53 protein-coding genes, 7 tRNA genes and 1 other RNA gene (2 of these 61 only partly in view) are annotated in these 57,044 nt (G+C 51.7%); 33 read left to right on the top strand and 28 right to left on the bottom strand.

What is annotated here, in order from left to right; all coding sequences use genetic code 11:
• The 3 genes from yfeX to WC7_RS09275 form a co-directional block, all read left to right on the top strand.
• Positions 1-105, top strand: partial view of a porphyrinogen peroxidase gene (gene yfeX, locus WC7_RS09265; RefSeq protein WP_016153939.1) — the 3' portion only. It extends 795 nt beyond the left edge of the window; only the last 105 of its 900 coding nucleotides appear in the window; its start codon lies off the left edge, out of view; the stop codon is at positions 103-105.
• 456 nt (positions 106-561) lie between these two features.
• The gene (gene argH / locus WC7_RS09270; RefSeq protein WP_016153938.1) at positions 562-1,938 is read left to right on the top strand and encodes an argininosuccinate lyase; all 1,377 of its coding nucleotides are present in this window, start codon (positions 562-564) and stop codon (positions 1,936-1,938) included.
• A 62-nt stretch (positions 1,939-2,000) separates the two neighbouring features.
• Positions 2,001-3,317 (top strand): anaerobic C4-dicarboxylate transporter family protein, encoded by a 1,317-nt coding sequence (locus tag WC7_RS09275; RefSeq protein ID WP_016153937.1) that lies wholly within the window; start codon positions 2,001-2,003, stop codon positions 3,315-3,317.
• Between the two features lie 121 nt (positions 3,318-3,438).
• On the opposite strand, the gene WC7_RS09280 is transcribed toward WC7_RS09275, so the two are convergent.
• Positions 3,439-4,755: an anaerobic C4-dicarboxylate transporter family protein gene (locus WC7_RS09280; protein ID WP_016153936.1), complete on the bottom strand. Its 1,317-nt coding sequence runs from the start codon at positions 4,753-4,755 to the stop codon at positions 3,439-3,441.
• 144 nt (positions 4,756-4,899) lie between these two features.
• On the opposite strand from WC7_RS09280, the gene WC7_RS09285 reads away from it, so the two are divergent.
• The 7 genes from WC7_RS09285 (at position 4,900) to cysM (ending at position 11,521) form a co-directional block, all read left to right on the top strand.
• Positions 4,900-5,556, top strand: coding sequence for a FadR/GntR family transcriptional regulator (locus tag WC7_RS09285; RefSeq protein ID WP_016153935.1), 657 nt, complete (start codon positions 4,900-4,902; stop codon positions 5,554-5,556).
• A 174-nt stretch (positions 5,557-5,730) separates the two neighbouring features.
• Positions 5,731-6,522, top strand: a complete 792-nt coding sequence (gene ucpA, locus WC7_RS09290; protein ID WP_016153934.1) for an SDR family oxidoreductase UcpA — start codon at positions 5,731-5,733, stop codon at positions 6,520-6,522.
• Between the two features lie 156 nt (positions 6,523-6,678).
• Positions 6,679-7,695, top strand: a complete 1,017-nt coding sequence (locus WC7_RS09295) for a sulfate ABC transporter substrate-binding protein (protein WP_016153933.1) — start codon at positions 6,679-6,681, stop codon at positions 7,693-7,695.
• Positions 7,696-8,529 carry a sulfate/thiosulfate ABC transporter permease CysT gene (cysT, locus tag WC7_RS09300; RefSeq protein ID WP_003038061.1) on the top strand — a complete coding sequence of 278 codons (834 nt, stop codon included), beginning with the start codon at positions 7,696-7,698 and terminating at the stop codon, positions 8,527-8,529. It abuts the gene before it with no gap.
• Positions 8,529-9,404, top strand: a complete 876-nt coding sequence (cysW, locus tag WC7_RS09305) for a sulfate/thiosulfate ABC transporter permease CysW (protein WP_016153932.1) — start codon at positions 8,529-8,531, stop codon at positions 9,402-9,404. The genes cysT and cysW overlap by 1 nt, the downstream gene beginning before the upstream one ends.
• Positions 9,394-10,491, top strand: a complete 1,098-nt coding sequence (cysA, locus tag WC7_RS09310; protein ID WP_016153931.1) for a sulfate/thiosulfate ABC transporter ATP-binding protein CysA — start codon at positions 9,394-9,396, stop codon at positions 10,489-10,491. Before cysW ends, cysA begins: the two co-directional genes overlap by 11 nt.
• A 118-nt stretch (positions 10,492-10,609) precedes the next feature.
• On the top strand, positions 10,610-11,521 hold the full coding sequence (cysM, locus tag WC7_RS09315; RefSeq protein ID WP_016153930.1) for a cysteine synthase CysM: 912 nt from the start codon (positions 10,610-10,612) through the stop codon (positions 11,519-11,521).
• 91 nt (positions 11,522-11,612) lie between these two features.
• Here cysM and WC7_RS09320 read toward each other — a convergent pair whose 3' ends face one another.
• Positions 11,613-12,329 (bottom strand): type 1 glutamine amidotransferase, encoded by a 717-nt coding sequence (locus tag WC7_RS09320; RefSeq protein WP_016153929.1) that lies wholly within the window; start codon positions 12,327-12,329, stop codon positions 11,613-11,615.
• A gap of 13 nt (positions 12,330-12,342) precedes the next feature.
• Positions 12,343-13,635: a MocR-like B6 salvage transcription factor PtsJ gene (gene ptsJ, locus WC7_RS09325; RefSeq protein ID WP_016153928.1), complete on the bottom strand. Its 1,293-nt coding sequence runs from the start codon at positions 13,633-13,635 to the stop codon at positions 12,343-12,345.
• Positions 13,636-13,717: 82 nt separating this feature from the next.
• Here ptsJ and pdxK point away from each other — a divergent pair, with 82 nt between their 5' ends.
• Both pdxK and WC7_RS09335 read left to right on the top strand, forming a co-directional pair.
• Positions 13,718-14,584: a pyridoxine/pyridoxal/pyridoxamine kinase gene (gene pdxK / locus WC7_RS09330; protein WP_016153927.1), complete on the top strand. Its 867-nt coding sequence runs from the start codon at positions 13,718-13,720 to the stop codon at positions 14,582-14,584.
• Entirely contained in the window at positions 14,581-14,820 is a 240-nt protein-coding gene (locus tag WC7_RS09335; RefSeq protein WP_016153926.1) for a hypothetical protein, read from the top strand. The genes pdxK and WC7_RS09335 overlap by 4 nt, the downstream gene beginning before the upstream one ends.
• A gap of 77 nt (positions 14,821-14,897) precedes the next feature.
• Here WC7_RS09335 and crr read toward each other — a convergent pair whose 3' ends face one another.
• The 5 genes from crr to cysZ form a co-directional block, all read right to left on the bottom strand.
• A complete protein-coding gene (gene crr / locus WC7_RS09340; protein WP_000522253.1) occupies positions 14,898-15,407 on the bottom strand; it encodes a PTS glucose transporter subunit IIA in 510 nt (169 codons plus the stop codon).
• 40 nt (positions 15,408-15,447) lie between these two features.
• On the bottom strand, positions 15,448-17,175 hold the full coding sequence (gene ptsI / locus WC7_RS09345) for a phosphoenolpyruvate-protein phosphotransferase PtsI (protein ID WP_016153925.1): 1,728 nt from the start codon (positions 17,173-17,175) through the stop codon (positions 15,448-15,450).
• 45 nt (positions 17,176-17,220) lie between these two features.
• Complete coding sequence (ptsH, locus tag WC7_RS09350) at positions 17,221-17,478, bottom strand: phosphocarrier protein Hpr (RefSeq protein ID WP_002913505.1); 258 nt, start codon at positions 17,476-17,478, stop codon at positions 17,221-17,223.
• A 383-nt stretch (positions 17,479-17,861) separates the two neighbouring features.
• A complete protein-coding gene (cysK, locus tag WC7_RS09355; protein ID WP_005121957.1) occupies positions 17,862-18,833 on the bottom strand; it encodes a cysteine synthase A in 972 nt (323 codons plus the stop codon).
• Between the two features lie 163 nt (positions 18,834-18,996).
• Positions 18,997-19,758 carry a sulfate transporter CysZ gene (gene cysZ, locus WC7_RS09360; RefSeq protein ID WP_016153924.1) on the bottom strand — a complete coding sequence of 254 codons (762 nt, stop codon included), beginning with the start codon at positions 19,756-19,758 and terminating at the stop codon, positions 18,997-18,999.
• A gap of 230 nt (positions 19,759-19,988) precedes the next feature.
• On the opposite strand from cysZ, the gene zipA reads away from it, so the two are divergent.
• The 3 genes from zipA to WC7_RS09375 all read left to right on the top strand — a co-directional run bounded on the left by zipA (position 19,989) and on the right by WC7_RS09375 (position 23,294).
• The gene (gene zipA / locus WC7_RS09365) at positions 19,989-20,987 is read left to right on the top strand and encodes a cell division protein ZipA (protein ID WP_016153923.1); all 999 of its coding nucleotides are present in this window, start codon (positions 19,989-19,991) and stop codon (positions 20,985-20,987) included.
• A gap of 71 nt (positions 20,988-21,058) precedes the next feature.
• On the top strand, positions 21,059-23,074 hold the full coding sequence (gene ligA / locus WC7_RS09370; RefSeq protein WP_016153922.1) for an NAD-dependent DNA ligase LigA: 2,016 nt from the start codon (positions 21,059-21,061) through the stop codon (positions 23,072-23,074).
• A gap of 1 nt (position 23,075) precedes the next feature.
• Entirely contained in the window at positions 23,076-23,294 is a 219-nt protein-coding gene (locus WC7_RS09375) for a DUF3820 family protein (protein WP_016153921.1), read from the top strand.
• Here the strand turns inward: WC7_RS09375 and WC7_RS09380 are convergent.
• Positions 23,291-24,289 (bottom strand): bile acid:sodium symporter family protein, encoded by a 999-nt coding sequence (locus WC7_RS09380; protein WP_016153920.1) that lies wholly within the window; start codon positions 24,287-24,289, stop codon positions 23,291-23,293. The two genes, WC7_RS09375 and WC7_RS09380, sit on opposite strands and share 4 nt — an antisense overlap.
• Before the next feature lie 89 nt (positions 24,290-24,378).
• Here WC7_RS09380 and WC7_RS09385 point away from each other — a divergent pair, with 89 nt between their 5' ends.
• The gene (locus tag WC7_RS09385) at positions 24,379-25,305 is read left to right on the top strand and encodes a LysR family transcriptional regulator (protein ID WP_016153919.1); all 927 of its coding nucleotides are present in this window, start codon (positions 24,379-24,381) and stop codon (positions 25,303-25,305) included.
• Between the two features lie 25 nt (positions 25,306-25,330).
• Here WC7_RS09385 and WC7_RS09390 read toward each other — a convergent pair whose 3' ends face one another.
• Positions 25,331-26,092 (bottom strand): nucleoside-specific channel-forming Tsx family protein, encoded by a 762-nt coding sequence (locus tag WC7_RS09390; RefSeq protein WP_016153918.1) that lies wholly within the window; start codon positions 26,090-26,092, stop codon positions 25,331-25,333.
• Between the two features lie 256 nt (positions 26,093-26,348).
• On the opposite strand from WC7_RS09390, the gene xapA reads away from it, so the two are divergent.
• Genes xapA through WC7_RS09405 form a run of 4 tightly spaced genes read left to right on the top strand, consistent with a single transcriptional unit; the run spans position 26,349 to position 29,646 of the window.
• Complete coding sequence (gene xapA / locus WC7_RS09395) at positions 26,349-27,182, top strand: xanthosine phosphorylase (RefSeq protein WP_016153917.1); 834 nt, start codon at positions 26,349-26,351, stop codon at positions 27,180-27,182.
• Positions 27,183-27,238: 56 nt separating this feature from the next.
• The gene (locus WC7_RS09400; protein ID WP_016153916.1) at positions 27,239-28,495 is read left to right on the top strand and encodes a nucleoside permease; all 1,257 of its coding nucleotides are present in this window, start codon (positions 27,239-27,241) and stop codon (positions 28,493-28,495) included.
• Between the two features lie 56 nt (positions 28,496-28,551).
• Positions 28,552-28,710, top strand: a complete 159-nt coding sequence (locus WC7_RS25740; protein ID WP_003847305.1) for a XapX domain-containing protein — start codon at positions 28,552-28,554, stop codon at positions 28,708-28,710.
• 51 nt (positions 28,711-28,761) lie between these two features.
• Positions 28,762-29,646: a LysR family transcriptional regulator gene (locus WC7_RS09405; protein WP_016153915.1), complete on the top strand. Its 885-nt coding sequence runs from the start codon at positions 28,762-28,764 to the stop codon at positions 29,644-29,646.
• 95 nt (positions 29,647-29,741) lie between these two features.
• On the opposite strand, the gene WC7_RS25735 is transcribed toward WC7_RS09405, so the two are convergent.
• The 5 genes from WC7_RS25735 to WC7_RS09425 form a co-directional block, all read right to left on the bottom strand.
• Positions 29,742-29,866: non-coding RNA, RtT sRNA (locus WC7_RS25735), on the bottom strand.
• Between the two features lie 29 nt (positions 29,867-29,895).
• Positions 29,896-29,971 (bottom strand) — tRNA-Lys (locus WC7_RS09410).
• Between the two features lie 4 nt (positions 29,972-29,975).
• A tRNA-Val gene (locus WC7_RS09415) sits at positions 29,976-30,051 on the bottom strand.
• A gap of 46 nt (positions 30,052-30,097) precedes the next feature.
• Positions 30,098-30,173: transfer RNA gene (locus WC7_RS09420), tRNA-Val, on the bottom strand.
• Positions 30,174-30,219: 46 nt separating this feature from the next.
• A tRNA-Val gene (locus tag WC7_RS09425) sits at positions 30,220-30,295 on the bottom strand.
• Positions 30,296-30,553: 258 nt separating this feature from the next.
• Between WC7_RS09425 and gltX the strand changes: the two genes are divergently transcribed.
• Complete coding sequence (gltX, locus tag WC7_RS09430) at positions 30,554-31,969, top strand: glutamate--tRNA ligase (protein ID WP_005130009.1); 1,416 nt, start codon at positions 30,554-30,556, stop codon at positions 31,967-31,969.
• Positions 31,970-32,025: 56 nt separating this feature from the next.
• Here gltX and WC7_RS09435 read toward each other — a convergent pair whose 3' ends face one another.
• Together WC7_RS09435 and WC7_RS09440 are read right to left on the bottom strand one after the other, a co-directional pair.
• On the bottom strand, positions 32,026-32,418 hold the full coding sequence (locus WC7_RS09435; protein ID WP_016153914.1) for a MerR family transcriptional regulator: 393 nt from the start codon (positions 32,416-32,418) through the stop codon (positions 32,026-32,028).
• Position 32,419: 1 nt separating this feature from the next.
• Positions 32,420-32,782, bottom strand: a complete 363-nt coding sequence (locus tag WC7_RS09440; RefSeq protein ID WP_016153913.1) for a YfeC-like transcriptional regulator — start codon at positions 32,780-32,782, stop codon at positions 32,420-32,422.
• A gap of 221 nt (positions 32,783-33,003) precedes the next feature.
• Between WC7_RS09440 and WC7_RS09445 the strand changes: the two genes are divergently transcribed.
• The 3 genes from WC7_RS09445 (at position 33,004) to WC7_RS09455 (ending at position 33,315) form a co-directional block, all read left to right on the top strand.
• Positions 33,004-33,079: transfer RNA gene (locus tag WC7_RS09445), tRNA-Ala, on the top strand.
• Between the two features lie 42 nt (positions 33,080-33,121).
• Positions 33,122-33,197, top strand: a tRNA-Ala gene (locus WC7_RS09450).
• A gap of 42 nt (positions 33,198-33,239) precedes the next feature.
• Positions 33,240-33,315 (top strand) — tRNA-Ala (locus tag WC7_RS09455).
• Between the two features lie 153 nt (positions 33,316-33,468).
• Here WC7_RS09455 and nupC read toward each other — a convergent pair.
• A complete protein-coding gene (gene nupC, locus WC7_RS09460) occupies positions 33,469-34,671 on the bottom strand; it encodes a nucleoside permease NupC (RefSeq protein ID WP_016153912.1) in 1,203 nt (400 codons plus the stop codon).
• A gap of 344 nt (positions 34,672-35,015) precedes the next feature.
• On the opposite strand from nupC, the gene WC7_RS09465 reads away from it, so the two are divergent.
• Positions 35,016-36,254, top strand: a complete 1,239-nt coding sequence (locus WC7_RS09465) for an Nramp family divalent metal transporter (protein WP_016153911.1) — start codon at positions 35,016-35,018, stop codon at positions 36,252-36,254.
• 83 nt (positions 36,255-36,337) lie between these two features.
• Positions 36,338-37,885 carry a BglG family transcription antiterminator gene (locus tag WC7_RS09470; protein ID WP_016153910.1) on the top strand — a complete coding sequence of 516 codons (1,548 nt, stop codon included), beginning with the start codon at positions 36,338-36,340 and terminating at the stop codon, positions 37,883-37,885.
• Here WC7_RS09470 and WC7_RS09475 read toward each other — a convergent pair.
• The 5 genes from WC7_RS09475 to mgrA form a co-directional block, all read right to left on the bottom strand.
• A complete protein-coding gene (locus tag WC7_RS09475; RefSeq protein ID WP_016153909.1) occupies positions 37,878-39,089 on the bottom strand; it encodes an N-acetylglucosamine-6-phosphate deacetylase in 1,212 nt (403 codons plus the stop codon). The two genes, WC7_RS09470 and WC7_RS09475, sit on opposite strands and share 8 nt — an antisense overlap.
• Positions 39,082-40,434 carry a class-II fumarase/aspartase family protein gene (locus WC7_RS09480; RefSeq protein WP_016153908.1) on the bottom strand — a complete coding sequence of 451 codons (1,353 nt, stop codon included), beginning with the start codon at positions 40,432-40,434 and terminating at the stop codon, positions 39,082-39,084. The genes WC7_RS09475 and WC7_RS09480 overlap by 8 nt, the downstream gene beginning before the upstream one ends.
• Before the next feature lie 16 nt (positions 40,435-40,450).
• Positions 40,451-42,010 (bottom strand): PTS transporter subunit EIIC, encoded by a 1,560-nt coding sequence (locus WC7_RS09485; protein ID WP_016153907.1) that lies wholly within the window; start codon positions 42,008-42,010, stop codon positions 40,451-40,453.
• A gap of 402 nt (positions 42,011-42,412) precedes the next feature.
• Positions 42,413-42,742, bottom strand: coding sequence for a DUF2502 domain-containing protein YpeC (gene ypeC / locus WC7_RS09490; RefSeq protein WP_016153906.1), 330 nt, complete (start codon positions 42,740-42,742; stop codon positions 42,413-42,415).
• 128 nt (positions 42,743-42,870) lie between these two features.
• Positions 42,871-43,869: an L-glyceraldehyde 3-phosphate reductase gene (gene mgrA, locus WC7_RS09495; RefSeq protein ID WP_016153905.1), complete on the bottom strand. Its 999-nt coding sequence runs from the start codon at positions 43,867-43,869 to the stop codon at positions 42,871-42,873.
• Positions 43,870-44,051: 182 nt separating this feature from the next.
• On the opposite strand from mgrA, the gene WC7_RS09500 reads away from it, so the two are divergent.
• The gene (locus tag WC7_RS09500; RefSeq protein ID WP_016153904.1) at positions 44,052-45,704 is read left to right on the top strand and encodes an alpha-keto acid decarboxylase family protein; all 1,653 of its coding nucleotides are present in this window, start codon (positions 44,052-44,054) and stop codon (positions 45,702-45,704) included.
• Here WC7_RS09500 and WC7_RS09505 read toward each other — a convergent pair whose 3' ends face one another.
• Positions 45,705-46,940, bottom strand: coding sequence for an ion channel protein (locus WC7_RS09505; RefSeq protein ID WP_016153903.1), 1,236 nt, complete (start codon positions 46,938-46,940; stop codon positions 45,705-45,707).
• A gap of 204 nt (positions 46,941-47,144) precedes the next feature.
• On the opposite strand from WC7_RS09505, the gene glk reads away from it, so the two are divergent.
• The 6 genes from glk (at position 47,145) to ptsP (ending at position 54,588) form a co-directional block, all read left to right on the top strand.
• Positions 47,145-48,110, top strand: coding sequence for a glucokinase (gene glk, locus WC7_RS09510; RefSeq protein WP_016153902.1), 966 nt, complete (start codon positions 47,145-47,147; stop codon positions 48,108-48,110).
• 221 nt (positions 48,111-48,331) lie between these two features.
• A complete protein-coding gene (locus WC7_RS09515; protein ID WP_003028254.1) occupies positions 48,332-48,658 on the top strand; it encodes a PTS fructose transporter subunit IIB in 327 nt (108 codons plus the stop codon).
• Positions 48,659-48,678: 20 nt separating this feature from the next.
• The gene (locus WC7_RS09520) at positions 48,679-49,926 is read left to right on the top strand and encodes a PTS fructose transporter subunit IIC (RefSeq protein WP_016153901.1); all 1,248 of its coding nucleotides are present in this window, start codon (positions 48,679-48,681) and stop codon (positions 49,924-49,926) included.
• Positions 49,927-49,943: 17 nt separating this feature from the next.
• Entirely contained in the window at positions 49,944-51,029 is a 1,086-nt protein-coding gene (ypdF, locus tag WC7_RS09525; RefSeq protein WP_016153900.1) for an aminopeptidase, read from the top strand.
• Positions 51,029-52,069 (top strand): aminopeptidase, encoded by a 1,041-nt coding sequence (ypdE, locus tag WC7_RS09530; RefSeq protein ID WP_016153899.1) that lies wholly within the window; start codon positions 51,029-51,031, stop codon positions 52,067-52,069. The genes ypdF and ypdE overlap by 1 nt, the downstream gene beginning before the upstream one ends.
• Positions 52,070-52,092: 23 nt before the next feature.
• Positions 52,093-54,588, top strand: a complete 2,496-nt coding sequence (gene ptsP / locus WC7_RS09535) for a phosphoenolpyruvate--protein phosphotransferase (protein WP_016153898.1) — start codon at positions 52,093-52,095, stop codon at positions 54,586-54,588.
• A 77-nt stretch (positions 54,589-54,665) separates the two neighbouring features.
• Here the strand turns inward: ptsP and WC7_RS0124590 are convergent, their stop codons facing one another.
• The 4 genes from WC7_RS0124590 to WC7_RS09550 all read right to left on the bottom strand — a co-directional run.
• On the bottom strand, positions 54,666-54,854 hold the full coding sequence (locus tag WC7_RS0124590; RefSeq protein ID WP_032931709.1) for a hypothetical protein: 189 nt from the start codon (positions 54,852-54,854) through the stop codon (positions 54,666-54,668).
• A gap of 99 nt (positions 54,855-54,953) precedes the next feature.
• Positions 54,954-55,817 (bottom strand): AraC family transcriptional regulator, encoded by an 864-nt coding sequence (locus WC7_RS09540; RefSeq protein WP_016153897.1) that lies wholly within the window; start codon positions 55,815-55,817, stop codon positions 54,954-54,956.
• 15 nt (positions 55,818-55,832) lie between these two features.
• A complete protein-coding gene (gene ypdB, locus WC7_RS09545; protein WP_016153896.1) occupies positions 55,833-56,567 on the bottom strand; it encodes a two-component system response regulator YpdB in 735 nt (244 codons plus the stop codon).
• A gap of 14 nt (positions 56,568-56,581) precedes the next feature.
• Positions 56,582-57,044, bottom strand: the final stretch of a protein-coding gene (locus WC7_RS09550) for a sensor histidine kinase (RefSeq protein WP_029139619.1). Its footprint extends 1,235 nt past the window's final position; only the last 463 of its 1,698 coding nucleotides appear in the window; the start codon falls outside the window, past its right edge — the gene reads right to left on this strand; the stop codon is at positions 56,582-56,584.

Below are 57,044 nucleotides of genomic sequence, written 5' to 3'. Positions count from 1 at the left end.
TTTGGCGACACTGACGGCAAGCGCGATGCGATGCTGCGTTTCACTAAACCGGTGACCGGCGGCTATTATTTCGCGCCATCGCTGGATCGTTTGCTGGCCCTGTAATTTTTTGATGCCAGATGGCGCTGATGCCGCCATCTGGCACAATATAGCTCTCCCCCGAATCACCCAACGTCCGCCATGCTGATGATGCACTCGCGTTGACGCTCACCCTGAAAAATCACCTCCCACGTTCATTATTATTTATCTGCCAGTTTCTCGGTTATGACAACGGTATTAAATGGAATTATTTAGAATTAATAAACTATTAATACCAATTTATTACTTTAAAAATTCTGAATATATTTGAATTAAATCATAATTTAAATGTGATGAAGATCAGGTTTTTTAATGTAATTTATGAAAACAAAACAAATAATAAGTGTAATTAATTTTGCTATAAATTGATTTAATGCCTTCATTTGTTGACAATTAAAATGGCTGTCTTGTAATCTGAAAATGACCGAAAAATAACGGAATTTATATTTAACCATTTTGCAACAAAGGGTCATTGGAGGTTTTATGTCTACAAAATTATGGGGTGGGCGTTTTGATATGCCTACAAATAAACTGGTCGAATCTTATAATGCGACAATTATGCTGGAACAACGTCTCTGCCCTTTTGATATTCAGGGGAGTATTGCTCACGCCACTATGCTGGGCCGTCAGGGGATTATCACGCAGGATGAAGCGAATGCGATTATTGGCGGGTTAAGGCAGGTTAATAAAGAGATTGAGGAAGGGCAATTCGTTTTTGATACCGTTGATGAAGATATTCATATGGCGATAGAAAGACGTATGACAGAAATAATTGGTCCTGTAGGCGGGAAGCTACATACCGGCCGCAGTCGTAATGACCAGACGACTGTCGATTCGAAAATGCACATGAGATCGACTATTCGTGAAATTCAGCAGGATATCGTTCATCTACAAAAAGTTATTATCAGTAAAGCTGAAAATAACATTAATGCGATCATGCCTGGCTATACTCATTTACAGACCGGTCAGCCTATACTTCTGTCGCACTGGATAATGGCATATTATTGGATGTTACGCCGTGACTGGACTCGTTTTGCAGACCTTTATCAACGCATGGGGGAATGCCCTTTAGGTTCAGCAGCCCTTGCCGGTACTACTTTCCCCATTGATCGTGATTTCACGGCTAAAGAGCTTGGCTTTGACAAGCCGACTGAAAACAGTATTGATTCTGTCAGCGATCGTGACCATATGATTGAATTCACTGCCGCCGCTGCTATGTGCTTTATGCATCTTACCCGTTTGTCAGAAGAACTGGTTTTATTCTCAAGTCAGGATTTTAAATTTATTGAGCTTTCAGATGATTTCTGTACCGGTTCCAGCATCATGCCACAGAAGAAAAACCCCGACGTGGCTGAAAAAATGCGCGGTAAAGGGGGGCGTATGTACGGAAATCTAATGGCGATGTTGACCATTATGAAAGGTATCCCTCTGGCCTATAATACTGATATGAGTGAGGATAAAGAGCAGGTCTATGACTCTATGGATACCTTACAGACCAGTCTGAAAATTATGGCGCCGATGCTCGAAAAAATGGTTATTCTTTCAGATAATACTCGTAGCGCAGCGGCAAGAGGATTTTCAAACGCAACCGATATGGCTGACTACCTGGTTCGTAAAGGCATTCCTTTTAGAGAAGCTCACCATATTGTTGGCAGTGCTGTTAATTACTGTATAAAACATAGAAAAATGTTGGAAGAGCTTACTCTGGATGAATTCCACACATTTGATGATAAAATCGAAAATGATATTTATGAGAGTATATCTCTCGAAGCATGTATTAAATCAAGAATGTCTTATGGTGGCACAGGGACTGATGCTGTTAAAAAACAGATCGAAATTGCTAAATCATATTTAAACTAATCCCGAGCATAGTAATTAATATCTCCCGGATGCAATATCCGGGAGACGCTTTGAGGTGAAAAATGGATGCTTTATTTTTTATACAATTATTTATTGTACTCGCCTGTATTGGTATAGGCGGGCGTTATGGCGGAATGGGGCTGGGTGCTGGTGGAGGACTTGGTGTTGCAATATTAGTTCTGGGTTTTGGACTTAAACCCTCCGCACCATCTATTACTGCAATGCTAATTATTATTTGTGTGATTGGTGCTGTCAGCGTATTACAGGCAGCTGGTGGGCTTGATTATCTTGTGCGCGTGGCTGAAAAATTACTCCGTAAAAAACCACAGGCAATTACTTTTGTTGCCCCCATATTAACTTCCATATTTACGCTATTCTGTGGGACTACTTACGTTGCTTTCTCTTTGTATCCGGTTGTCGCTGAAGTTGCTGCTGAAGCAAAGGTCCGTCCGGAGCGAGCGTTGTCCGCAACGGTTATTGCGGCCAGTGTCGCGGTTGCTGCCAGTCCGATGAGTGCGGCAACCGCGGGGATGCTGGCTATTCTGCATGAATATGCCGGGATTAGCCTTGGGCAAATACTGACGATTGCTCTCCCATCATTCTTTATGGCAGCTATTGTTACCAGCTTTTCAGTTTATAAACGCGGAAAAGAGCTGGAGGATGATCCGGAATTCCAGAGGAGAGTTGCTGCTGGCGAATATGAGTTCATGCATACTGAGCAGAAAAAAGAATTTGTTGCTTCAGCTGGCGCTAAAAAAGGTGTAGTTATCTTTGCGATTGGTGTGGTACTGGTACTTATTTTAGGTTCTTTTACTGAGTTACTCCCTTCCTGGGATGGAAAAAGACTGTCAACCCCAATGGTTATTCAGATGGTCATGTTGACAGCCGCTTTGTTTATTATGATTGTCAGTAAAGTACCAAGTAGTACCTTGAATAGCGGCTCAGTCTTCCGTGCAGGTTTGATGGGAGTGGTAGCAATACTCGGTGTTTCATGGATGACGGCGACGTTTTTTGATGCCTATCAGCCAGAACTGATTAAGGTTTTTGGTGGCATTGTCAATGATGCACCAATGCTATTTGGTGTGGTTGTATTCTTGTTCTCGCTGGTCATTATGAGCCCGGCGGCGACGGTAGCTGCCATCATGCCACTCGGTGTTACCTTAGGTATTCCAGCCCCGTTTCTTATCGCTATTTTTGCTTGTACCTGTGGTGACTTTATTATACCTGGAGCAAATCAAATCGGCTGTGTTGCATTTGATCGAACAGGTACCACAAAGATTGGACGCTTTGTTGTCAACCATAGCTATATTCGTCCGGGCTTTGTGATGGTTATCTCTCAGGTAATTTTTGCTTATCTCATTGCTCAGGTTGTTCTGTAAAGTACATTCTATGGAAAATTGCAGTGGCGCTATTCAGAAGTGAGTAACAGGCATCCTCTCTGAATTCATTCAGGGGGGATGCCATGAAGAAAAGGTTTACCACAATTAAATTGCTCTCTCACTACATCAGCATTTTGGAAAAAAGGAAGCAAAAAAGGGTTGATGCTACAACGGTGACAAGACCAGGTAGCATGTAGCTGTGATTAACCACATACTTGCCAATTCGAGTTGTCCCGGTACGATCAAACGCCACACAGCCAATCTGTGCCCCCCCTGGAATAATGAATGATCCACAAGTCAGCGGGAGCAGGGCGACCAGGGTTTCTGCCGGATATCCCATTAACACGCCAGCGGGGAGTAGCGCTACAGCTGTCGCTGCGGGGCTATAAATTACGGCTGAAAGACCAAAAACAATAATGCCGAACAAGACTGGATTCTGGAAACCGTGGAAAGCCGTGTTAAATAATTCGTGCCATGCCTCAAAAAAGGAGTTCATCATCCATGACAGACCAAATATGGCGACAACACCCACAAGACCTGCTTTAAAGACAGAACCTGAATCGAGTTTTGACGGAGAAATTCGACATACCATCATAATAATACATGCTGTTGTCAGCATAACTATTTGCAACGTGGTAGGGATACTCATACGCTCCATTCCGGTACCGTTATTCCACTCAGGACGTAATTCAGGAATTGAACCCATAAGTACGACCAGAATGATACCGGTAAGGAAAATCAGCAATCCTCTCTTCGCCTCTTTTGTCACTATATTGGCTGTTCGCTCTTCAGCTTTTACTGATTCAAACTCACCTTCAGCAACCCTGCGTTGGAATTCCGGATCATTTTTAAGCTCATGACCTCTTTTAAAGACGAACAGGCAGCCGACAACGCAGCCAAGGAACGTTCCGGGAACGGTGACTAACAAGATATCTAAAGCAGAGACATGTAATCCAGCAAGGACAGCAATTGTCCCTGTAACGACCGCACTGACCGGGCTGGCAATAAGCCCAAAATTGGCAGCGATTACTGACATCGACATGGCCCTCTCTGGCCGTACCCTGGCATCTGCTGCAATTTCAGCAATGACTGGATAAACCGAAAAGGCAACATATCCTGTTCCGCAGATAGCAGTAAAAAGGTAAGCGACTGCGGGGCCGAGGAAAGTGATCGCGCCCGGCCACTTTCTGAGGATCCGTTCTGCCATCGTAACGAATAAATCAAGCCCGCCAGCCGCCTGGAGGATTGTGATGCAAGTGATAACCGCAAGGATAATAGAAATAACAGTGAAAGGAGGTGAGTCGGGAGGGAGTCCAAAACCAAAAGTCAGGATAGCGAGTCCTAACCCGCCAGCAGCCCCCAGGCCAATCCCACCAAAACGCCCACCTATACCGATACATATAAGTACTATCGCAAACTGAGTTACGAATAACACCATAATTAATTCCTTTTTATTAACAAATGGCTTGGTATAATTTGAATAATAGGGGCTATAATCTTACCATAACAGTATATTAAGCAATCTAACTGATTAGATTATTTATACTCATCAGTTTTGCAGCACTTTAATCCGAGAGTGTTTATGGATAACAAAAACGAACTGTTTGAAAGTATTAAAAATTATCTGCTTGATGATGCTAACCGCAATGCTGATGGTCGCATTGAAACTGAAACTGAGCTTGCCGTTCGTTTTAATACATCAAGATATAAAGTTCGTCAGGCGCTTAGCACACTGGTACAGATGGGAATGTTGGAACGATCTCCTCGTCGTGGCAGCGTCTTGAAGAATTTGGAACAGCACAACATAAATCACCAGTTGTTAATGCAGTTTGATTTGTCTGGGTTTGATATCACAGAATTTACAGAGGCAAGGATCCTGATTGAATGCGCGATTATCCCTCTGGCAACGCGTAGAATTTTCCCGGCGATGCTCTCCAAACTTGAAAATGAGCTAAGGCTTATTGAAGAGAATGCGGATAACCCCCAGGTGGCCGATCGTCACGATAGAGATTTTCATTTGCTCTTGCTACAGGCGAGTGGCAACCGGGTGCTGCAGGTTTTCTCTGATGTCCTCATTACTTATTTTGAGAAAACAAGGGAGTCGTTACCTGCGAACGATCGTCAGTATTTTCTTGATACGGCGGCAAAACAGAGGGAAATACTGCTTCATATTAAAAAAGGGGATGCGCAGATGGCATCGGAGTTGATGAGAGCCCATTTGCTGGAAAAACGGCTGTAAGTCTTCTGTTAACCTGGTCAGAGCATGTTTACCGTTGGGTCCCCGCAACGCCGGGGATTTTTTTTACCTGAGATTAACCTGATTTAGTGAGCTATTCCTCAGCACTTATTTGTTATTGCTGTATCTTCTGCGTGAATGAAGCGAATGCTTCATATTCAAAAGGAGAATATTGAAATGGGAAAACTCACGGGCAAAACAGCATTGATTACGGGCGCATCTCAGGGTATTGGCGAAGGGATCGCCAGAACATTTGCCCGCCATGGCGCGAACTTAATCCTGCTGGATATCTCCGATGAGATTGAAAAACTGGCGGATGAGTTGGCTGGGCGCGGGCACCGTTGCACAGCCGTTCACGCTGACGTCAGAGATTTTGCGTCGGTCACGGAAGCGGTAAAACGCGCGAAGAAGATTGAAGGCAAAATCGATATTCTGGTCAACAATGCGGGCGTATGTCGCCTCGGCAACTTCCTTGATATGAGCGATGAAGATCGCGATTTCCACATTGATATCAACATTAAAGGCGTCTGGAACGTGACGAAAGCCGTTCTGCCGGAGATGATTGCGCGCAAAGACGGGCGCATCGTGATGATGTCCTCTGTGACCGGCGATATGGTTGCCGATCCGGGCGAAACGGCCTACGCGCTGTCGAAAGCCGCAATCATCGGTTTGACCAAATCTCTGGCGGTGGAATACGCGCAGTCCGGCATTCGCGTTAATGCCATTTGCCCGGGCTACGTTCGTACGCCGATGGCGGAAAATATCGCTCGTCAGTCTAATCCGGAGGATCCTGAATCCGTATTAGTCGAAATGGCAAAAGCGATCCCGATGCGCCGCTTGGCCTGCCCACTAGAGGTTGGTGAACTGGCGGCATTCCTGGCGTCAGATGAGTCCAGTTACTTAACTGGCACGCAAAACGTGATTGATGGTGGCAGCACCCTGCCTGAAAGCGTTAGCGTCGGCGTCTGATTGATGCCGGTCTCCTCCCCGTGTGCTGGGGAGGAGGTACCCTTATTCTCTTTTCAACTTTCAAATCATCAAACGGTATATAAAACCGTTACTCCTTTAGCACTGGTTATAAATATGATGACCATAAGAAAGTCATTAAATTTATAAGGGTGCGCAATGGCCGTTAACTTACTGAAAAAAAGAACCCTGACGCTGGCAGCAATGCTGTTGCTGGTGGGTCAGGCGCAGGCAACGGAGCTGCTGAACAGTTCATACGATGTCTCTCGCGAGCTGTTTGCCGCCCTTAACCCGCCGTTTGAACAGCAATGGGCGAAGGATAACGGCGGTGACAAACTGACGATTAAACAATCTCATGCCGGGTCATCAAAACAGGCGCTGGCGATTCTGCAGGGGCTGAAAGCCGATGTGGTGACCTATAACCAGGTGACCGATGTGCAGATCCTGCATGACAAAGGCAAGCTGATCCCGGCCGACTGGCAAAGTCGTCTGCCGAATAACAGTTCGCCATTCTATTCCACCATGGCGTTTTTGGTGCGTAAGGGTAACCCGAAGAATATCCACGAATGGAACGACCTGGTTCGCCCGGACGTGAAACTGATTTTCCCGAATCCGAAAACCTCCGGTAACGCGCGTTATACCTATCTGGCTGCGTGGGGTGCGGCAGATAAAGCGGATGGTGGGGATAAAGCCAAAACTGAACAGTTCATGACCCAGTTTCTGAAAAACGTGGAAGTGTTTGATACCGGCGGTCGCGGGGCAACCACCACATTCGTGGAACGCGGTCTGGGCGATGTGCTGATCACCTTTGAATCAGAAGTGAACAACATCCGTAAACAGTATGAAGATCAGGGCTTCGAAGTGGTGGTGCCGAAGGTCAACATTCTGGCGGAGTTCCCGGTGGCCTGGGTAGATAAAAATGTGCAGGCTAACGGTACTGAAAAAGCGGCAAAAGCGTACCTGAACTGGCTGTACAGCCCGCAGGCGCAGACCATCATTACCGATTTCTACTACCGCGTGAATAACCCGCAGGTGATGGACAAACTGCAGGATAAATTCCCGCAGACCGAACTTTTCCGCGTGGAAGACAGGTTTGGCTCGTGGCCTGAGGTAATGAAAACGCACTTTGTCAGCGGCGGTGAGTTGGACAAACTGTTGGCGGCGGGGCGTAAGTAAATGTTTGCTGTTTCTTCCCGACGCGTGCTGCCCGGCTTTACCTTAAGTTTGGGCACCAGCTTACTGTTTGTCTGCCTGATTTTGCTGCTGCCGCTTAGCGCGCTGGTGATGCAATTGGCGCAAATGAGCTGGGCGCAATACTGGGATGTGATTACCAACCCGCAGGTGGTGGCGGCTTATAAAGTGACGCTGCTGTCGGCGTTTGTGGCGTCGATTTTTAACGGCGTGTTTGGTTTGCTGATGGCGTGGATCTTAACCCGCTATCGCTTTCCGGGCCGTACGCTGCTGGATGCGCTGATGGATCTGCCGTTTGCGCTGCCTACGGCGGTAGCAGGTCTGACGCTGGCATCGCTGTTTTCGGTCAACGGTTTCTACGGCGAGTGGCTGGCGAAGCTGGATATTAAAGTGACCTACACCTGGCTTGGCATTGCGGTGGCGATGGCTTTTACCAGCATTCCATTCGTGGTGCGTACCGTGCAGCCGGTGCTGGAAGAGTTAGGTCCGGAGTATGAAGAAGCGGCGGAAACGCTCGGCGCTACGCGCTGGCAGAGCTTTCGTAAAGTGGTACTGCCGGAGCTGTCTCCCGCGCTAGTCGCGGGCGTTGCGCTCTCGTTTACCCGCAGCCTCGGTGAGTTTGGCGCGGTTATCTTTATCGCCGGAAACATCGCATGGAAAACGGAAGTGACCTCGCTGATGATTTTTGTTCGTTTGCAGGAGTTTGACTACCCGGCCGCCAGCGCGATTGCATCTGTGATCCTCGGGGCTTCGTTGCTGCTGCTGTTTTCAATTAACACCCTGCAAAGTCGCTTTGGTCGACGCGTGGTAGGTCACTGATGGCAGACATTACCCAATTGAAACGTTATGGCGCACCCCGCATCAACTGGGGGAAATGGTTTCTGATCGGCACGGGCATGCTGGTATCCGCGTTTATTTTGCTGGTGCCGATGGTTTACATCTTCGTGCAGGCGTTCAGCAAGGGGTTGATGCCGGTATTACACAACCTGGCTGATCCGGACATGCTGCACGCCATCTGGCTGACGGTGCTGATTGCGCTGATTGCGGTGCCGGTAAACCTGGTGTTTGGCGTGTTACTGGCCTGGCTGGTGACCCGCTTTAACTTCCCTGGACGCCAGTTGTTGCTCACGTTACTGGATATTCCATTTGCCGTTTCACCAGTGGTCGCTGGCCTGGTCTATTTGCTGTTTTACGGCTCTAACGGCCCGCTTGGCGGATGGCTGGATGAACACAACCTGCAAATTATGTTTGCCTGGCCGGGAATGGTGCTGGTGACGGTGTTCGTGACCTGTCCGTTTGTGGTGCGCGAACTGGTGCCGGTGATGTTAAGCCAGGGCAGCCATGAAGATGAGGCGGCGGTTCTGCTTGGCGCCTCCGGCTGGCAAATGTTCCGTCGCGTTACGCTGCCGAATATCCGTTGGGCATTGCTGTACGGTGTGGTGCTGACCAACGCCCGTGCGATTGGCGAGTTCGGCGCGGTATCGGTGGTTTCTGGCTCGATTCGCGGTGAAACCTTGTCTCTGCCGTTACAGATTGAATTACTGGAGCAGGACTACAACACAGTCGGCTCCTTTACCGCCGCGGCGCTATTAACGCTGATGGCGATTATTACCTTGTTTTTGAAGAGCATGTTGCAATGGCGCCTGGAAAACCAGGAGAAACGCGCGCAGCAGGAGGAAAATCATGAGCATTGAGATTGCCAATATTAAGAAGTCTTTTGGTCGCACACAGGTGCTGAACGATATCTCGCTGGATATTCCTTCAGGTCAGATGGTCGCCCTGTTGGGGCCTTCTGGATCGGGCAAAACCACGCTGCTGCGCATCATCGCCGGGCTGGAGCATCAGTCCAGTGGGCATATCCGTTTCCACGGCACTGACGTCAGTCGTTTGCACGCCCGCGACCGTAAGGTGGGGTTCGTGTTTCAGCACTATGCGCTGTTTCGTCATATGACCGTTTTCGACAATATCGCTTTTGGTCTGACTGTTCTGCCACGGCGTGAGCGCCCTAATGCGGCGACGATCAAAGCAAAAGTGACCAAACTGCTGGAGATGGTTCAACTGGCTCATCTGGCGGACCGTTTCCCGGCACAGCTCTCCGGGGGGCAAAAGCAGCGCGTGGCGTTGGCGCGTGCGCTGGCGGTAGAGCCGCAGATCTTGTTGCTCGACGAGCCGTTTGGCGCGCTCGATGCTCAGGTGCGTAAAGAACTGCGTCGCTGGCTACGTCAGTTGCATGAAGAGCTGAAGTTCACCAGCGTGTTTGTTACCCACGATCAGGAAGAAGCGACGGAAGTCGCAGACCGCGTGGTGGTGATGAGCCAGGGTCATATCGAGCAGGCCGATGCGCCCGATCAGGTATGGCGCGAACCGGCTACCCGTTTTGTCCTGGAATTTATGGGTGAAGTTAACCGCCTGCAAGGGACGATTCGCGGTGGACAATTCCACGTGGGCGCACATCGCTGGCCGTTGGGCTATACGCCTGGCTATCAGGGCCCGGTGGATCTGTTCCTGCGTCCGTGGGAAGTGGACGTCAGCCGCCGTACCAGTCTGGATTCACCGTTGCCAGTACAGGTGCTGGAAGCCAGCCCGAAAGGACACTACACCCAATTAGTTGTGCAACCCTTGGGGTGGTATAACGAACCGCTGACGGTGATTATGCAGGGCGATGATTCCCCGAACCGCGGCGAACGTCTGTTTGTTGGGCTGCAAAATGCGCGTTTGTATAATGGCGACCAGCGTATTGAAACGCGTGAAGAGGAACTTGCCCTGGCGCAAAGTGCCTGATAGGTTAATTCGTATAGTTATCATCCGGTGGCGCTGCGCTTACCGGGCTTAACGGGTGGTGCATGACCTGTAAGCCGGGTAAGCGCAGCGCCACCCGGCATTTTATTGAGCTGAAAACGTGAACACATTAGAACAAACAATTGGCAATACGCCTCTGGTGAAATTACAACGTCTGACGGCGGATAACGGCAGTGAAATTTGGGTCAAGCTGGAAGGCAATAATCCCGCAGGTTCAGTGAAAGACCGCGCGGCGTTGTCGATGATCGTTGAAGCGGAAAAGCGCGGGGAAATTCAGCCAGGCGACGTGCTGATTGAGGCCACCAGCGGTAATACGGGTATAGCGCTGGCGATGATTGCCGCGCTGAAAGGCTACCGCATGAAGCTCCTGATGCCAGACAACATGAGCCAGGAGCGACGTGCGGCGATGCGTGCTTACGGGGCTGAACTGGTTCTGGTGACCAAAGAGCAGGGGATGGAAGGGGCGCGTGATTTAGCCCTTGAGATGGCGCAGCGCGGAGAAGGTAAACTTCTCGATCAGTTTAATAATCCTGATAACCCGTATGCGCACTACACGACTACCGGACCCGAAATCTGGCAGCAGACGTCAGGCCGTATTACCCATTTCGTCTCCAGCATGGGGACGACAGGCACCATTACCGGCGTATCGCGTTTTCTGCGTGAACAGGACAAACCCGTCACCATCGTTGGCCTGCAGCCGGAAGAAGGCAGTAGTATTCCGGGCATTCGTCGCTGGCCAGCGGAATATATGCCGGGCATTTTCAACGCCTCGCTGGTGGATGAGGTGCTGGATATTCATCAGAACGATGCGGAAAACACCATGCGTGAACTGGCCGTTCGCGAAGGGATTTTTTGCGGAGTGAGTTCTGGCGGCGCGGTTGCGGGCGCGTTACGCGTGGCGCGCGCGACACCGGGGGCGGTGGTGGTGGCGATCATCTGCGATCGCGGCGATCGCTACCTTTCCACCGGGGTCTTTGGCGAAGAGCATTTCAGCCAGGGATTAGGTATTTAATTTGTCGGCCTGATAAGCGTAGCGCTAGCAGGCAACCGTACGGCAGGATCGCCGGATGACGACGCAAAGCGTCTTCTCCGGCCCGCACTGTTCAATCGTTACGTTTTTCTACCAACTTATCAAGGAATTGCCACAGCGTCTCATTCATCTGCTGGTAATCCCAGGTGCGCATCTCTTCAACAGCACGAATAAAGCGCTTCCCTTTCGCTTCGGCCAGTTCTTGCTCAGAGTGCTGAATTAATCCTTCGACCGCCTCGGCGGTAAACTCCATATGGCACTGAAAACCATAGACGAAATTACCGTATTGCACGATTTGTCGCGGACATCCCTCGCTTGTGGCAAGAATTGTCGCATGGTCGGTTAATCCCGGCATGTCATTGTGCCAGTGACCCACGTTGAGCGGTGAGCCGAAATGGCTGAACAACGGATGCTGTTGGCCTGCCTCGGTCAGGGCGATCGGATAGTGACCAATCTCTTTTTCCGGGCTTTGGCACACCTTCGCGCCCAGTGCTTCGCCGATTAACTGCGACCCCAAACAGATCCCCACCACGATTTTTCGTGCCGCAATCGCCTGGTTTATCAGATGTTGCTCTGCCTGAGAGTCAAAGTATGGGCACTCTGCGAGCGTGGTGCGGGGTGACTGCGGCCCACCAAATACCACCAGCATATCGAAGCCATCGGCATTAGCGGGAACAGTTTCTCCGGCGTAAACGCGCGACCAACTGATGGTATAGCCGCGTGATTCGGCCCACGGCAGGTACGCGCCAGCAGATTCGAAAGACTCATGAATAACAAAATGAACTCGCACTTTTTCTCTCCTGTTAGCGCTTTAGCGCCTGATGGATATCAGTCGCCAGCTTATCAATGTCGCTGTCTGCTAATGTTGACAGCGTAATGCGCAGGCCATGCGCAGGCGTATTGACGCCAAACACTTCGCCTTCACGTACCAGCCAGCCGGACTTTGCCAGCGCAAAAGCGATCGCCTGGCTGTTATCTTCTAGCGGCAGCCACAGATTAAGACCGTCGCTGTCGGGCAGCGTAATGCCATGAAGCCGCAGAGCCGCTGCCAGCTTTTGCTGCTGGGCGGCGTAAAACTGCTGAGTTTGCGCCAGCGTGTGTTGATAAGTCTCGTCACTCAGGCAGGCGCAGGCCAGATCCTGCAGCAGATGGCTGACCCACTGACTGCCGGCGTTGAGCCGTAAACGCAGTTTCGCGGAAGTGAGTGGATCGCTGGCAACGATGGCCAGGCGTAAATCCGGGCCTAAAGTTTTCGACATTGAGCGGACAATCGCCCAGTGCGTGGTTTCCTTCGCAATCACCGGATACCAACGGCATGCGGACAGCAGCGCAAAGTGGTCGTCGACGATCACCAGCGTCTGCGGATAGCGGGCCAGGATTTCCTGCAATTGCGCCGCGCGGGATGCGCTCAGGCTGCATCCTGTCGGATTATGGGCGCGCGGCGTCAGAATCACCGCCCGCGCGCCTTTCTGTAGCGCGATTTCCAGCATGTCTGGCTGCATGCCTTCGCTGTCAACGTTGACCGGACTGGCGGAGAATCCGGCATAACGCAGCATGTTGATGCTGCTCAAAAAGCATGGATCTTCTACCACAACGCTGTCGCCAGGCAGTAAATGGGCGCACAGTAGGCGCTCAATGGCATCAATGGCGCCGCTGGTGATATCAATTTCTCCCGTGGCTGGCATCGCATCTTGCATCCATTGCGCGGCCCACGCCTTAAGGCCGGGTGATACAGCGGCATCACCGTACAAACGAGGATTCTTATTTATTTGCGCGAAATAACGGCTGAGATCGGGAAGACGCGCGGGGGCTGGATTACCGCCGGAAAGATCGATAAGCGCGGTATCCGGATTGCCGCCTTCCAGCGCAACGGGGGCTGAAATCCCCTTGATTACCGTGCCGTTACGTCCCTGGCTTTGTGCCAGCCCGGAGGTGACCAGGCGTTTATAAGCCGCCGCGACAGTATTACGGTTAACGTTCAATGCTGTTGCCAGTTCACGCACCGGCGGCAACGTTTCTCCTGCCGCCAACGTGCCTGTAGCGACATGTTGACGAATACTGTCAAAAATTTCGTTAGCGGTTTTTCCGTCGATCATTATTGACCTATGACAAAATGAATTTTAGCATATGACGATAATAGTGAGGCGTAAGCCCGCTGTCCAGCGAGAGGAGAAATTTATGGAGCAGGGGAGTGATATTCAGTCAGTGCTCTTCGGCGACAAGCATCGGGCGTTACAGACCGATATCGTCGCCGTCCAGTCACAGGTGGTCTATGGCAGCGTAGGCAACAGCATCGCCGTTCCAGCCATTAAAGCGCAGGGATTACGCGTGACGGCAGTGCCAACGGTGCTGTTCAGTAATACCCCGCATTATGAAACATTTTACGGCGGCGTTATTCCAGCCGACTGGTTTAGCGGGTATCTCCGCGCCTTGAATGAGCGTGATGCTTTACGCGAGCTGAAGGCGGTGACGACAGGCTATATGGGCAGTGCAGAGCAAATCGCTCTGTTAGCACAGTGGCTGGAAACGGTGCGGGCTACGCATCCGACAGTGTGCATTTTGGTCGACCCGGTGATTGGCGATACGGACAGCGGTATGTATGTAAAAGCTGAAATTCCGCAGGCCTACCGTCAGCACCTGCTACCGCTGGCTCAGGGACTGACGCCAAACGTGTTTGAACTGCAAATGCTGAGCGGAAAGCCGTGTCGTACGCTTGATGAAGCCATCACGGCGGCGCAATCGCTGCTTACCGAAACGCTGAAATGGGTGGTGATCACCAGCGCGCCGGGGGATAGCGAAGATATTATTAACGTGGCGGTAGTGACGGCTGAAACGGTTGAGGTGTTCGCTCATCCACGGGTTAAAACGGACCTGAAGGGAACTGGCGATCTGTTTTGTGCTGAGCTGGTGAGCGGTATTGTGCTGGGTAAAGCGCTGACAACCGCGACGCACGATGCAGCTCAGCGCGTACTGGAAGTGATGAAATGGACCAATCTGTGCGGTTGTGATGAGTTAATTCTGCCACCGGCAGGGGAGGCGCGATGAAGAGTTACCGGCTGGTGGTTCGCCAGAATGGGCGTATGGTTGGACATTTTGACACCAGCGGGGCAACGGCGCTGGAAGATATCTGTGTGGCGCGGGCCATGTTTGGCATCGCGGGTGGCTACAATTGTGAACTGTTAGTGGCGGATTCGGAGCGACGGATGCTGGAAAGCGGGCCGGAAGGGATGAAAATTCTGATGCGCGAGGCGTGTTACCGACCGGTCACCTCACAAATTTAGCGTTATCCGGCAGATTTTGAGGTCTGCCAGATAAAAAAAATGGCGCCATCAGGCGCCATTCTTCTCTGCAGCAAGAATTACTTCTTGATGCGGATAACCGGAGTTTCACCCACTGTCACGCTACCGGACAGTTTGATCAGCTCTTTGATTTCGTCCATGTTGGAGATAACAACCGGAGTCAGGGTAGACTTGGCTTTTTCTTCCAGCAGCGGCAGATCGAATTCAATAACCGGGTCGCCCACTTTAACGCGCTGACCTTCTTCAGCGATGCGCTTAAAGCCTTCGCCTTTCAGTTCAACGGTATCAATACCGAAGTGAACAAACAGCTCAATGCCGCTGTCGGATTCGATAGAGAAAGCGTGGTTGGTTTCAAAGATTTTGCCGATGGTGCCATCAACAGGGGCGACCATTTTGTTACCGGTTGGTTTGATAGCGATGCCATCACCAACGATTTTTTCAGCAAAAACTACATCCGGCACGTCTTCGATGTTGACGATCTCGCCAGAGAGCGGAGCAACAATCTCAATAGTTCCGGTGTCTTTCTTATCATCAGAAACCAGAGATTTCAGTTTATCGAACAAACCCATGATCTTCTCCTAAGCAGTAAATTGGGCCGCATCTCGTGGATTAGCAGATTGTTTTTTCTTCAATGAACTTGTTAACCAGCGTCATTAACTCGTCCGTTGTCGGTTGAGCAAGAGCCTGCTCTGCTAACACCTTCGCATCTTCGAAGTTCGTGTTACGGATAATCTTCTTAATGCGCGGGATAGAAATGGCGCTCATAGAGAATTCGTCCAGACCCATCCCCAGCAACAGAAGTGTAGCACGTTCGTCGCCTGCAAGCTCACCACACATGCCAGTCCATTTGCCTTCCGCATGAGAAGCATCAATAACTTGCTTGATCAGCGTCAGCACAGATGGCGACATCGGTTGGTAAAGGTGTGAAATCATATCATTACCACGGTCAACTGCCAGGGTGTACTGCGTTAAATCATTGGTGCCGATACTAAAGAAATCAACTTCTTTGGCTAAATGACGCGCAATTGTTGCCGCTGCCGGTGTTTCCACCATCACGCCAATCTCAATGCTTTCGTCAAATGCTTTACCTTCGTCGCGCAGTTCCTGTTTGTAGATTTCGATCTCTTTGCGTAGTGCGCGCACTTCTTCAACAGAGATGATCATTGGGAACATGATGCGCAGTTTGCCGAAAGCAGAGGCGCGTAGGATAGCGCGAACCTGATCCCGCAGGATCTCTTTACGATCCATGGCGATACGTACGGCACGCCAGCCCAGGAACGGGTTCTCTTCTTTCGGGAAGTTCATGTACGGCAGCTCTTTATCGCCGCCGATGTCCATGGTACGGACGATGACCGCCTGAGAGCCACAGGCTTCAGCAACGGCTTTATACGCAGCAAACTGTTCTTCTTCAGTCGGCAGCGATTCACGGTCCATGAACAGGAATTCGGTGCGGTACAGACCAACACCTTCGGCGCCATTACGCTCAGCGCCTTCAACGTCACGAACGGTACCGATGTTGGCGCAAACTTCTACCTGATGTCCGTCCAGCGTGATAGCCGGGAGATCTTTCAGCTTAGCGAGTTCCGCTTTTTCGGTAGCAACCTGCTCCTGAACGGCGCGCAGTTGCTCAATAACTTCATTGGTCGGATTGACGTAAACCTGGTTGTTTACGGCATCCAGAATCAGATAGTCGTCGTTTTTAACCTGAGAGGTGACGCTACCCGTACCTACGATGGCTGGCAGTTCCAGAGAACGCGCCATGATAGAAGTATGGGAAGTCCGTCCGCCCGCGTCGGTGATGAAACCCAGCACCTTGTTCAGGTTCAGCTGTGCGGTTTCTGACGGGGTCAGGTCTGCGGCTACCAGGATAACTTCTTCCTGAATAGCGCTCAGGTCGATAATAGCCAGACCCAGGATGTTACGCAGCAGGCGTTTACCGATGTCACGTACGTCAGCCGCACGTTCTTTCAGGTATTCATCATCCAGCTCTTCAAGGGCTGTGGCCTGACCTTCGATAACTTCATGCGCAGCTGCATCAGCCGTCATGTGCTTATCTTTAATCAGGGCTATGATTTCCTGCTCCAGCTCCTCATCTTCGAGCAGCATGATATGCCCTTCAAAGATGGCTTCTTTTTCTTCACCGAACGTTTCACCAGCTTTGGTTTTGATCGCTTCCAGTTGCGCAGATGCCTTGGCACGACCGCTCAGAAAACGTTCAACTTCCTGATCAACCTTGTCGGCAGAAATTTTTTTCCGGTCAATGACGATCTCGTCTTCTTTCAGCAACAATGCTTTACCGAAAGCGATACCCGGGGATGCTAAAATGCCTGAAATCATAACCCTACCTTACTTGTGACTGATATTTAAAAGAACTCGTTGAACTTACTCGAGTTCAGCCATCAGTTTAACCAGATGCTCAACTGCTTTCTGCTCGTCTTCACCTTCTGCGGACAGGGTGACAACGGTACCCTGAGTCAGGCCCAGAGTCTGCAGTTTAAACAGGCTTTTGGCGCTAGCGCTTTTGCCGTTGGAAGTCACAGTAATTTCAGAAGTAAAGCCTTTTGCTTCTTTAACAAACTGAGCAGCAGGGCGAGTATGCAGACCGTTCGGAGCGGTAATGGTAACTTCTTGCTGGAACATTATATTTCCCCAACTTATAGGTTTAGTGTTGTGGAACTAAAGTCTAGCCTGGCGGTTCAACTTTAGCCTGTATTGTTAGCATCGGCGTAAACTGGACGCGACACAAAAGGAGTTCGGTGCAATCCGTTGCTGGCAACTTCTTGCCGCTGACGTTTCGTTCGTCATTAAACATTATGCCGCGAAAGGAAGAGTTGAACCAAATCATAAAATCGATTCAGCTAGCGCTTTTCCTGTAACGATTAATTTCGCGCATCAAAATAATTAGTTTGGTTAAATACCAGTTCCGGCGGGTTGAATCAATGCCAGGAGGGTTGAAAATTTGAAGCAGGCCACAAAAAAGCACCCCAAAGGGTGCTTTTTTACGCGTTTTTAACATGCTGGCATTACTGTTGCAGTTCTTTCTCTGTGAAGAGATCGGCAAACAGTGCAGTGCTCAGATAACGCTCACCCGATGAGGGTAGGATAACCACAATATTCTTGTTGGTAAAGGATTCATCTTCCTGGAGCTTAAGCGCGGCAGCCACGGCTGCGCCAGAAGAGATCCCCGCCAGAATACCTTCTTCTTCCATCAGGCGGCGCGCGGTAGAAATAGCTTCATCATTGGTGATGGCAACGACTTTATCGATAAGCTTCAGATCAAGGTTGCCAGGAATGAAGCCCGCGCCAATACCCTGAATTTTATGCGGGCCAGGTTTGAGTTCTTCACCCGCCAATGCCTGGGCGATAACAGGGGAGTCAGTAGGTTCTACCGCGACGGTAATCAGATCGGTTTTGCCTTTAGTGCCTTTAATGTAACGGGTCACGCCAGTAAGCGTTCCGCCGGTGCCGACGCCGGAAATAAAGACATCAACCTGGCCATCGGTATCTTCCCAGATTTCCGGGCCGGTGGTTTTTTCGTGAATTTCCGGGTTCGCCGGGTTGCTGAACTGCTGCAGCAGCAGGAATTTTTCCGGATCGCTGGCTACGATTTCTTCCGCTTTCTGAATTGCGCCCTTCATACCTTTTGCGCCTTCAGTCAGCACCAGGTTCGCGCCCAGAGCTTTTAAAAGCTTGCGGCGCTCAATGCTCATGGTTTCCGGCATGGTCAGAGTCAGTTTGTAACCACGGGCGGCGGCAACGTAGGCCAGCGCAATCCCCGTGTTGCCGCTGGTCGGTTCTACCAGCTCAACGCCCGGTTTCAGTACACCACGTTTTTCGGCATCCCAAATCATATTGGCACCGATACGGCATTTGACGCTAAAGCTTGGGTTGCGTGATTCCACCTTCGCCAGAATGCGTCCGTTACCGATACGGTTCAGTCGAACCAGCGGCGTATGACCGATAGTCAGCGAGTTATCTTCAAAAATCTTACTCATGGCCTGTCCTTAACTGTATGAAATTGGGATACCGCTTCAGCATACCTGTTGAGAAAGTATGGGGAAGTAAGGAATTCGCATATCTATATGCTGATGAGAAATAATGCGTAGCAGTATGGAATAAGAGCGGGCATAAGCCAGCCCGCTTTTACACATTTTTGCATTACTTCCATAACGCATGCTTAGCACGATAGCAGTCTACCCACATCGCCGTGGCACCACAAACCGCTACCGGCATGATGAACAGATTGAGCACCGGAATCATGGTGAACAGGCTGGTCAATGCGCCAAACTGCATATTGGTCACCTTGCGCGTGCGCAGCGCGACGCGCATCTCCTTAAAAGGCACCTTATGGTTATCAAAAGGATAATCGCAGTACTGAATGGCCAGCATCCACGCGCTGAACAGGAACCACAGGACCGGGGCGACGGTCTGCCCAATGCCTGGAATAAAATAGAGGATCAGCAACACGAAGGCGCGCGGGAGATACCACGCCAGCTTTTGCCATTCGCGTTTCATAATGCGCGGAACGTCTTTCATAATGCCGAGAATACCGGTGTCGGGCGGTGTTGCGCCCGTTAAGCGCGCTTCCAGCTGTTCAGCCAGCAGACCGTTAAACGGTGCGGCGATCCAGTTGGCGATAGTGGAGAACAGGTAGCCGAACACCAACAGCACGGAAATAGTCACAATCGGCCACAGCAAATAGCTGAGCCACTGAAGCCAGTCAGGGACGTGACTCATCAGCGCGGGAACCCAGTTACCGAGTTGTGTAAATAACCACCAGAATGCGCCGCCCATCAGCAGGATATTCACCAGCAAAGGCAGAATAACAAAACGACGAATGCCCGGTTGGGTGATGAGCTTCCATCCCTGAGAAAAGTAATAAAGGCCGCTGCGAGGTACAACTGCAGATGATGAAACCATGGTCAGGACGTACTCCTTGTTATATAAGCTCTGGTAAACTGTGCGTATCTTACCGGGTTGTTGAGCGTTAAGCTGTTCGGAAATGTTCGAAAAAACAGCAAAAAGCACAATTTTGTTCATCTTTATGCCGTGAAAGCCAAGAGTACACTTGCACTTGGCGTAATCGACAAATACTCTTAGTGAGTAAATGTTTGCCGTGGTGGCAAGGTGTTAGAACAACAGAGAATATAATGATGCAGGATTTGCGTCTGATATTAATCATTGTTGGCGCGATCGCCATAATCGCTTTACTGGTACATGGTTTTTGGACTAGCCGTAAAGAGCGGTCTTCTATATTCCGCGATCGCCCACTGAAACGCATGAAGTCTAAACGTGAAGACGAGGATTCGTTCGACGACAACGTCGAGGAAGACGAAGGCGTGGGCGAAGTTCGCGTTCATCGTGTGAATCATGCTCCCGGTAATGCGCAGGAACATGGTGTTCCTCCTCAGTCGCCGCAACACCAGTACCAGCCGCCTTATGCGTCTGCTCAGCCGCGTCAGCCTGCGCAGCAGCCTGCACAAGCGCCGGTACCGCCGCCGCATGTTCAGCAGCCGCAGCAGCCTGTACAACCGCAGCAGCCGGTGCAACATCAGCCTGTTCAGCAGCCACCTGTGCAGCAACCTGTTGCCCCGCAGGTTCAGCAACCTGCTCAGCAAGCACCGCAACCTGCGCCGCAGACCTTCCAGCCAGCAGAGCCTGTCGTTGAACATCAACCGCAGCCCGAGCCGGTAGTAGAAGAAGCGCCTGTTGCTGAAAAACCGCAGCGTAAAGAAGCGGTCATCATTATGAACGTTGCGGCTCATCATGGTAGCGAGCTCAACGGGGAAGTGCTGCTCAACAGCATTCAGCAGGCCGGTTTCAAATTTGGCGATATGAATATTTTCCATCGTCATTTGAGCCCGGATGGCAGCGGTCCGTCGCTGTTCAGCCTTGCTAATATGGTTAATCCGGGAACGTTTGACCCAGAAATGACGGGCGACTTCAGCACCCCTGGTGTGACTATTTTTATGCAGGTTCCGTCCTACGGGGACGAGCTGCAAAACTTTAAGCTGATGCTGCAGTCTGCACAGCACATTGCCGATGAAGTGGGTGGTGTGGTGCTCGACGATCAACGTCGCATGATGACGCCGCAGAAACTGCGCGAGTATCAGGACCGCATCCGCGAAGTTAAAGAATCTCGCGCCTGATTTTCCTCTGGCGTGACATTTCCTTTCTAAACCCCCGCCTGTCGGGGGTTTTTTATCATTGATGGTGCGATATGGAATCAATCGAACAACAACTGACAGAACTGCGAACCACGCTTCGCCATCATGAGTATCTCTACCATGTGATGGACGCGCCGGAAATTCCCGATGCGGAATACGATCGCCTGATGCGCGAACTGCGCGAACTGGAAGCGCAGCATCCGGACCTTGTTACCCCCGACTCGCCAACCCAACGCGTTGGCGCCGCGCCGTTAACCGCGTTCAGCCAGATTCGCCATGAAGTGCCGATGCTGTCGCTGGATAACGTGTTTGATGAAGAGAGTTTTCTCGCTTTCAACAAGCGCGTGCAGGACAGGCTAAAGAGTACCGATAAACTGACCTGGTGCTGTGAACTGAAACTGGACGGCCTGGCGGTGAGTATCCTGTATGAAAACGGTGTGCTGGTCAGCGCTGCAACGCGTGGTGATGGCACCACGGGTGAGGATATTACCTCTAACGTGCGCACCATTCGCGCGATCCCGTTAAAACTGCGTGGCGAAAACATCCCTTCACGTCTGGAAGTGCGCGGTGAAGTGTTCCTGCCGCAGGCCGGATTTGAAAAAATTAACGAAGAGGCCCGCCGCACTGGCAACAAAGTGTTTGCTAACCCGCGTAACGCAGCGGCCGGTTCATTGCGCCAGCTCGATCCGCGTATCACAGCGAAGCGACCGCTTACTTTCTTCTGCTATGGCGTTGGTGTGTTGGAAGGCGGCACGCTGCCAGATACCCATCTGGGCCGCCTGCTGCAATTTAAAGAGTGGGGCCTACCGGTAAGCGACAGAGTGGCGCTTTGCGACTCCCCGGAGGAAGTACTTGCTTACTATCACAAGGTTGAAGAAGACCGACCAACGCTGGGATTTGATATCGATGGCGTGGTGATCAAAGTCAACTCTATGGCGTTGCAGGAGCAACTGGGCTTTGTTGCCCGCGCGCCGCGCTGGGCTGTGGCCTTTAAGTTCCCGGCGCAGGAGCAGATGACTTTCGTACGCGATGTTGAGTTTCAGGTTGGACGTACCGGGGCGATTACGCCCGTCGCCCGCCTTGAGCCGGTCCAGGTTGCCGGGGTGCTGGTCAGTAACGCAACGCTGCATAACGCTGATGAAATCGAGCGTCTGGGGTTGCGTATTGGCGATAAAGTCGTCATTCGCCGTGCGGGCGATGTCATCCCGCAGGTGGTGAACGTCGTGCTTTCTGAACGCCCGGAAGATACCCGCGAAATTGTGTTTCCAGCGCATTGTCCGGTTTGTAACTCTGATGTTGAACGTGTGGAAGGCGAAGCGGTCACTCGCTGCACCGGCGGTTTAATCTGTGGAGCACAGCGTAAGGAATCGCTGAAACACTTTGTTTCCCGCCGCGCGCTCGATGTTGACGGTATGGGCGACAAAATTATCGATCAACTGGTCGAGAAAGAGTATGTCCACACGCCGGCGGATCTTTTCACCCTGACCGCCGGTAAACTGACGGGGCTTGATCGTATGGGGCCGAAGTCGGCGCAAAACGTGGTCAACGCGCTGGAAAAAGCGAAAGAAACCACGTTTGCTCGTTTCCTCTATGCGCTAGGCATTCGTGAAGTCGGCGAAGCCACGGCTGCAGGTCTGGCGGCGTATTTTGGCACGCTCGACGCGCTGGAAGCCGCTTCCATTGAAGAGCTGCAAAAAGTGCCGGATGTCGGCATTGTGGTGGCGACGCACGTGTTTAATTTCTTCGCCGAAGAGAGCAACCGCGAGGTAATTGTTCAACTGCTGGCGCAGGGGATCCACTGGCCAGCGCCGGTGGTCATTAACGCTGAAGAAATCGACAGCCCCTTCGCAGGTAAAACAGTGGTGCTGACCGGGAGCCTGAGCCTGATGTCGCGCGATGACGCCAAAGCGAGACTGACCGAGTTAGGTGCAAAAGTGGCCGGTAGCGTGTCGAAGAAAACCGATCTGGTGATTGCCGGTGAAGCGGCGGGTTCGAAACTGGCAAAAGCACAGGAACTGGGTATTGCCGTGATCGATGAAGCTGAAATGATCCGCTTACTGGGTGCCTGAGATGGAAAAAGAGCAGCTGGTTGACATCGCTAATACTGTGATGCCCTTTGGCAAATATAAGGGGCGTCGGTTGATTGATGTCCCGGAAGAGTATCTGCTGTGGTTTGCCCGTAAGGATGAATTCCCGCCGGGCAAGCTTGGCGAGCTGATGCAAATCACGCTGCTGATTAAAACTGAGGGGCTGACGCAACTGGTGCAGCCCCTGAAACGTCCTCTTTAAGCCTTCGCGGCGCGGCTTTTCTGTTGCGCCTGCAATGCGTCCGTCTGTTGCTTGTAGCGACGCGCCAGCACGGCGCACACCATTAGCTGTATTTGATGGAAGATCATCAACGGCAGCACCATCATCCCAATCACCGAAGTCGGGAACAAAATATTTGCCATTGGGATCCCGTTCGCCAGGCTCTTTTTCGAACCGCAGAATACAATGGTGATTTCATCAGCTTTGTTAAAGCCGCATTTGCGCGCAACAAAGACATTTATGCCAATCACGATTGCCAGCAGTATGATGCTGACCACCACGATAAACAGCAGTGAACCCACCCCCACTTTGTGCCAGATCCCGTTAACGACGGCTTCACTGAAGGCGGAGTACACCACCAGCAAAATAGAGGATTGATCCGTTTTCGCGATCCATTTTTTATGTCGAGAAACCCAGTTTCCAATCCACGGACGTGAAAGGTGACCCAGCACGAACGGCAGCAGCAGCTGCAACATGATTTTTCCCACCTGCTCCAGGCTGCCTTCTGCGCCGTGCATATTCATCACCAGCCCTACCAGCAGCGGCGAGAGAAAAATACCCAGCAGACTGGAGGCCGAAGCAGAACAAACTGCGGCGGCAACGTTACCGCCCGCCAGCGACGTAAAAGCGATGGCTGACTGCACAGTGGCAGGCAAAATACACAGGTACAGGAAACCGGTGTACAGCATCGGGTCAACGTTGACCGGCGCCCACCAGGCGAACAGAACGCCCAAAACCGGGAAGACAACAAACGTGCTGCACATCACCCACAGATGCAAACGCCAGTGGCTACCACCAGCAATAATGGCTTCACGCGAGAGTTTCGCCCCGTGCATAAAAAACAGCAGGGCAATGGCGGCGGTGGTTAAGCCTTCAAAGAAAGGCACAAAACCACCTTCGGCCGGGAAAAAGGACGCCAGCAAAACAACGGTAATCAGCGTTATCGTGAACGGATCAAGAATACGAAAAAGTTTCATAAAGACTCCTGAAATTCGGTAGTAACATTTTGCTTTTTTCCGTTTGAGAAATAAAATTGATTTATTGCATCCATATATGAATCGAATAGATGAATTACTCTCTGCGTCAGTTGCGTATCTTTGTCACCGTCGCTCAGGCCAAAAGCTTTAGCCGGGCGGGGGATATCATCGGCTTAAGCCAGTCGGCAGTCAGCCATAGTGTCAAAGAGCTGGAAGGGCAGACGGGTGTGCGGTTATTGGACAGAACGACGCGGGAAGTGGTGCTGACGGAGGCCGGACACCAGTTGGCGGCGCGGCTGGAACGTATTCTGGATGAATTGCACAGCACGCTGCGCGAAGCCGGACAGGTAGGAACGCAGTTAACCGGCACGGTGCGGGTTGCCGCCAGCCAGACGATCTCTGCTCATCTTATTCCGCAGTGTATTGCCCAGAGTAATCAGCTTTATCCGGCTATCGATTTTGTGCTGCACGACCGGCCACAGCAATGGGTGCTGGAGAGTATTCGCCAGGGAGAAGTGGATTTTGGCATTGTGATTGATCCCGGCGCAGTCACCGATTTGCAGTGTGAAGCCGTGCTGTCCGAACCGTTCCTGCTGCTGTGTCGCCAGGATCATCCGTTAGCCCAACGAGAGTGGGTGAACTGGCAGGATTTGTATCACGAACGCCTGGTGCTACAGGATTATGCTTCCGGTAGTCGACCGCTGATCGACGCTGCGCTGGCCCATTTTTCTATTGATGCCAATATCGTTCAGGAGATTGGCCATCCCGCCACGCTGTTTCCGATGGTTGAGGCGGGGATTGGCATCAGCGTGCTGCCCGCGCTGGCGCTCCCCTTACCGCAGGGCAGTCACTTGCAGGTTAAGCGCCTGACGCCGGTTGTTGAACGGCAACTGATGCTGGCCCGACGTAAAAACCGCTCTTTATCAACCGCTGCTCAGGCGCTGTGGGATGTGGTGCGTATGCAGGCCAGTGAATTAACCGCAGCCCGCGCCCGCGATCCGTTGTATCAGTTATGATTCTCTCCCCGGCTGGAGTAATGCGTTAAAACAAGTACTTAAGAGAATAAATAATACCGTCCTGCAGGAATGATTCACCCAGTTTATTATCAGCGTAACGATACTGAATTCCAGCGGTCAGATGCGGCGTCGCGTTCCACCAGAATGCGACAGCACCGTTGATTCCATCCCTACCGCCATTACCAGCAGCGTAGGTTGCATCGCGGTCAAATTCGTATTCGTTCCAGTTCGTCACACTGAATTTCTCACTGCCCAGCAGAAAGCTATATCCGGCCACCCAGCCCATGACATAACCATTATCCCCGGTGTAATAGGTCTGATCGGTATAACGTTTGGCAAAAAAGGGTTTAAACCAGTACCCATTGCCGGTGAAGTTATAACCTAACCCATACAGAAACATATCATCATGGAAGTTAGCGTGATTCGGTGAACCGTAAGTCCCGTAAGCATGGAGGTAGAGGTTTAATCCTGTATCACCGAGATAGATACGGTTGGTATTTTTGAAAGTATAACGCTGTTCGCTGCCGGGTTTAGCGTGACGGCCATTGTAGAAATTCTCCCAATCGAAGAAGCCGTACATTTCTCCCCAGCTAAAGTTCGCTCCGCCTTCAAGCTCCAGATACCCAAAGTCATCTTTATGGGATTTTTTACTGGTTTTTTCTGTAGTTTCTGATGTCCAGTCGAGATAATGCAGGCCGATATCGGCGAATCCACTTTTAAATTCCGCATGGGATAACGCGGGAATAATGAGTAAAGAAGAGAGTGTCAGAGTAAGGTTTTTTTTCATAGCATATTTCCCTATGCCAATAGTTATTAATGGTTTAATTAAAAATAAGTAATTTATAAAAATGAAAGCGTCATGTTTTTAATATGAAGAGCAGATAACCACCAATACTTTTTTGTCTCTTCATTAATACAGAAGCGATCTAAATCTATCGATATCAAATGACTATTGATGGCACGTGAAAAGTGTATTGGTCAGTGCAGGGCGAAGGTCGTTATAAAAAAGGAGTCAAATTTAACCCGATAGAACAAGGATACTTATGTCTCACGATTTTTTTTCTCATAATCCTGAATATTGTGTTGATGTTATTCGTGCACACACACCGGAGTTTACCCCGCGAGTCGCGTTTATTTTGGGTTCCGGCCTGGGGGCGCTGGCGGAGCAAATTGAAAATGCGGTCGCTATCTCTTATGAAAAACTTCCTGGTTTTCCTGTGAGCACCGTTCACGGTCATGCAGGAGAACTGGTACTCGGGCATCTGGCGGGCATTCCTGTTGCGTGTATGAAAGGGCGTGGCCATTTTTATGAAGGTCGGGGTATGTCGGTTATGACCGATGCCATTCGCACTCTGAAATTACTGGGCTGTGAAGTGTTGTTCTGTACCAATGCGGCAGGATCTCTGCGTCCGGAAGTTGGTCCAGGAAGTCTGGTGGCGTTACGCGATCATATTAACACCATGCCGGGCACGCCGATGGTCGGCGCGAATGATGATCGTTTTGGCGATCGCTTCTTCTCTCTGGCAAATGCTTACAATGCAGATTACCGCGCCATTCTTCAGACCGTTGCGACTGAGGAGGGATTCCCCCTCACCGAAGGCGTATTTGTTTCTTATCCGGGACCGAACTTCGAAACCGCGGCAGAAATACGCATGATGCAGATTATTGGCGGCGATGTGGTCGGAATGTCAGTGGTACCGGAAGTCATTACCGCTCGTCATTGTGGCCTCAGCGTGGTTGCCGTCTCTGCGATCACCAATCTGGCGGAAGGGTTAGGAGATGTAAAACTGTCCCATGCGCAAACGCTGGCTGCGGCTGAACTTTCCCGTCAGAACTTTATTAATCTGATTTGCGGCTTTTTACGCAAGCTGGCCTAAAAACACGATAGCAAAGGCTCCTTTTGGGAGCCTTATCTCACGGCAAGGAATAAAAAATGGGTATTACGTCCCGCTTAAAAATCATGTCGTTTTTGCAATATTTTATCTGGGGTAGCTGGCTGGTTACCCTGGGTTCTTACATGATTAACACTCTACACTTTACCGGTGCAAATGTGGGTATGGTATACAGCTCGAAAGGGCTGGCAGCGATTATTATGCCTGGCATTATGGGGATTATCGCTGACAAATGGCTGCGTGCCGAACGCGCTTATATGTTGTCCCACCTGGTCTGCGCTGGCGTGTTGCTGTATGCCACCACTGTTACCGATTCTGATACCATGTTCTGGGTGATGTTAGTTAACGCGATGGCCTATATGCCGACGATTGCGTTATCGAACAGTGTTTCCTATTCCTGTCTGGCGAAAGCGGGTCAGGATCCTGTGACGGCATTTCCACCCGTACGTGTTTTTGGCACGATAGGTTTTATTGTGGCCATGTGGACGGTGAGCCTGATGGGCCTGGAGCTCAGCAACGCGCAATTGTATATCGCCTCCGGTGCGTCGTTGCTGCTCGCGCTTTATGCACTGACGTTGCCGAAAATTCCTGTTGCGCAGAAAAAAGAATCTGCCACGCTTGCCAGTAAACTGGGGCTGGATGCGTTTGTGCTGTTTAAGAACCCGCGTATGGCAATCTTTTTTCTGTTTGCCATGATGCTGGGGGCAGTGCTGCAAATAACCAATGTCTTTGGTAATCCGTTCCTGCATGATTTTGCCCGTAATCCTGAGTTTGCTGACAGCTTTGTCGTGAAGTATCCCTCCATTTTGCTGTCTGTTTCTCAGATGGCGGAAGTGGGCTTTATCCTCACTATTCCATTCTTCCTTAAACGCTTTGGCATTAAAACGGTGATGCTGATGAGCATGCTGGCGTGGACGCTGCGCTTTGGCTTCTTTGCCTTCGGCGATCCGTCTCCGTTCGGTTTTGTGCTGCTGCTGATGTCGATGATCGTTTACGGTTGCGCGTTCGATTTCTTTAACATTTCCGGGTCAGTATTTGTCGAGCAGGAAGTTGATTCAAGCATTCGTGCCAGCGCTCAGGGGCTGTTTATGACGATGGTTAACGGTGTTGGTGCGTGGATTGGATCAATTTTAAGTGGCATTGCTGTGGATTATTTTTCTATAGATGGCGTTAAAGACTGGCAAACCATCTGGCTGGTGTTTGCCGCGTATGCGCTGGCGCTGGCTGTTGTCTTTGCATTGTTCTTTAAGTATCAGCACCAGCCAGACAAATTGTCGACCAAATCATTGGCTCATTAAATTTATTTAACTGGCGAGGGGATTCTCGCCAGTTCATTTCAAAACAAGGATTCCACGTGAAAGAGATCATTCTTTCCTCAGGCATTGGGTTTGGCATTGGCGCATTATTTACTTTATGCCGTATACCTATTCCTGCACCAAATGTTTTGCCCGGGGTTTTATCTATTGTTTTTATGTATATTGGGTATCTTGTCGTTAAATCTATTTTTTACTAAGCAATGTGGTAGATTCCAGACGTTATCCCTTATTCCTGGAGTGCAGCAGAGATGGAACGAGCCCACCGAATCGATCTGAAGTTATTGCGTTATTTTCTCGCTGTTGCAGAAGAATTGCATTTTGGCCGGGCTGCTGCCCGGTTAAATATGTCACAACCTCCCTTGAGTATTCATATCAAAGAACTTGAACAGCAACTTGGCACCTTGTTGTTTATTCGCCATTCCCGCAGCGTTGCGTTAACCCATGCAGGAAAAATTCTGATGGAGGAGTCGCGTCGTTTGTTAGCCAGTGCAAATCAGGCTATGGCGAGAGTGGAGCAGATTGGTCGCGGCGAAGCGGGGCGTATTGAGCTGGGTGTGGTGGGGACGGCGCTGTGGGGAAGAATGCGTCCTGCAATGCACCACTTTTTGAAAGCAAACCCCAATGTTGAGGTACTGTTTCGCGAAAAATCACCAGGCATGCAAATGGCGCTGTTAGAGCGTCGGGAGCTTGATGCAGGGATCTGGCGCATGGCTATTGAACCAGCCGTTGGTTTTACCAGCCTACGTCTCCATGAATCTTCATTTATGGTTGCAGTACCGGAAGATCACGTACTGGCCTCAAGGGATGCTGTTTCGCTGGCGGCGCTGCGCAACGAATATTTTGTCACGCTTCCTTCCGTACATTCCGATTGGGGCTTTTTACAACGTGTATGCCAGCAGGCGGGCTTCTCGCCAATGATAATTCGTGAAGTTGTTGAGCCCCAGACAGTACTGGCGATGATCAGTATGGGAATCGGGATAACGTTGATGGCTGATGGTTATGCGCAAATGAACTGGCCCGGCGTGGTGTTCCGGCCGTTAGAGGAACGGATTCCGGCGGATTTGTATATTGTCTATGACCAACAACAGGCCACGCCAGCGTTAACGAAGCTGATTGATGCGTTGGTGGGGTAATAAGCATTGCAGGATGTGCAGCGCATCAGGAAAGCTGGTTCTAATCTTGTGAATCGCAGATAGCAAAAAGGCGCCTTTAGGGCGCCTTTTTACATTGGTGGGTCGTGCAGGATGACTCGCTTCGCTCGCCCTTCGGGCCGTCGCCGTAAACGGCTCCGTTGTCTCACTGCGTTCGACTCGACCTGCTGCAGGTTCGAATCTTATAAATTGCAGATAGCAAAAAGGCGCCTTTAGGGCGCCTTTTTACATTGGTGGGTCGTGCAGGATTCGAACCTGCGACCAATTGATTAAAAGTCAACTGCTCTACCAACTGAGCTAACGACCCGAAGTGGTGGGTGATGACGGGATCGAACCGCCGACCCCCTCCTTGTAAGGGAGGTGCTCTCCCAGCTGAGCTAATCACCCACTTCGGTACTTCACATTTTAACAAGAAATCCAGCTGGCGAGAAAGTGGTGGGTGATGACGGGATCGAACCGCCGACCCCCTCCTTGTAAGGGAGGTGCTCTCCCAGCTGAGCTAATCACCCACTTCTCAATTTCTTGTTTTACACGGCGGAGACTACATAAAGTAGTTGGTGGGTGATGACGGGTTCGAACCGCCGACCCCCTCCTTGTAAGGGAGGTGCTCTCCCAGCTGAGCTAATCACCCCCGCTGTGTGGAGTCGCATTATAGGGAGAGTTGAAAATGAGTCAACGCATTTTCTAAAGAAATTGTTCGTTCGTCGTAAATTTAAACAAAACGATCGCAAAACAATCCGTGCGGCATGATTTGTATACGAAAATGGCAAAGCGTAATGTTCCAACCTGAACAACATTGAGGAATCAGACCACGGTGATAGAATACGAGCCTGATAATCTTCCCTGGATTTGCCGGTTGTCGGCATCTTTATAAACGTAAGGCCATTTCATGAAAATCAAAACTCGCTTCGCGCCAAGCCCGACAGGCTACCTGCACGTCGGCGGTGCGCGTACTGCTCTTTATTCCTGGCTTTTTGCACGCAACCATGGCGGTGAGTTTGTGCTGCGTATTGAAGACACCGATCTCGAACGCTCCACTCCGGAAGCTATTGAAGCCATTATGGATGGCATGAACTGGCTGAATCTGGAATGGGATGAAGGCCCGTACTTCCAGACCAAACGTTTTGATCGCTACAACGCGGTGATTGATGAAATGCTGGAAGCAGGCACCGCATATAAATGCTACTGCTCTAAAGAGCGTCTGGACGCGCTGCGCGAAGAGCAGATGGCGAACGGTGAGAAGCCGCGTTACGACGGCCGCTGCCGCCACGGCCACGAGCATCATGCCGCTGATGAACCTTGCGTGGTACGTTTTGCCAACCCGCAGGACGGTTCCGTTATTTTTGACGACCAGATCCGTGGGCCGATCGAATTCAGCAACCAGGAGCTGGATGATTTGATCATTCGCCGTACCGACGGTTCCCCGACCTACAACTTCTGCGTTGTTGTCGACGACTGGGATATGGAAATCACCCACGTTATTCGTGGTGAAGACCATATCAACAACACTCCGCGTCAGATCAATATCCTGAAAGCGCTGAACGCGCCGGTGCCAGTTTACGCACACGTATCAATGATCAACGGTGACGATGGTAAAAAACTCTCCAAACGTCACGGTGCGGTCAGCGTTATGCAATACCGCGACGACGGTTACCTGCCGGAAGCGCTGCTGAACTATCTGGTGCGTCTGGGCTGGTCCAGTGGCGATCAGGAAATTTTCACCCGTGAAGAGATGATCAAACTGTTCTCCCTTGGTGCGGTGAGCAAGTCTGCGAGTGCGTTTAACACCGAAAAACTGCAGTGGCTGAACCATCACTATATTAATGCGCTGGCACCGGAATATGTAGCAACCCATCTGCAGTGGCATATTGAGCAGGAAAATATCGATACCCGCGTAGGCCCGCAGCTGTCAGAGCTGGTTAAACTGCTCGGTGAGCGCTGCAAAACGCTGAAAGAGATGGCGCAGAGCTGCCGCTACTTCTACGAAGACTTTGCCGAGTTCGACGCTGATGCAGCGAAGAAACACCTGCGCCCGGTTGCGCGTCAGCCGCTGGAAGTGGTTCGCGACAAGCTGGCTGCGATTAGCGAGTGGACGGCAGAAAACGTGCACCATGCGATTCAGGCAACGGCTGATGAACTGGAAGTTGGCATGGGTAAAGTCGGGATGCCGCTGCGCGTAGCCGTTACCGGCGCGGGTCAGTCCCCAGCGTTAGACGTTACGGTGCATGCGATTGGTAAATCCCGCAGCATTGAGCGTATTAATAAAGCGCTGGCGTTTATTGCTGAGCGTGAAAGCCAGCAATAAGACTGATTGACCGATGAAACAACGGCAGGAGCGTATCCTGCCGTTTTTTTTGCCTGTTATTCAGATTCATCAATACCCAAACGAGTAAGAAAAGTGCGAATACCTTCGCGTGAAATATACATCGCCAGCTTTTCTTGTTCCGTTGGGGACATGTTGTCCAGTGCGCTAATTATCTGGCGGCACGCGTGGCTGCGTACTACGTGGGTGTATTCTGCCAGCGGTTCTTCAGCCTGATAAACTTCAGGGACTTTGCGAAAAGCGGGAATATTGAGCAGAAACGCGCGGACGCTGGAGTCAATATGAATCAGTCTTGCACGACCACCTTTAACGCCGGGAAACTTTTCGGTAGTCCAGTTTTGTTCTCTGATCCAACGATTGACGGTTTGTTTGGCAACCCCGAGACATTCCGCCAGCTCTTCGGTCGTCATTTTGCTGCGTAATTTTTTCATATTATTTGTTTTCGCGGATCCCTAAACGCTGTAATAAACCCGTAATGCCTTCACGCAGGATCAGTGAGGTAAACATTTTCTGTTCTGTCGGCGTCATTTCTTTAGCGAGCCTAATCAGCAGCGCTTCAACAGAGGTATCGCCGGATAACGATAAGTTATCTGATAAACCTTCGGCTGAACGCTCAGCGCTGCGAATGTATTCACGAACTTGTTCGGTGACGTGAACCAGCCGGGCTTTACCGCCCTGAACGCCTGGTTTTGGTGATGTCGCCCAACCTTCTTTGCGTACCCATTTATTGATGGTCTGTCGGCTGTATCCGGTCAGATTAGCAAGTTCTTCTGGCGTCATCCGTTCCTTGAACATAACGATTCCCTGAATAGTCGTGGGGTTAATTAGTGGTTCATTTTATAGCACCATTTTAGTAGAAACCGTGACGCGTTTAACTACTGAATGCGAGTTGTTACGCAATGTTCTTCATTTGACTGCTTTTTCAGCGATTGAATTCTATGAGTTAATTTTGCCGTTGACACACGCGAAGGGAATTCATATGATGCCGCCCGTCAACTCGACAAGCTTTACGTAATGGGGCTATAGCTCAGCTGGGAGAGCGCTTGCATGGCATGCAAGAGGTCAGCGGTTCGATCCCGCTTAGCTCCACCAAATTTAATCCCAATGAATTTGGTACGTACGTAAAAGCATCGTGGGGCTATAGCTCAGCTGGGAGAGCGCTTGCATGGCATGCAAGAGGTCAGCGGTTCGATCCCGCTTAGCTCCACCAAATTTAATCCCAATGAATTTGGTACGTACGTAAAAGCATCGTGGGGCTATAGCTCAGCTGGGAGAGCGCTTGCATGGCATGCAAGAGGTCAGCGGTTCGATCCCGCTTAGCTCCACCAAAATTTAAACCCTCGCTGAAAAGCGGGGGTTTTTTGTTTCTGCATCCTGCCAGTTCTTACTCTTTATCTCTTTGGTTTGCTGAATCGCAGGCATAAAAAAACCGGGGAGAGTATGAATCTCCCCGGTCTTATCACTGCGACGTTGTCTTACGCTTACAGCACCAGTGCGGCGATAGATGCGGACAGTACGCTCACCAGCGTAGAGCCGTACACCAGCTTCAGACCAAAGCGAGAAACCACGTTACCTTGCTCTTCGTTCAGGCCTTTAATCGCACCAGCGATAATACCGATGGAAGAGAAGTTAGCGAAGGAAACCAGGAACACGGACAGGATGCCTTCTGCGCGCGGGGAGAGCGTAGCGGCGATTTTCTGCAGATCCATCATCGCAACGAATTCGTTGGAAACCAGTTTAGTTGCCATGATACTGCCCACCTGCAGCGCTTCGCTGGACGGCACACCCATTACCCATGCAACCGGGTAGAAGATGTAACCCAGGATGCCCTGGAAAGAGATGCTGTAGCCAAACCAACCGGTCACGGTGGCGAACAGGGCGTTCAGGGCAGCGATCAGTGCGATGAAACCAATCAGCATCGCCGCAACGATAATTGCCACTTTGAAACCAGCCAGAATGTATTCACCCAGCATTTCGAAGAAACTCTGGCCTTCGTGCAGGTTAGACATCTGGATATTTTCTTCGCTGGCATCAACGCGGTAAGGGTTGATCAGCGACAGCACGATAAAGGTGCTGAACATGTTCAGAACCAGCGCCGCAACCACGTATTTCGGCTCAAGCATGGTCATGTACGCGCCGACGATAGACATGGAAACGGTCGACATTGCCGTTGCAGCCATGGTGTACATACGGTTGCGAGACATTTTGCCGAGAATATCTTTATAGGCGATAAAGTTCTCGGACTGACCCAGGATCAGAGAGCTGACGGCGTTGAAGGATTCCAGTTTGCCCATACCGTTTACTTTGGATAACAGGAAACCAATCGCGCGGATGATTACCGGCAGTACGCGGATATGCTGCAAAATACCGATCAGGGCGGAGATGAAGACGATCGGGCAAAGCACTTTCAGGAAGAAGAATGCCAGGCCTTTATCGTTCATGCTACCGAAGACAAAGTTAGTCCCTTCATTAGCAAACCCGAGCAGTTTCTCAAACATCTCGGAGAAGCCTCTCACGAAGCCCAGACCGACATCAGAGTTCAGGAAGAACCATGCCAGTAACACTTCGATAACAAGCAATTGAATAACATAACGAATGCGGATTTTTTTACGGTCACTGCTTACCAGCAGTGCGAGTACCGCAACCACGGCAAGGGCCAGGACAAAATGAAGAACGCGGTCCATATTTGCTCCAAATATGAGGCAGGTTTAGTTTTCGTGCACATTCTATGTAACAACCATAAAGAAAACGAGATCAAACACACACTATAATAAGGACCTGTGACGAGATTCAAAATTAGTGATCGGTGATACACTTCCGTTATGTTTAGTATGGAAGTGAAAAGTTATGTCATTGTGCTATTCTCATAACAATAATTAAACATCTCGCCGGTATTTCCAGAATCCTTATCGATCCATAGACAAACGCTATCAGAGAAATCAACGTCACCCATCAAAATGAATTTGATAATCATTCTCAGTAGGCGTAGCTTGAAACATAGCAAAGGCTATGTTTCTGAGGCACTAAAATGACTAACGATCGCGTTGAGAGTAGCAGTGGGCGGGCAGCGCGCAAGTTGAAGCTCGCATTAATGGGACCTGCGTTCATCGCGGCGATCGGTTATATCGATCCGGGTAACTTCGCCACCAATATCCAGGCAGGGGCCAGCTTTGGTTATCAATTGCTGTGGGTGGTGGTCTGGGCAAACCTGATGGCGATGCTAATTCAGGTGCTGTCGGCAAAACTCGGCATTGCTACGGGTAAAAACCTGGCGGAGCAAATTCGCGATCATTATCCTCGCCCGGTGGTGTGGTTCTACTGGGTGCAGGCAGAAATTATCGCTATGGCAACAGACCTTGCTGAGTTTATTGGCGCTGCGATTGGCTTCAAACTGATCCTCGGCGTTTCCTTATTGCAAGGGGCCGTACTCACCGGTATCGCGACGTTCTTAATTCTGATGCTGCAGCGTCGCGGTCAAAAACCGCTGGAAAAGGTGATTGGCGGCCTGCTGCTGTTTGTGGCCGCGGCTTACATTGTGGAGCTGGTTTTTTCCCAACCGAACTTCGCGCAGCTTAGTAAGGGAATGGTGATCCCAAGCCTGCCTAATTCCGAAGCGGTGTTCCTGGCCGCTGGGGTGCTCGGTGCGACTATCATGCCGCACGTCATTTATCTGCACTCTTCCTTAACTCAGCATTTGCACGGCGGAACACGCCAACAGCGCTATGCGGCCACTAAATGGGATGTGGCTATCGCCATGACGATTGCCGGATTTGTCAATCTGGCGATGATGGCGACGGCTGCCGCCGCATTTCATTTTAGCGGGCATACCGGTATTGCCGATCTCGATCAGGCGTATCTGACCCTTGAGCCGTTGTTGAGTCACGCTGCAGCGACGGTGTTTGGTCTAAGCCTGGTGGCTGCGGGACTCTCTTCTACCGTGGTCGGTACGCTGGCGGGGCAGGTGGTGATGCAAGGGTTTATCCGTTTTCACATTCCGCTATGGGTACGCCGTACCGTCACCATGATGCCATCATTTATTGTGATTCTAATGGGATTGGATCCGACCCGTATTCTGGTGATGAGTCAGGTGTTGCTCAGTTTTGGTATCGCGCTGGCGCTGGTGCCGCTACTGATCTTCACCAGCGACAGTAAGCTGATGGGGGATCTGGTCAATCGTCGTTGCGTTAAACAGATTGGCTGGGTCATTGTGATACTGGTCGTGGCGCTCAATCTCTGGCTACTGGCAGGCACGGCGATGGGGCTATAATCAACCGTGACTCGCGACGGGTCACGGTTTTAATTGAGCTTTTCCTCTATTATGTGCCCTGCATAATTAACTGGCAGGCGTTCATGAATCACTTTGATCTCTCTTTCCTGAAATATCTCCAGGACAACAGTCCGCTCCCCGTTGAAGAGGCCGTCGAGCGTTTCGGTAAAACGCTCTCCACGCTAAAACGGACAATGAAAGAGCTCAATGAACTTCTGCCAGAAAATGTCCAGCTACATCAGGATAATCAGTTTATTACCACCCGGATTGGCTACAGCGAATACCGACAGTTTTTAGCGCGCGTCCAGTTTAATCGCTATATCACTACGGCAGAAGAGAGGGTGAAGGATCTCTTTGTGGCGCTCTGTTTGCACGATGTGGTGAATAAAAATGATTATTACAAAAAATTTTATGTCAGTGCGGGAACGGTAAAAAATGATAATCCCGTCATGATGAGCCTGGTGCAGGAACGCGATCTGATTGTGCAAAGTATCCCGCGTAAGGGCTCCCGGCTTGCGGGGGATGAGTTCCAGCTGCGGCTGGCGGCGTGCATGACGATACTAAAAACGGTCGAAATTGGTGAGGATCACCGACTAATCGCCCACCAGGCCAATGAGCCGACAGGCCGTTCGATTGCCGAACAGTTTCTTCATGAGTGTGCTGCACAGATAAACCAGGCGGCAGACTATTACGAAGAGAAAATCAGTCCGGTCATCGCCCTGGGATATAACGGCAGAAAATACTTACTGGTCTATCTTAGCCTTGCCCTGCACCGTATCCGCAGGGGACACAGAATTACGGAGAGTTCGGCGGCTGAGTTTTTGACAACCTTTCCTTATGGCGTATTACCTGATGCGGATGAAAATATCTGTCTGGATCTGCTGATTGCTTCACTGACGTTTACTCATCGCCCCTTCACATTATACGACGCCCGGCTGGTCTCTTACGTTAAGCGCACCTGTCACGCTTTAGCCGGATGTCTGGAAAACACCATTCACAATCAGCACGCCTGGTTTGCGGAGATTTATAATTTTATCTATGCCGCCATCATCCAGAATAAATTTCATCTCTGGTTCGATGATAAAAAGCTCCATGATGTCCAGCGACGCTATCCTGAGCTATGGGAACATGTCCAGTATGCGGTGAAAGAGATTGAACATAACTGGCAAACGACCTTTTCTGCTATTCACCTGGCAACCCTGGTGCTGATTATCAAAAAGTATGCGCTCAAAAATCGGGTTGTTGGCGATAAGAAAAAGCGGGTCATTATTGTGACGAACTCGTCAGAGAGTAAGGTCGGCTATTTTAAAGAGATGCTTTTCTCCCGCTTCCATATTGAAATCCCCGCTTGCATCAACATCAATGAGATTGCGCGGCTTCAGCAGCTCGAATTCGACCTGCTGATTACCTTTACAAACAAGATATCGAGTCATCTCCGCTACGCCGGGCTGGATTATGTCAAAGTGAATTTCTGGCTCACGCAGGACGATCTCCTGTTATTACGCGAAAATGGACTTCCCTCCGCGCGCAAAAAAATACCTGCTGAGGACTTTATTCAGCAGGTTCAGGGAATGAGCCAGGAGGCGTTAAAAATTTTTCTTGATACGCATTACAGTGATATTTTTATTTAGCCAGAGGTTGCGAAACGCCGCGACACCAGACGGCTTCCAGGTTTAACTCTGCACCCAACACGAGAATATCGGCATCTTTTCCTGACGTCAGGCTGCCTTTTCTCGCGTCAACACCCGCCAGGATTGCCGGATTAAGGCAGGCAATCTGCGCGGCTGAAACCCAGCCTTTTTCCAGCCTGTCGACCACATTTTTCACGGAGTCCAGAAAGCTCATCTCCAGTTTGCACACTTCGGACCACTCCGTGGGTGAAACCGTTCGGGTCTTTCCGCTGTGGTCGGTGATTTCAAGACAATGATTGTGAATGCGAAACGTCTCCTGGCGCAGGTAATGGTGGAATTCAGATCCTTCGGGAAAATCCACATATCCCAGACAATCGCTGACCATGACCAACCGGCGATCTTTTTTCAACCGATAGAGAATGTCGAACACTTCTGGTCGCAACGTAATCCCGCTCTGCTTTGCCACCTCGGCATACGTATTCTGATGGTACATCAGCGCCCCCACCACGCCAGGCTCCCGGTGATGCAGCCCGCGCATGGCGCTAAAGGCATGGGTAAAGTGGGTTAAACCGGCTTCAATGGCGAGGGTGGTTTCATCAAAGGTGGCGTCGGTATGACCGGCTGACACGGTGACGCCTGACTGGCGTAAATAGCGGATTAGCGCCAGGGCGCCCGGCAGTTCGGGTGCGAGCGTCATCAGACGGATATTTCCCCTCGCGGCGTGCTGATAACGTTTGAACCCTTCGATATCGGGTGGTTGGATTGCGTCCTTGTTCTGCATTCCGCTGTATGCAGGGTTAATAAAGGGGCCTTCCATATGAATACCCACCGCTTCGGCACCATCTTCCGCTTTTGCGTCTGCAATCCAGTCTGCTGCGGTGGAAAGACTCTCCAGCAAGAACGTTTCCGGCTGGGTGGCTGACGTTGCAAGCCACGCGGTAACCCCGGCGTTAACCAGATCCCGGCTCATCGCCTGCAAAGAACGGCGTTCACCTCTCCAGGCAAACGACCCTCTCCCCCAGCCGTGAACGTGAATATCCACAAAACCGGGCATCAGCATGGCATGGCGATAATCGACGATTTTTCCGCGTGGCGTACTGTCGAGGCCAGAAATACGTCCGCTTTCAATATGCAGATAGCCGCTTTCGATTCCATTCGGGGTGACAATGCGTTCACTTGCCAGAGAAAGCAGGGGATCAGCCATTGTCTTTCTCCCATACGCGAGCGGCCGTTTCCTCGGCGATTTCTGCGCAAAGGCCGATGTAGTGAGCAGGATCCAGCAGCGTATTAATTTCTGAATCGCTAAAGTGCTGGCGAATAAGAGGGTCATCACGCAGCACATCAGCGTAGGGGATGCCTTCATGCGTGCTGCGCATTGCCAGTTGGTAGACGCGTTCATGTGCGGCATCTTTGCCCAGCCTTTCCACCAGCTGCATCATGATTTTTTCGCTATTAATAAGACCATGCGTTAACTGCACATTCTGGCGCATACGCTCAGGATTGATGACCAGCGTTCGCGTCAACTCTTCGGCTCGCATCACAATCTCAGCCATTAACTCCATACTCTCCTGAATATTACCGTCAAAGATAAAGTAAGCGGAGCTGTCTGCTTCGAAGGGACGTGGGCTGACATACAGGCAGGAGGTCATTACTGAGTACAATTTCTGCGCGTTGGCGATGATCCCCTTCGCCAGTTTAGGATTCACTTTTTGCGGCATGGTGCTGCTGCCAACGGTGCCTTTAGTGAAGGCTTCTGAAACTTCGGCAAACTCTTCACTTGAGGTCTGATAAACCTCTTCGGCTATTTTGTGTAACGTCGTCGCCAGCAGGCACAAATTACTGATGTATTCAGTGCGGTAAATGCGCGAGTTGCGGGAGGGAATCGCCATTGAATGCATTCCCAGCTTTTGGGCAACGCTATCCTGAACCCGGCGGCCGGTTTCACCGGTCGCGTGGAAGGCGCCCACGGCTCCCCCCATCATCACGGTAAAGACGCGTTTTTCCGCTTCCCGCATGCGCTGCTGGGCGCTCAGTAACTCATCAATCCACACGGCGGCTTTATAGCCCCAGGTGATGGGCAGCGCGTGCTTACCGTGGGTACGTCCGGCCATAATCGTTGCTTTATGGTCAGATGCCATCTTTGCCAGGTTACGCAGAATATCGTCCACAAAACCCTGCATGATGGTATCGAACTGCTTTGCCAGATAAAGCTGTGCGGTTTGCTGAATATTCTGCGTGGTGACGCCGTAATGCACGTATTTTCCGCTTTCACTGTCACAGGCTTTGACCAGCACTTTGATGACCGGAACGAAGCCGTGACCAATCTCGCGCAGCAGGCGTTCCATTTCCGTCAGGTCAATCTTATCCACGTGGCAGTTAGCGGTAATATTGACTGCGGCGCTGGCGGGGATCATGCCGTGTCCGGCCTGTGCCTGAGCCAGGGCGGCTTCAACATCGAGCCATGACTGTACCCGCGCTGGCTGTGCGAGCAGAGATTTCATTCCTCGATCGTCGATCGTTTTGCTTTTTGAATCATACAGTGCACGCATTACTATCTCCTTGAATTTATTTCGCACCGACGAGGCGGTCGTCTACCGCGTTACGGACAAATTCTACGTGTGGGCCGAATACCACATGAACATGGTTGCTGGAGGGGATAAAGGTTCCCAGCGAGCCAGATTCTTTAAGAATGGCCATGTCCATTTTTTTCTGATCTTTCAAATCAATACGTAACCGTGAAACGCAGTTTTCAACGCGCTTGATATTGTCTGTCCCGCCCAGCCCCTGAATCACCAGTTCGGCGACTTTGTCGTACTCTTTATTGTTCAGTAAGGTGCTGTCAGCGATTTCACTCTCGCGGCCTGGGGTCTTAATATCAAATTTACCGATCGCGAAGCGGAAGACGAAATAGAAGACAACAAAGTTAATCACGCCGAGGATAATTAAATTAATCCATTGGGTGTGTTCATACATCAAACCGAAAATACCAAAATCAAAAATGGTGCCGCGAATATAGCCGATGGAGACTTCCAGTAATTGCAGTGGAATGGTCAATAAGCCGCAGAGTACCGCATAGACAATAAAGAGTTTTGGCGCGATAAACAGGAAGGAGAACTCCAGCGGTTCGGTAATATTCCCCAGCATGGCGGTCAGCACCACGGTCAGGATCATCCCTTTGGCAAATTTCTTATTCTTGAAATAGGCCATATGGTACATCGCCAGACCAATCGCCGGAACGCGGAACAGCGTCGTGAGCATTTGTGATGAGGCAAGATAGCTGGTGAGCGTCGGCATATACTCTTTCCAGGCCGGATGGGTGGGACCAAGCTCAAACAGGATTTTATTGATAGCGGGCAAAATACCGACATAGGTCTGCCCGTCAATCAGGTACGTACCGCCTGCCGCGGTGAAACGCACGGTGGAACTGAGGACGTGGTGCAAGCCAAACGGGATCAGTAGGCGATTGAGCGTCATATAAATACCTGCACCAATGTTGGGTGCCATCATTATTGTTGATATGGCGCGCATACCTGCGGTAAACAGATCCCAGATAAAAGGAATGATCAAGCCGACGGGAATGGAAAAAGCAATGGCTAAGATCGCGACGGATTTTTTACCGCTGAAAAAGGCGAAAGCGAGAGGTAATTGCAGCCGGTAAAAACGGTCGGTTATTTTAGCTGCCAGCAGCCCGGCAATAATGCCGCCCAGCGCTTCGATTTTCAGCGTCTGAATACCTAATACCATTCCCTGTCCGACGAAAGCCATATCCTCTTTCGCCAGCGTACCCGCCAGCTTAAGATGCACATGCATGGCGATAAGCAGAGTCAGGTAAGCCACGACGGACGCAAATACAGCAATCCCTTTTTCTTTTTTAGACATACCGTAGGCGACACCCATCGCGAACAGTAAAGGAATATTATTAAAAACGACGCTGCTGATTAATCCCAAAGAAGAGAGAATCGCTCTGAAAATTTCATTGCCCAGAAAGGGGAGTTTATCAATCATATAGCTCTGCCCTAACGCAGCGCTAATTCCCATGACCATCCCCACAGGCGCCAGTACGGCGATCGGTAATAATAGCGATCGACCGAATGTCTGAATTTCATTCTTAAAATTAGCATTCATAAGTTAATCCTGACGTGAATTCTCTTGAGGATAAGATACGTTCAGGAGATTTTTGCTCAAGGGCAAATAGTGAAAAATAAAAAGCGCAGGATTTGACCATAAAAAAGCAGCCTGCAGGCTAATGCTGGTCACTTAAGGATTGATTAGCCGCAAAGGTATTTTTTATTAAAGCGAAACGGATTGACCTGAAAGTCAGCGTACTGAAGCGATCCGAAGGAAGACGACATAAGGCGAATGGATCACGAAGTGACGATTTTTCCTGCCGGAAGCCTGGGTGGCAAGGGAGACGGTGAGCCTCCCTTGCCCGTTACGGGAATGAGGGATTCAGAGAAACAATGAACATACGGTGAACGGAACCCTTTGCCATTGTTAAAAATTCTCTGTTACCACAGGTTCCTTTTCTTAATGACGATGCCCGTGACCGCCGCGCCCACGACCGCGATGGTCGTCACGGTCATTCCAGCCTTCTCGGTAGCCGCGTTCATAAGCTTTGCGTTTATCCCAGCCACGATGGTAGCCGTTGTCATGACGCCACCAGCGATTTTTGCGCCACTCATAGTTATGGTGCCAGTAATCCCGGTCGCGCCAGCGGCCGCCATCCCAGTAGTTACCGTAATTATCGCGATCGCCAATTTGCAATTTTATTGATGGCAGCAGGGTGATTTCGCCAGCGTTCGCGGCCAGCGGTGTAAAAGCCATTAAGACTGCCGCCAGAATCAGTGACCTGAACATGTTTTCTCTCCTTCACGATCGAGCCGTAGCCGGCCTGTTAACGTAATATTACGGGGCAGTAAAGCCCCGTTTCATCGCCACAACTCTTAAATCGCAAGTGAGAGCACTTTTTGTTAATAAATGTGTCTTTATTTCAACCGACTCAGAATGGCATCAATCTCCGCGCACTCTTCAGGCGTAAAGTGACGGTTTGCCAGCATGCCGACGGCATCTTCAATTTGCGCCGGTTTACTGGCGCCAATCAGCACAGACGTGACCTTGTCTTCCCGGAGAACCCACGCGAGCGCCATTTGAGACAGCTTTTGTCCCCGTCGCTCTGCCAGTGCGTTCAGCGCTCGAACTTTTTCCAGTTTTTGTGGGGTGATCTGGTCCGGATTCAGAAAACGGCTGGTGCTTGCGGCGCGAGAATCCGCAGGAATACCGTTCAGATAGCGGTCGGTTAACTGCCCGCCAGCCAGCGGTGAGAAGGCGATACTACCGACGCCTTTTTCCTGTAAAAGTGACAGCAGGCTCTCTTCGACCCAACGCTCAAACATAGAATATTTGGGCTGATGAATAAGGCATGGCGTACCTAAATCGTCGAGTATTTCAATCGCTTGTCTGGCAAGTTCAGCTGGATAGTTAGAGAGGCCTACGTACAGCGCTTTGCCCTGACGGACGATATGATCCAGTGCACGCATGGTTTCTCTGAGCGGTGTTTCAGGGTCGGGGCGATGGTGGTAGAAGATATCGACATACTCCAGCCCCAGACGCTTCAGGCTTTGATCGAGGCTGGCAATCAGGTATTTGCGTGAGCCCCAGTCCCCGTAAGGGCCTTCCCACATGGTGTAACCCGCTTTGGTGGAGATGATCAGCTCATCTCGCCACGGTAAAAAATCTTCCTGCAGGATGCGACCAAAATTTCGCTCCGCTGAACCCGGCGGTGGACCATAGTTATTCGCCAGATCAAAATGGGTGATCCCCAGATCGAATGCACGCTGTAACAGCGCCCGACTGTTCTCGACCTGCGTGGTATCACCAAAATTGTGCCACAACCCCAGTGATACAATCGGGAGCTTGAGGCCGCTCTGACCGCAGCGGCGGTACTCCATTGTCTGATAACGATTTTCAGCAGCCTGATAAGCCATATAGCCTCCTGTCAGATAAGGTGTGACTTTGAGTGTATACGTTTACACAAGGCCAGCTGCAATTAAATTTAGGGATGAAAACTGTACATCTTGCTTTCCACCCCCTTCACAGCGACTTTCCTGGACAGTCATCACAGTTCTTCGATACTCAACATGAGGTTACCGTCAGAAGGAAAGCTGTCATGCAAACCCCGTATTCCGTTGCTGATTATCTGCTGGACAGGCTGGCAGGCTGTGGTGTTGGCCATCTCTTTGGTGTGCCTGGCGATTATAATTTGCAGTTTCTTGACCACGTGATTGAACATCCCAGCGTACGTTGGGTCGGGTGTGCGAACGAGTTGAATGCGGCTTATGCTGCGGATGGCTATGCCCGGGTATCCGGGGTGGGGGCGCTGCTCACCACGTTTGGCGTGGGTGAGTTAAGCGCGATTAACGGTATCGCGGGAAGCTATGCGGAATATGTTCCTGTTTTGCATATTGTTGGCGCGCCCTGTCGCGGTGCTCAACGTCGTGGGGAGTTGATGCATCACACCCTTGGGGACGGTGATTTTCAGCATTTTTATCGTATGCAGCAGGCGGTGACGACGGCCAGCGCAGTGCTGGATGAACAAAACGCCTGTTATGAAATTGACCGCGTGCTGCGAACAATGCTCATCGAACGCAGACCGGGCTATCTGATGTTACCTGCTGATGTGGCAAAACAGCGCACCACGCCGCCGAATGACATCCTGATTGTTCCTCTGAGCGAGCCAGAAAGCAGCGTGGCAGAAGCGTTTCGCTACCATGCCCGCGAGCGGTTACTGGACAGCCCGCGCGTAGCGCTTCTGGCAGACGTTCTCGCGCAACGCTTTGGCCTGCAGCCGGTATTGCAACGCTGGATGGCGGAAACGCCGATGGCCCACGCCACGTTGTTGATGGGCAAAGGGCTATTCGATGAGCGCCATCCGGCGTTTGTCGGCACCTACAGCGCTGGAGCCAGCAGCGACTATGTACGTCAGGCGATAGAAGATGCCGACACGATAGTATGTGTTGGCACACAATTTGTTGACACTCTGACCGCCGGGTTTACGCAACAGTTACCACAGGAGCGCACGATTGAGGTGCAGCCACATGCCTCACGGATTGGAAACCGTTGGTTTAACGTCCCGATGGAGCAGGCGGTAACCACCTTGCGGGAGCTGTGTCTGGAGATGTCCTTTTCACTGCCGCCAGAACGCCCGCCAGTTAGGCGTATTCAGGTTGAGAAGGGACCTTTGACGCAGGAAAATTTCTGGCATACGGTGCAGCAATATCTGGCGCCCAATGACATTATCCTCGTCGACCAGGGGACCGCTGCATTTGGCGCGGCTGCGCTCATGCTACCCGGTGGAGCGGAGGTGCTGGTTCAGCCGCTGTGGGGGTCTATCGGCTACGCGCTCCCGGCTGCATTTGGCGCGCAAACCGCCTGCCCGGACCGCCGGGTGATCCTGATTATTGGCGATGGTGCGGCGCAGCTCACCATTCAGGAACTGGGCTCTATGCTCAGAGACGGGCAATCTCCCGTTATTTTGCTGCTAAATAATGACGGCTATACCGTGGAGCGGGCTATACATGGGGCAAATCAGCGCTATAACGATATCGCCGCCTGGAACTGGACGCAGGTGCCGCAGGCGTTTCGTCGTGAATGTCAGGCGGAGTGCTGGCGTGTGGAGCAGGCGGTACAACTGGAAGAAGTGCTGGCCCGTTTGTCCCATCCGCAACGATTGTCGTTCATTGAGGTGGTGCTACCGAAAGCCGATCTTCCTGAGCTATTGCGCACGGTGACCCGTGCGCTGGAAACGCGTAACGGAGGCTAACTACTTATCGGTACGCTCGGCGATCATCATCGGTTTGCCCGCCAGCAGCAGCCAGGCGGGCAGCAGGACGATGCACAGCAGCGGCAGCAGGGTGGAATCTGGCACCACCACTGCTGCCATAAACAGGCTCAGCCAGGCGTCACGGGTGACGACCAGCACCAGTCCAAGAATCGCGCAGGAGACGGTAATGGCCGCTGGCACCGCTTCAACGTGGGCGTGCAGCATCAGGCCAAGCGCGACCCCAACGAATACTGCCGGGAAAATTCGCCCGCCGCGAAAACCACTCGCAGCTGCAACCACTAATGCCGCCAATTTGATCACGGCGAGCATGAAATAATCCGATGCTCCCAGCGTCTGGCTAAATGCCATTTGCTGCATTTCGTCCAGTCCTTTAAACAAGGTAAGCGGTCCGCCGATAACGCCTAAAATGCCGAGGATTAAGCCGCCTGCCCCAAGAATCAGGACCGGGTGTTTCAATCGATGCATTAAATGGTGTAAACGCGGCAGACACCAGACAGCCACCATCCCGGCGGCAATGGCGATGGCGGCAACGACCGCACCGCTGAGGATATCGATCACGTGCATCTGCGTGTAGTGCGCGATGGGCAGTGAAAAATGGGGGTGAAAAAACAGACTGGTGGTCAGCGAGCCCGCGGCGGCGGCCATTAACGGCGCAAACAGGCGATCCCACAAAGGAACATTGTCCGAGCTATTCAGCGTTTGTGAAAAGACCAGCGCGGCGGCAACGGGGGTGCCAAATAGCGCGCCGATGGTGCCGGCAGAGGCGAGGATGGTCCAGTCCAGCTTAGCAATGCGGGGAAACATACGGCTGCCGAGCGCCACAGCCAGTGCGATATTCACGGTCATGATCGGGTGTTCCGGACCCAAACTGACGCCACCCGCCAGGCCGAGGATGAGCGCTGCCAGCAAGCCCGGAATTGCTGAGGTGGGGACCGGCATTCCAATTAACGGCTCACAGGCAGGATCGGGTCCTGCGTGACCCTGGCTGTAGCGAATAACTAACCCGACCATAATCCCCGTGAGCGTCAGCATGCCGATAATCCACAGCGGAGAGTCCTGGGCAATACCGATGCTAACGGGCAGGCGTTCCCACAAAAATTGCTGTAAAACGGACGCCACTTTCATCACAACGATCAACACCAGGCTGGAGGCAATACCAATAATTAGCGCAGGAGTTGATAGCAAGAGCATCGTTCTGGCTCGTGGATGAAGCATATTCTATTCCTTAAAACAGAGTCATAGACATAGTTTGCACAGCCTGCGCAACCGCATCGCTGCAAATGGTGCTGAAACGATAAAGTAATTATGTGATCTGGATCGATTTTCCACGGGCATCAGCCTTCAGGACGTTGTTGTTATGCCCCCATGAATTTACAGTGTGGCAAAGATTTATTCTGACTTTAGCGGAGCAGTGGAAGAATGACAAAATATGCTTTAGTAGGTGATGTTGGCGGCACCAACGCGCGTCTTGCTCTGTGCGACATTGCCAGCGGCGAGATTTCGCAGGCAAAAACCTATTCCGGGCTGGATTACCCAAGCCTCGAGGCGGTAGTACGCGTATACCTGGATGAGCATAGCGTCAGCGTTGAGGATGGTTGTATTGCCATTGCCTGTCCGATCACCGGTGACTGGGTGGCAATGACCAACCATACCTGGGCATTCTCTATTGCTGAGATGAAAAAAAATCTGGGCTTCAGCCATCTGGAAATCATCAATGATTTCACCGCCGTGTCGATGGCGATCCCGATGCTGAAGAAAGAGCATTTGATCCAGTTTGGCGGTGCGGAACCTGTTGAAGGCAAACCGATTGCTGTCTATGGCGCAGGTACCGGACTCGGCGTGGCGCATTTGGTGCATGTAGATAAACGCTGGGTGAGCTTGCCTGGTGAAGGCGGTCACGTGGATTTTGCGCCTAACAGCGAAGAAGAAGGGATTATCCTTGAGGTCCTGCGTGCGGAAATTGGTCACGTTTCCGCAGAGCGCGTACTGTCAGGTCCGGGGCTGGTTAATCTGTATCGCGCCATCGTCAAATCAGACGGGCGCCTGCCGGAAAATCTGCAGCCGAAGGATATCACCGGGCGTGCGCTGGCCGATTCCTGTATCGACTGTCGTCGCGCGCTGTCGCTGTTCTGCGTCATCATGGGGCGTTTTGGCGGCGATCTGGCGTTAACGCTGGGCACGTTTGGCGGTGTGTACATCGCTGGCGGCATCGTACCGCGCTTCCTCGACTTCTTTAAAGCTTCGGGTTTCCGTGGTGGTTTTGAGGATAAGGGGCGTTTTAAAGCCTACGTACAGGATATTCCGGTATATCTGATCGTGCATGATAACCCGGGCCTGCTTGGTTCCGGTGCGCATCTGCGCCAGACGCTGGGCCATATTTTGTAAGACCAACGCCGGACGGTGCACAGCGCTTATCCGGCTTACATATATCCCGCAAAACCGCGTTTATTACGCGGTTTTTTTATGCCTGCCGCCCGCCTTTCCGACCTTCGTCACATTTCCGAATGGCGGGATTATTTGTCCAGTAAAAGCATTATTTGTCTGATAACGGTCGTTACTTTCCCCGGACCATAATTTCACTCGTTAACTATTACGAGGAAATGATTATGAGCAAAAAACTGATTGCCGTTTGCGCGTGCCCAATGGGGCTGGCCCATACCTTTATGGCGGCTCAGGCGCTGGAAGAAGCCGCAGTTGAAGCGGGTTATGAAGTGAAAATTGAAACCCAGGGTGCGGACGGAATTCAAAATCGCCTGACGGCGCAGGATATCGCAGAGGCAACGTTGATCATCCATTCTGTTGCCGTTACTCCGGAAGATAACGAGCGTTTTGAGTCGCGTGACGTCTACGAAATTACGTTACAGGACGCGATAAAAAATGCAGCCGGCATCATCAAAGAGATCGAAGAGATGGTTGCCGCTGAACAACAATAATCATCGACAGGGAATTACGTATGGCCATTAAAAAACGCAGTGCAACCGTTGTGCCTGGCGCATCTGGTGCGGCAGCGGCAATAAAAAATCCACCGGCCTCCCGCAATAGCTTCTGGGGTGAACTTCCGCAGCATGTGATGTCGGGTATTTCGCGCATGGTACCGACGTTAATTATGGGCGGGGTAATTCTCGCCTTCTCGCAACTGATCGCCTATAGCTGGCTCGATATACCTGCTGACACCGGTATCATGGATGCGCTGAACAGCGGAAAATTCAGCGGTTTTAATCTCTCATTACTGAAGTTTGCCTGGCTGTCGCAATCTTTTGGCGGCGTGCTGTTTGGTTTTGCTATTCCGATGTTTGCCGCGTTTGTCGCCAACTCTATCGGCGGTAAGCTGGCGTTTCCGGCGGGGTTCATTGGTGGACTGATGTCCACTCAGCCCACGCAGATACTGAATTTTGACCCAGCGACGCTGCAATGGGCAACCAGTGCCCCCGTCCCGTCAACCTTTATTGGCGCGCTGATTATCTCGATTGTCGCCGGGTATCTGGTGAAGTGGATGAGCCAAAAAATCCAGTTGCCTGATTTCCTGCTGGCATTCAAAACCACCTTTTTACTGCCCATTCTTTCCGCGATCTTCGTCATGTTGGCGATGTATTACGTGATAACGCCGTTTGGCGGCTGGATCAACGGCGGAATTCGTTCACTGCTGACGGCGGCTGGAGAGAAAGGCACGCTGATGTACGCGATGGGGATTTCTGCGGCAACGGCGATTGACCTCGGCGGTCCGATTAATAAAGCCGCAGGATTTGTCGCCTTCAGCTTTACTACCGATCACGTTCTGCCGGTAACCGCACGCTCTATTGCCATCGTGATTCCTCCAATTGGCCTCGGGTTGGCTACGCTTCTCGACCGACGCTTAACCGGCAAACGCCTGTTCAGCGCACAGCTCTACCCGCAAGGGAAAACGGCAATGTTCCTCGCGTTTATGGGCATCAGCGAAGGGGCGATCCCGTTCGCACTGGAAAGCCCCATCACGGCAATTCCATCCTATATGGTTGGCGCTATTGTCGGATCGACGGCTGCCGTCTGGCTGGGGGCGGTGCAGTGGTTCCCGGAATCGGCTATCTGGGCATGGCCGCTGGTCACTAACCTCGGCGTCTATATGGCGGGGATCCTGTTAGGTGCGGTGATTACGGCGCTGATGGTGGTGTTCCTGCGCAACATGATGTACCGCAAAGGCAAATTGCTGATTGAGAGCCTCTGATTAAAAGGATTGTGACCATGAGCTTACTTGCCTCGCTGCGTGACTGGCTAACGGCGCAACATCTCGATGCGATGCTGCTGTCATCGCGGCAGAATAAACAGCCGCATATGGGGATCTCCAGCGGTTCAGGGTTTGTGTTTATCAGCCATCAAAGCGCGCATATTCTGGTCGACGCCCGTTACTACACCGATGTTGCCACGCGTACTCAGGGCTATCAGATCCATCTACTTGATGGCGCGCAGACGCTGTATTCACGGGTGAATCACATTATTGCTGACGAAAAGCTGCAGACGGTGGGATTTGAAGGCGAGCAGGTAAGCTGGAATACAGTGAATGGATGGTCGGGCAAACTGCGTGCCCGACTAGTGAGTGCCGTGCCGGATGTGCTCCGGCAGGTAAAAACGGCGCAGGAGATAGCCTGCATTCGCGAAGCCTGCCGGATAGCTGACCTTAGTGCTGAACATATTCGCCGCTTTATTCAACCTGGCCTCAGTGAGCGCGAAATCGCCGCTGAACTGGAGTGGTACATGCGCACGCTCGGTGCAGACAAACCCTCTTTTGACACCATTGTCGCCAGCGGCTGGCGCGGCGCGCTGCCGCACGGTAAAGCCAGCGACAAGCGTGTCGAGGCGGGTGAGTTCATCACGCTGGATTTTGGTGCGCAGTATCAGGGCTATTGTTCGGATATGACGAGAACCTTTCGCATCCCAGACGCAAACCAGCCAGCGGAAGAAAGCCCGCTGTTTTCCGTGTATCAGATTGTCCTGGCGGCGCAGCGGGCGGCGGTGGCAGCAATTCGACCAGGTCGGCGTTGCCATGAGGTTGACGCCGCAGCCAGGCAGGTCATTACGCTGGCGGGTTATGGCGATGAGTTTGGTCACAATACCGGACACGCTATCGGCATTGAGGTGCATGAAAATCCCCGTTTTTCCCCCACCGACGCGACGCTTCTGGCGGCTGGCATGCTGCTCACCGTTGAGCCGGGTATTTATCTGCCGGGGCAGGGAGGCGTGCGTATTGAGGATGTGGTGCTGGTTACGCCAGACGGCGGCGAGGTGCTCTACACCATGGCGAAAACATTGTTACACACGGGAGAGGCGTAATGGACTTATCGCTACTGAAGGCGCTGAGCGAGGCGGACGCGATCGCCTCTTCAGAACAAGAAGTGCGTCAGATCCTGCTTGAAGAGGCGGATCGTCTGCATAAAGAGGTGCGCTTTGACGGCCTGGGATCGGTGCTGATCCGTCTGAATGAATCAACCGGTCCGAAGGTAATGATCTGCGCGCATATGGATGAAGTGGGATTTATCGTGCGCAGTATTTCCAGCGAAGGAGCGATCGATGTATTGCCGGTGGGAAATGTGCGTATGGCGGCCAGGCAATTGCAGCCAGTGCGGATCACCACCCGTGAAGAGAGCAAAATTCCCGGTCTGCTCGACGGAGTGCGCAGCGGTAATGACGTCAGTGCGCTGCAGGTGGACATTGGCGCGCGGTCTTATGACGAGGTACTTCAGGCCGGCGTACGCCCTGGCGATCGCGTCACCTTTGACACGACGTTTCAGGTTTTGCCGCACCAGCGAGTCATGGGCAAAGCCTTTGATGATCGACTTGGATGTTATTTGCTGGTGGCGCTGCTGCGCGAATGGCATAACGCCATTCTCCCATGTGAGGTCTGGCTGGTGGCCAGTTCCAGTGAAGAAGTGGGACTGCGCGGAGGACAAACGGCAGCACGCGCGGTCGCCCCGGATGTGGCGATCGTGCTGGATACCGCCTGCTGGGCCAAAAACTTTGATCATGGTGCGGCCAACCATCGGCAGATTGGTAATGGCCCGATGCTGGTGTTAAGCGATAAATCGCTGATTGCCTCGCCAAAGCTGACCGCGTGGGTTGAAAGCGTGGCCACCGATGCGGGCATTACCCTGCAGCTTGACATGTTCAGTAACGGCGGCACTGACGGCGGGGCGGTGCATGTAAGCGGCACGGGGATCCCCACGGTTGTCATGGGGCCAGCTACGCGGCATGGACACTGCGCGGCGTCGATTGCCGACTGCCGTGACATCATCCAGACGCAGCAGTTGTTGTCGGCTCTTCTTTCACATCTTACGTGCGAAACCGTGGTTCATCTGACGGATTTCAGGTGCTGATTTCGCGCTAAACAGGAGTTGTTATGCTAACGATTCAATTTCTTTGCCCGTTACCCAATGGCCTGCATGCGCGTCCGGCGTGGGAGCTGAAAGAGCAGTGCAGCCAGTGGCAAAGTGAGGTGATATTTCTTAACCATCGCCAGAACGCCAGGGCTGATGCGAAAAGCTCGCTGGCGCTGATTGGCACCGGGACGCTGTTTAATGACAGTTGTAGCTTAACCATCACCGGTCGCGATGAAGAACAGGCCCGGCGAGCGCTGGAAGAGTACCTCCTGCACCGGTTTATTGACAGCGACAGCGTTCAGCCGACGCCGGTGGAACTGGCGGCGCATCCGTTGCCGCGTTCGCTGATTCGCCTCAACCCAGACCTTCTTTATGGCACCGTGCTGGCAGGGGGCGTAGGGGCAGGTTCGCTCACGCTTTGGCAGAGCGATAATCTGGAAAGCTATCGCGCGATTGCGCCGAGTGCGGAAGACAATACCCGGCTGGAGCATAGTCTGGCGACGCTTGCCGAACAGCTCAATCAGCAACTGCGCGAGCGTGAGGGTGAGAGTAAAACCATCCTCAGCGCCCATCTGTCTCTGATTCAGGACGACGAGTTTGCCGGGAATATTCGTCGCTTAATGCGGGAGCAGCATCTGGGGTTAGGGGCGGCGATTATCGCCAATATGGAGCAGGTGTGCGACAAGCTGTCGGCCTCAGGTAGCGATTACCTGCGCGAGCGCGTTAGCGATATCCGTGATATCAGCGAACAGCTGCTGCACATCACCTGGCCTGAAAGACGTCCGCGCAATGCGCTGGTGCTGAATAAGCCGACGATTCTGGTCGCTGAGGATTTGACGCCCAGCCAGTTTTTAAGCCTCAATTTGCAGCATCTGTCAGGCATGATCCTGGAGAAAACAGGGCGCACCTCGCACACCCTGATCCTCGCTCGCGCGTCGGCTATACCGGTGCTTAGCGGCTTGCCGCTGGAGGCCATTAGCCGCTATGCAGGGCAGCATGCGGTACTGGATGCCCGCTGTGGGGTACTGGCCATCAATCCAGACGATGCGGTTCGCGGTTATTACGCGATTGCGCAGAAGCTGGCCGATGAATGCCAGCGGCGGCAGGCGCTGGATGCCGCTCAGCCCGCGCTGACCAAAGATAATCAGCGTATTGACGTTGCAGCGAATATCGGTACCGCGCTGGAAGCGCCGGGGGCGTTTGCCAATGGCGCGGAAGGGATTGGGCTGTTTCGTACTGAAATGCTGTTTATGGACCGCGACAGCGCTCCCGACGAGCAGGAACAGTTTGAAGCCTACCAGCAGGTCTTATTGGCCGCGGGCGACAAGCCGGTTATCTTTCGCACCATGGATATTGGGGGGGATAAAAATATCCGTTACCTCAATATTCCGCAGGAAGAGAATCCGTTCCTGGGCTACCGCGCGGTGCGAATTTATCCAGAGTTTGCCGGACTGTTTCGCACGCAGCTGCGCGCCATCTTACGTGCGGCAACCTTCGGCAATGCGCAGCTGATGATCCCAATGGTGCACAGCCTTGACCAGATTTTGTGGGTAAAAAGCGAACTGCAAAAAGCGCTGGTGGCACTGAAAGCCGACGGTTTACGCCATGCTCCGACAATTTCATTGGGGATTATGGTTGAAGTGCCGTCGGTGTGTTACATCATCGACCATTTCTGCGATGAGGTGGATTTCTTCAGTATTGGTTCAAACGACATGACCCAGTACCTGTACGCCGTCGATCGTAATAACCCGCGCGTTTCGCCGTTGTACAACCCGATTACGCCGTCGTTCCTGCGAATGTTGCAGCAGATTGTCCGCGTGGCGCACGAACGCAGTAAATGGGTGGGCATTTGCGGCGAACTGGGGGGCGAAGGACGCTATTTACCGCTGCTACTGGGCTTAGGACTCGACGAGCTGAGCATGAGCAGTCCACGTATTCCGGCGGTGAAAAGTCAGCTTCGTCAACTGGAGGGCCAGGCATGCCGTGAACTCGCCATACGGGCCTGTGAGTGCCGTAGCGCTCAAGAGATAGAAGATCTGCTAAACCAGTTTGCACCGCAGAAAGACGTGCGTCCGCTACTGGCGCGGGAGAACATCTTTGTTGGTGAATCTCTGAGTAACAAAGAGCAGGTGATTCAGTTTCTGTGCGGCAATCTGGGTGTTAATGGGCGAACTGAACATCCGTTTGAACTGGAGGAAGATATCTGGCAGCGCGAAGAGATAGTCACCACTGCTGTCGGTTTTGGTGTGGCTATTCCGCACACTAAGTCCCAGTGGATCCGCCATTCCAGTATCAGTATTGCCCGGCTTGCTCATCCCGTTGACTGGCAGTCAGAGATGGGCGAAGTGGAACTGGTTATCATGCTGACGCTGGGGGCTGATGAAGGCATTAACCACGTGAAGGTCTTCTCGCAGCTGGCGCGTAAGCTGGTGAACAAGCCGTTCCGCCAGTCGTTGTTTGCTGCTGAAAATGCCGACAGTATTCTCGCGTTGCTGGAGGCGGAACTGACGTTTTAAGCTTCATTGAAAGAGTGCTCTCCAGCCTGCGACGATCTGGTTGCAGGCTGGATGAACGCGACCGGAAAGCGACATCATCAATGCGGCGCGTTTGGCACCGGCAGTTTCCCGGCTCTTAAGAGCGTCATTTCTTGCTTACAGAGCAGAACCACCGCCTGGCGAGCTTTAACACGGCGGGAGGTAAGGGCTCTTTTTACGGTCTGACGATCCGCACCTGATTCCAGCATCTGAAAACACATCAGGGAGAGTGCACGTCTGTTTTTCATCGCATATTCACTTTATTGAGTAAGCCTGCAGGGGGAGCTACATGCCGTTATTTTACAACGATGCAAACGGATATTACTAACCTGTTGGCGTTGTCTCACTTAACGTGCTGACTGAAAACGTACGCTGTACTCTCCCGGAGTCAGGCCAAACTGACGCCGGAACAGGCGGCAGAAATAATTACTGTCCTGATACCCGCACCGCTGTGCGACTTCGCTAATCGACAGATGGTATTTCTGTAAGATGATGCGCGCCTTCGCCATTCTGACCCACCGCAGATACTCGACGAACCCCATGGTGCCGTGCTGGGCAAACACTTTTGACAGGTGGTTGGGCGTGATATTAAAAAACTGCGCTACGCTTTCCCGGGTCAGCGGTTGGGCATAGTTATCCTGCACCCAGTTACACATACTGTGATAGAGAAATTCAGCGCGCGGACGTTCTGTGTCAGGGCGGGTATTCACCACGCTACGACACAGATGCAGCAGGCTAAGCACCAGCGGCTGAATAATATCCTGGGCCTGAGCAGAGCGGCTTAAATGGGTTAATGCGGTGAGCATCGCCTCGCCTTCGCCGCGCTGCGGATGTGGTAACTCAATATGGCGGATCGGACGTAACAGCGATGCCGTTCGATTATCGTAAAAAGAGAGCCCCAGCCAGGCCGGAGAAAACACCAGACTCAGTAGCATCACGGGCTTATCGCTACCGGGCAAATTCGCTGCTTTCGCCGGGATAAACAGCATGTCGCCTTCAGGTAGACTATGCTGCTGTTTTTCCAGTTGATTACTGTATTCGCCACGCAGCACGATATCGAGGCGCGGAAGGTCAATACACAAACTGCCGGACGGTAACGTGGTGGGCTGGGTCGCGAACCACACGCGGCCAAGACGCTGCGGGTTCAATACCAGGCCGCTGAACAGATCGGCGAAAAACTGTTGGTCTACGGGGAGGCCTGGCTCTTTCATCACTCTTTCTCTGCGCTATAAGTGCATTAACTGCCTGAACTCTTTCACTTTACTCCGACTCACCGGGATTTCAAATTCCAGATCTTTTAAGCGCAAAATGTAGGTGTTGTTAAACCAGGGTTCGATCTCGCGGATTTTATTCAGATTCACACAGAACGAGCGGTGGCAGCGGAAGAAATGCGAAGCAGGCAATTTGCTGCAAAATTCAGTGATGTTCATTGGCATCACATACGATTCGCGCCGGGTGTAGACAAACGTCATCTTTTCATGGGCTTCTGCGTAGTAGATGTCGTTGATCGGGGTCACGATGATCCGCTCATCTTTGATCAGATTGATCGTATCGTTTTCGCGGGTCACCGGACTGGCAGGCGAGGTTCCAGTTTGCTGTTGCTGCCAGGCTGCTTCCAGCTTTTGCAGCATGCCGACGATGCGTGATTCCTGATACGGCTTCAGGATGTAGTCAAAGGCCTCCAGTTCAAAGGCTTCAACAGCGTGCTCTTTCCACGCGGTAATAAAGACAATAAAGGGCTTGTGCGCGAACTGGCTGATGTTTTGCGCCAACAGGACGCCATCCAGCGAGGGAATATTGATATCCAGAAAAATGGCGTCAACGCGGTTGTGCTGGAGGTATTTCAGCACGTCCAGACCGTCGTCAAATGTGCCGACAATCTCCATCTGGCTGTGCTCTTTTATCAGCCAGCTAAGTTCCTGTTGGGCCAGGAATTCATCTTCAACAATGATGACTTTCACGACTTCACTCCTGGTTAAAGCAACAATGTGGCCGGTGCGGCTGCGGGCGAGTGCTGATTAGGCACATAAAAGGCAATCTCAGTGCCTGGCTCCAGACGGCGGATATGGAGGCCCTCGCCGTAGAGCAGCTTAACGCGATGATGCACATTCAACAGACCAATTTTATTGCCCGGCATTTCATTGGATTCGACCCGTTCAATCACTTTTGGATCGATGCCGTGGCCCGTATCCCGCACGGCAATCCGTACCCGATTACCGCACTCCGCAACGCTGATGGTGACCACCCCTTTTCCTTTGCAGGGCTGAATCCCATGGACGATAGCGTTCTCTACCAGCGGCTGAATCAGCAGGCTGGGAATATAACAGCTTACCTCTTCATCGATATCATAAATAACCGTCAGCTTGTCGCCAAAACGGGCCTGTTCGATGGCGATGTAATCCTTGATTTGATACAGCTCTTTTTTGATGTCGATCTGC

It is taken from the genome of Citrobacter sp. KTE151 (genome assembly GCF_000398845.1).
GTDB lineage: Bacteria > Pseudomonadota > Gammaproteobacteria > Enterobacterales > Enterobacteriaceae > Citrobacter > Citrobacter braakii.
Note: the sequence above shows the minus strand (reverse complement) of the source record. Positions and strands in the feature narration are given on the sequence as shown.

What these genes read in the sequence shown, in the direction of transcription:
- WC7_RS09520 (WP_016153901.1), top strand. Translation starts at nt 48,679, where the DNA reads ATGGCCATTAAAAAACGCAGTGCAACCGTTGTGCCTGGCGCATCTGGT.
- ptsP (WP_016153898.1), top strand. Translation starts at nt 52,093, where the DNA reads ATGCTAACGATTCAATTTCTTTGCCCGTTACCCAATGGCCTGCATGCG.
- glk (WP_016153902.1), top strand. Translation starts at nt 47,145, where the DNA reads ATGACAAAATATGCTTTAGTAGGTGATGTTGGCGGCACCAACGCGCGT.
- ligA (WP_016153922.1), top strand. Translation starts at nt 21,059, where the DNA reads ATGGAATCAATCGAACAACAACTGACAGAACTGCGAACCACGCTTCGC.
- WC7_RS09500 (WP_016153904.1), top strand. Translation starts at nt 44,052, where the DNA reads ATGCAAACCCCGTATTCCGTTGCTGATTATCTGCTGGACAGGCTGGCA.
- WC7_RS09380 (WP_016153920.1), bottom strand. Translation starts at nt 24,289, where the DNA reads ATGAAACTTTTTCGTATTCTTGATCCGTTCACGATAACGCTGATTACC.
- WC7_RS09400 (WP_016153916.1), top strand. Translation starts at nt 27,239, where the DNA reads ATGGGTATTACGTCCCGCTTAAAAATCATGTCGTTTTTGCAATATTTT.
- WC7_RS09480 (WP_016153908.1), bottom strand. Translation starts at nt 40,434, where the DNA reads ATGCGTGCACTGTATGATTCAAAAAGCAAAACGATCGACGATCGAGGA.
- crr (WP_000522253.1), bottom strand. Translation starts at nt 15,407, where the DNA reads ATGGGTTTGTTCGATAAACTGAAATCTCTGGTTTCTGATGATAAGAAA.
- ptsI (WP_016153925.1), bottom strand. Translation starts at nt 17,175, where the DNA reads ATGATTTCAGGCATTTTAGCATCCCCGGGTATCGCTTTCGGTAAAGCA.
- WC7_RS09335 (WP_016153926.1), top strand. Translation starts at nt 14,581, where the DNA reads ATGAAGAGTTACCGGCTGGTGGTTCGCCAGAATGGGCGTATGGTTGGA.
- WC7_RS09465 (WP_016153911.1), top strand. Translation starts at nt 35,016, where the DNA reads ATGACTAACGATCGCGTTGAGAGTAGCAGTGGGCGGGCAGCGCGCAAG.
- WC7_RS09435 (WP_016153914.1), bottom strand. Translation starts at nt 32,418, where the DNA reads ATGAAAAAATTACGCAGCAAAATGACGACCGAAGAGCTGGCGGAATGT.
- cysZ (WP_016153924.1), bottom strand. Translation starts at nt 19,758, where the DNA reads ATGGTTTCATCATCTGCAGTTGTACCTCGCAGCGGCCTTTATTACTTT.
- WC7_RS09505 (WP_016153903.1), bottom strand. Translation starts at nt 46,940, where the DNA reads ATGCTTCATCCACGAGCCAGAACGATGCTCTTGCTATCAACTCCTGCG.
- WC7_RS09405 (WP_016153915.1), top strand. Translation starts at nt 28,762, where the DNA reads ATGGAACGAGCCCACCGAATCGATCTGAAGTTATTGCGTTATTTTCTC.
- WC7_RS09280 (WP_016153936.1), bottom strand. Translation starts at nt 4,755, where the DNA reads ATGGTGTTATTCGTAACTCAGTTTGCGATAGTACTTATATGTATCGGT.
- ucpA (WP_016153934.1), top strand. Translation starts at nt 5,731, where the DNA reads ATGGGAAAACTCACGGGCAAAACAGCATTGATTACGGGCGCATCTCAG.
- ypdF (WP_016153900.1), top strand. Translation starts at nt 49,944, where the DNA reads ATGAGCTTACTTGCCTCGCTGCGTGACTGGCTAACGGCGCAACATCTC.
- WC7_RS09275 (WP_016153937.1), top strand. Translation starts at nt 2,001, where the DNA reads ATGGATGCTTTATTTTTTATACAATTATTTATTGTACTCGCCTGTATT.
- WC7_RS09295 (WP_016153933.1), top strand. Translation starts at nt 6,679, where the DNA reads ATGGCCGTTAACTTACTGAAAAAAAGAACCCTGACGCTGGCAGCAATG.
- WC7_RS09540 (WP_016153897.1), bottom strand. Translation starts at nt 55,817, where the DNA reads ATGAAAGAGCCAGGCCTCCCCGTAGACCAACAGTTTTTCGCCGATCTG.
- WC7_RS09475 (WP_016153909.1), bottom strand. Translation starts at nt 39,089, where the DNA reads ATGGCTGATCCCCTGCTTTCTCTGGCAAGTGAACGCATTGTCACCCCG.
- cysT (WP_003038061.1), top strand. Translation starts at nt 7,696, where the DNA reads ATGTTTGCTGTTTCTTCCCGACGCGTGCTGCCCGGCTTTACCTTAAGT.
- cysA (WP_016153931.1), top strand. Translation starts at nt 9,394, where the DNA reads ATGAGCATTGAGATTGCCAATATTAAGAAGTCTTTTGGTCGCACACAG.
- WC7_RS09285 (WP_016153935.1), top strand. Translation starts at nt 4,900, where the DNA reads ATGGATAACAAAAACGAACTGTTTGAAAGTATTAAAAATTATCTGCTT.
- pdxK (WP_016153927.1), top strand. Translation starts at nt 13,718, where the DNA reads ATGGAGCAGGGGAGTGATATTCAGTCAGTGCTCTTCGGCGACAAGCAT.
- ptsH (WP_002913505.1), bottom strand. Translation starts at nt 17,478, where the DNA reads ATGTTCCAGCAAGAAGTTACCATTACCGCTCCGAACGGTCTGCATACT.
- ypdE (WP_016153899.1), top strand. Translation starts at nt 51,029, where the DNA reads ATGGACTTATCGCTACTGAAGGCGCTGAGCGAGGCGGACGCGATCGCC.
- zipA (WP_016153923.1), top strand. Translation starts at nt 19,989, where the DNA reads ATGATGCAGGATTTGCGTCTGATATTAATCATTGTTGGCGCGATCGCC.
- WC7_RS0124590 (WP_032931709.1), bottom strand. Translation starts at nt 54,854, where the DNA reads ATGAAAAACAGACGTGCACTCTCCCTGATGTGTTTTCAGATGCTGGAA.
- WC7_RS09470 (WP_016153910.1), top strand. Translation starts at nt 36,338, where the DNA reads ATGAATCACTTTGATCTCTCTTTCCTGAAATATCTCCAGGACAACAGT.
- ypeC (WP_016153906.1), bottom strand. Translation starts at nt 42,742, where the DNA reads ATGTTCAGGTCACTGATTCTGGCGGCAGTCTTAATGGCTTTTACACCG.
- cysK (WP_005121957.1), bottom strand. Translation starts at nt 18,833, where the DNA reads ATGAGTAAGATTTTTGAAGATAACTCGCTGACTATCGGTCATACGCCG.
- cysW (WP_016153932.1), top strand. Translation starts at nt 8,529, where the DNA reads ATGGCAGACATTACCCAATTGAAACGTTATGGCGCACCCCGCATCAAC.
- gltX (WP_005130009.1), top strand. Translation starts at nt 30,554, where the DNA reads ATGAAAATCAAAACTCGCTTCGCGCCAAGCCCGACAGGCTACCTGCAC.
- WC7_RS09385 (WP_016153919.1), top strand. Translation starts at nt 24,379, where the DNA reads ATGAATTACTCTCTGCGTCAGTTGCGTATCTTTGTCACCGTCGCTCAG.
- ptsJ (WP_016153928.1), bottom strand. Translation starts at nt 13,635, where the DNA reads ATGATCGACGGAAAAACCGCTAACGAAATTTTTGACAGTATTCGTCAA.
- WC7_RS09485 (WP_016153907.1), bottom strand. Translation starts at nt 42,010, where the DNA reads ATGAATGCTAATTTTAAGAATGAAATTCAGACATTCGGTCGATCGCTA.
- WC7_RS09515 (WP_003028254.1), top strand. Translation starts at nt 48,332, where the DNA reads ATGAGCAAAAAACTGATTGCCGTTTGCGCGTGCCCAATGGGGCTGGCC.
- WC7_RS09375 (WP_016153921.1), top strand. Translation starts at nt 23,076, where the DNA reads ATGGAAAAAGAGCAGCTGGTTGACATCGCTAATACTGTGATGCCCTTT.
- nupC (WP_016153912.1), bottom strand. Translation starts at nt 34,671, where the DNA reads ATGGACCGCGTTCTTCATTTTGTCCTGGCCCTTGCCGTGGTTGCGGTA.
- xapA (WP_016153917.1), top strand. Translation starts at nt 26,349, where the DNA reads ATGTCTCACGATTTTTTTTCTCATAATCCTGAATATTGTGTTGATGTT.
- WC7_RS09390 (WP_016153918.1), bottom strand. Translation starts at nt 26,092, where the DNA reads ATGAAAAAAAACCTTACTCTGACACTCTCTTCTTTACTCATTATTCCC.
- WC7_RS09440 (WP_016153913.1), bottom strand. Translation starts at nt 32,782, where the DNA reads ATGTTCAAGGAACGGATGACGCCAGAAGAACTTGCTAATCTGACCGGA.
- argH (WP_016153938.1), top strand. Translation starts at nt 562, where the DNA reads ATGTCTACAAAATTATGGGGTGGGCGTTTTGATATGCCTACAAATAAA.
- mgrA (WP_016153905.1), bottom strand. Translation starts at nt 43,869, where the DNA reads ATGGCTTATCAGGCTGCTGAAAATCGTTATCAGACAATGGAGTACCGC.